The sequence below is a fragment of the Hydrotalea flava genome (assembly GCF_001623405.1).
Lineage (GTDB): Bacteria > Bacteroidota > Bacteroidia > Chitinophagales > Chitinophagaceae > Hydrotalea > Hydrotalea flava.
In genome coordinates, this window is the sequence record NZ_LUHG01000013.1 from 1 (window position 1) to 57671 (window position 57671).

The 57671-nt window shown below is 37.4% G+C and carries 52 protein-coding genes and 2 pseudogenes (1 of these 54 running past the window's edge); 24 read left to right on the plus strand and 30 right to left on the minus strand.

Annotation, left to right across the window (positions count from 1 at the left end):
* On the minus strand, window positions 1–2593 hold a 2593-nt coding region (locus tag A0F92_RS00320), incomplete at its 3' end, for an Ig-like domain-containing protein (RefSeq protein ID WP_167516653.1).
* A gap of 177 nt (window positions 2594–2770) precedes the next feature.
* Between A0F92_RS00320 and A0F92_RS00325 the strand changes: the two genes are divergently transcribed.
* The 3 genes from A0F92_RS00325 (at window position 2771) to A0F92_RS00335 (ending at window position 6787) form a co-directional block, all read left to right on the plus strand.
* The gene (locus tag A0F92_RS00325; RefSeq protein ID WP_068240567.1) at window positions 2771–5113 is read left to right on the plus strand and encodes an efflux RND transporter permease subunit; all 2343 of its coding nucleotides are present in this window, start codon (window positions 2771–2773) and stop codon (window positions 5111–5113) included.
* A 287-nt stretch (window positions 5114–5400) separates the two neighbouring features.
* Entirely contained in the window at window positions 5401–6309 is a 909-nt protein-coding gene (locus A0F92_RS00330) for a cation diffusion facilitator family transporter (RefSeq protein WP_068240467.1), read from the plus strand.
* Window positions 6310–6328: 19 nt separating this feature from the next.
* Window positions 6329–6787 (plus strand): OsmC family protein, encoded by a 459-nt coding sequence (locus A0F92_RS00335; RefSeq protein WP_068240469.1) that lies wholly within the window; start codon window positions 6329–6331, stop codon window positions 6785–6787.
* Window positions 6788–6884: 97 nt separating this feature from the next.
* Here the strand turns inward: A0F92_RS00335 and A0F92_RS00340 are convergent, their stop codons facing one another.
* Both A0F92_RS00340 and rpoN read right to left on the minus strand, forming a co-directional pair.
* Window positions 6885–7553, minus strand: coding sequence for a hypothetical protein (locus A0F92_RS00340; RefSeq protein ID WP_068240471.1), 669 nt, complete (start codon window positions 7551–7553; stop codon window positions 6885–6887).
* Between the two features lie 7 nt (window positions 7554–7560).
* On the minus strand, window positions 7561–9051 hold the full coding sequence (gene rpoN, locus A0F92_RS00345) for an RNA polymerase factor sigma-54 (protein ID WP_068240473.1): 1491 nt from the start codon (window positions 9049–9051) through the stop codon (window positions 7561–7563).
* 165 nt (window positions 9052–9216) lie between these two features.
* Between rpoN and A0F92_RS00350 the strand changes: the two genes are divergently transcribed.
* Entirely contained in the window at window positions 9217–9504 is a 288-nt protein-coding gene (locus A0F92_RS00350; protein WP_068240475.1) for a hypothetical protein, read from the plus strand.
* 12 nt (window positions 9505–9516) lie between these two features.
* Here the strand turns inward: A0F92_RS00350 and A0F92_RS00355 are convergent, their stop codons facing one another.
* The 5 genes from A0F92_RS00355 to A0F92_RS00375 form a co-directional block, all read right to left on the minus strand.
* Window positions 9517–9972 (minus strand): hypothetical protein, encoded by a 456-nt coding sequence (locus tag A0F92_RS00355; protein WP_068240477.1) that lies wholly within the window; start codon window positions 9970–9972, stop codon window positions 9517–9519.
* 9 nt (window positions 9973–9981) lie between these two features.
* On the minus strand, window positions 9982–11199 hold the full coding sequence (locus A0F92_RS00360) for a DegT/DnrJ/EryC1/StrS family aminotransferase (RefSeq protein ID WP_068240479.1): 1218 nt from the start codon (window positions 11197–11199) through the stop codon (window positions 9982–9984).
* A 366-nt stretch (window positions 11200–11565) separates the two neighbouring features.
* Window positions 11566–13593: an FAD-dependent oxidoreductase gene (locus A0F92_RS00365; RefSeq protein WP_068240481.1), complete on the minus strand. Its 2028-nt coding sequence runs from the start codon at window positions 13591–13593 to the stop codon at window positions 11566–11568.
* 374 nt (window positions 13594–13967) lie between these two features.
* Window positions 13968–14588, minus strand: coding sequence for a class I SAM-dependent methyltransferase (locus tag A0F92_RS00370; RefSeq protein ID WP_068240483.1), 621 nt, complete (start codon window positions 14586–14588; stop codon window positions 13968–13970).
* Window positions 14589–14749: 161 nt separating this feature from the next.
* Entirely contained in the window at window positions 14750–15430 is a 681-nt protein-coding gene (locus A0F92_RS00375; protein WP_068240485.1) for an SDR family NAD(P)-dependent oxidoreductase, read from the minus strand.
* Window positions 15431–15732: 302 nt separating this feature from the next.
* Between A0F92_RS00375 and A0F92_RS15990 the strand changes: the two are divergent.
* Window positions 15733–15921 (plus strand): annotated as a pseudogene (locus A0F92_RS15990) (integrase core domain-containing protein); the annotation flags it as partial.
* Between the two features lie 278 nt (window positions 15922–16199).
* Here the strand turns inward: A0F92_RS15990 and A0F92_RS00385 are convergent.
* The gene (locus tag A0F92_RS00385) at window positions 16200–16685 is read right to left on the minus strand and encodes a nuclear transport factor 2 family protein (RefSeq protein WP_068240489.1); all 486 of its coding nucleotides are present in this window, start codon (window positions 16683–16685) and stop codon (window positions 16200–16202) included.
* A gap of 364 nt (window positions 16686–17049) precedes the next feature.
* Complete coding sequence (locus A0F92_RS00390) at window positions 17050–17397, minus strand: DUF3024 domain-containing protein (protein ID WP_068240492.1); 348 nt, start codon at window positions 17395–17397, stop codon at window positions 17050–17052.
* A 186-nt stretch (window positions 17398–17583) separates the two neighbouring features.
* On the opposite strand from A0F92_RS00390, the pseudogene A0F92_RS15380 reads away from it, so the two are divergent.
* A pseudogene (locus A0F92_RS15380) lies at window positions 17584–17862 on the plus strand (integrase core domain-containing protein); the annotation flags it as partial.
* A 195-nt stretch (window positions 17863–18057) separates the two neighbouring features.
* Here A0F92_RS15380 and A0F92_RS00395 read toward each other — a convergent pair.
* The 3 genes from A0F92_RS00395 to A0F92_RS15385 all read right to left on the minus strand — a co-directional run bounded on the left by A0F92_RS00395 (window position 18058) and on the right by A0F92_RS15385 (window position 23309).
* Window positions 18058–20217, minus strand: coding sequence for a site-specific DNA-methyltransferase (locus A0F92_RS00395; RefSeq protein WP_068240494.1), 2160 nt, complete (start codon window positions 20215–20217; stop codon window positions 18058–18060).
* 238 nt (window positions 20218–20455) lie between these two features.
* A complete protein-coding gene (locus tag A0F92_RS00400) occupies window positions 20456–23116 on the minus strand; it encodes a DEAD/DEAH box helicase (protein WP_068240496.1) in 2661 nt (886 codons plus the stop codon).
* A 43-nt stretch (window positions 23117–23159) separates the two neighbouring features.
* A complete protein-coding gene (locus tag A0F92_RS15385; RefSeq protein ID WP_167516654.1) occupies window positions 23160–23309 on the minus strand; it encodes a hypothetical protein in 150 nt (49 codons plus the stop codon).
* 223 nt (window positions 23310–23532) lie between these two features.
* On the opposite strand from A0F92_RS15385, the gene A0F92_RS00405 reads away from it, so the two are divergent.
* Entirely contained in the window at window positions 23533–23769 is a 237-nt protein-coding gene (locus tag A0F92_RS00405; RefSeq protein WP_068240498.1) for a hypothetical protein, read from the plus strand.
* Here the strand turns inward: A0F92_RS00405 and A0F92_RS00410 are convergent.
* Entirely contained in the window at window positions 23766–24422 is a 657-nt protein-coding gene (locus tag A0F92_RS00410; protein WP_068240500.1) for a DUF4145 domain-containing protein, read from the minus strand. The two genes, A0F92_RS00405 and A0F92_RS00410, sit on opposite strands and share 4 nt — an antisense overlap.
* A gap of 532 nt (window positions 24423–24954) precedes the next feature.
* Here A0F92_RS00410 and A0F92_RS00415 point away from each other — a divergent pair.
* From A0F92_RS00415 to A0F92_RS00440, 6 genes are all read left to right on the plus strand, one after another.
* Complete coding sequence (locus A0F92_RS00415; RefSeq protein WP_167516655.1) at window positions 24955–25224, plus strand: hypothetical protein; 270 nt, start codon at window positions 24955–24957, stop codon at window positions 25222–25224.
* 109 nt (window positions 25225–25333) lie between these two features.
* Window positions 25334–25990 (plus strand): DsbA family protein, encoded by a 657-nt coding sequence (locus A0F92_RS00420; RefSeq protein WP_068240505.1) that lies wholly within the window; start codon window positions 25334–25336, stop codon window positions 25988–25990.
* A gap of 163 nt (window positions 25991–26153) precedes the next feature.
* Window positions 26154–26387 (plus strand): hypothetical protein, encoded by a 234-nt coding sequence (locus A0F92_RS00425; RefSeq protein WP_068240507.1) that lies wholly within the window; start codon window positions 26154–26156, stop codon window positions 26385–26387.
* Window positions 26387–26797: a DUF2335 domain-containing protein gene (locus A0F92_RS00430; RefSeq protein WP_068240509.1), complete on the plus strand. Its 411-nt coding sequence runs from the start codon at window positions 26387–26389 to the stop codon at window positions 26795–26797. Before A0F92_RS00425 ends, A0F92_RS00430 begins: the two co-directional genes overlap by 1 nt.
* 346 nt (window positions 26798–27143) lie before the next feature.
* Complete coding sequence (locus A0F92_RS00435) at window positions 27144–28673, plus strand: S10 family peptidase (RefSeq protein WP_068240511.1); 1530 nt, start codon at window positions 27144–27146, stop codon at window positions 28671–28673.
* A 116-nt stretch (window positions 28674–28789) separates the two neighbouring features.
* Window positions 28790–29143, plus strand: a complete 354-nt coding sequence (locus A0F92_RS00440; RefSeq protein WP_068240513.1) for a hypothetical protein — start codon at window positions 28790–28792, stop codon at window positions 29141–29143.
* A 14-nt stretch (window positions 29144–29157) separates the two neighbouring features.
* On the opposite strand, the gene A0F92_RS00445 is transcribed toward A0F92_RS00440, so the two are convergent.
* Entirely contained in the window at window positions 29158–29763 is a 606-nt protein-coding gene (locus A0F92_RS00445) for a DNA-3-methyladenine glycosylase family protein (RefSeq protein ID WP_068240514.1), read from the minus strand.
* Window positions 29764–30093: 330 nt separating this feature from the next.
* On the opposite strand from A0F92_RS00445, the gene A0F92_RS00455 reads away from it, so the two are divergent.
* From A0F92_RS00455 to A0F92_RS00465, 3 genes are all read left to right on the plus strand, one after another.
* On the plus strand, window positions 30094–31296 hold the full coding sequence (locus tag A0F92_RS00455) for an MFS transporter (RefSeq protein ID WP_068240519.1): 1203 nt from the start codon (window positions 30094–30096) through the stop codon (window positions 31294–31296).
* A 343-nt stretch (window positions 31297–31639) separates the two neighbouring features.
* Window positions 31640–32041, plus strand: coding sequence for an OsmC family protein (locus A0F92_RS00460; RefSeq protein ID WP_068240521.1), 402 nt, complete (start codon window positions 31640–31642; stop codon window positions 32039–32041).
* Window positions 32038–32487: a (4Fe-4S)-binding protein gene (locus A0F92_RS00465; RefSeq protein WP_068240523.1), complete on the plus strand. Its 450-nt coding sequence runs from the start codon at window positions 32038–32040 to the stop codon at window positions 32485–32487. Before A0F92_RS00460 ends, A0F92_RS00465 begins: the two co-directional genes overlap by 4 nt.
* A 40-nt stretch (window positions 32488–32527) precedes the next feature.
* Here the strand turns inward: A0F92_RS00465 and A0F92_RS00470 are convergent, their stop codons facing one another.
* Together A0F92_RS00470 and A0F92_RS00475 are read right to left on the minus strand one after the other, a co-directional pair.
* A complete protein-coding gene (locus A0F92_RS00470; RefSeq protein WP_167516656.1) occupies window positions 32528–34069 on the minus strand; it encodes a rhamnogalacturonidase in 1542 nt (513 codons plus the stop codon).
* Between the two features lie 792 nt (window positions 34070–34861).
* The gene (locus A0F92_RS00475; RefSeq protein ID WP_167516657.1) at window positions 34862–35902 is read right to left on the minus strand and encodes an acetamidase/formamidase family protein; all 1041 of its coding nucleotides are present in this window, start codon (window positions 35900–35902) and stop codon (window positions 34862–34864) included.
* Window positions 35903–36078: 176 nt separating this feature from the next.
* On the opposite strand from A0F92_RS00475, the gene A0F92_RS15390 reads away from it, so the two are divergent.
* On the plus strand, window positions 36079–36231 hold the full coding sequence (locus A0F92_RS15390) for a hypothetical protein (RefSeq protein ID WP_167516658.1): 153 nt from the start codon (window positions 36079–36081) through the stop codon (window positions 36229–36231).
* Window positions 36232–36247: 16 nt separating this feature from the next.
* Here the strand turns inward: A0F92_RS15390 and A0F92_RS00480 are convergent, their stop codons facing one another.
* Entirely contained in the window at window positions 36248–37372 is a 1125-nt protein-coding gene (locus A0F92_RS00480; RefSeq protein ID WP_068240525.1) for a Gfo/Idh/MocA family protein, read from the minus strand.
* Between the two features lie 238 nt (window positions 37373–37610).
* Here A0F92_RS00480 and A0F92_RS00485 point away from each other — a divergent pair, with 238 nt between their 5' ends.
* Both A0F92_RS00485 and A0F92_RS00490 read left to right on the plus strand, forming a co-directional pair.
* Window positions 37611–38141, plus strand: coding sequence for a DinB family protein (locus A0F92_RS00485; RefSeq protein ID WP_167516659.1), 531 nt, complete (start codon window positions 37611–37613; stop codon window positions 38139–38141).
* Between the two features lie 460 nt (window positions 38142–38601).
* Entirely contained in the window at window positions 38602–39909 is a 1308-nt protein-coding gene (locus A0F92_RS00490) for a sugar porter family MFS transporter (protein WP_068240529.1), read from the plus strand.
* Between the two features lie 37 nt (window positions 39910–39946).
* Here the strand turns inward: A0F92_RS00490 and A0F92_RS00495 are convergent, their stop codons facing one another.
* From A0F92_RS00495 to A0F92_RS00505, 3 genes are all read right to left on the minus strand, one after another.
* A complete protein-coding gene (locus tag A0F92_RS00495) occupies window positions 39947–40903 on the minus strand; it encodes an alpha/beta hydrolase (RefSeq protein ID WP_068240573.1) in 957 nt (318 codons plus the stop codon).
* An 82-nt stretch (window positions 40904–40985) separates the two neighbouring features.
* Window positions 40986–41735 (minus strand): BlaB/IND/MUS family subclass B1 metallo-beta-lactamase, encoded by a 750-nt coding sequence (gene bla / locus A0F92_RS00500; RefSeq protein WP_068240531.1) that lies wholly within the window; start codon window positions 41733–41735, stop codon window positions 40986–40988.
* Window positions 41736–41831: 96 nt separating this feature from the next.
* A complete protein-coding gene (locus A0F92_RS00505) occupies window positions 41832–43145 on the minus strand; it encodes a Zn-dependent hydrolase (RefSeq protein WP_068240533.1) in 1314 nt (437 codons plus the stop codon).
* A 607-nt stretch (window positions 43146–43752) separates the two neighbouring features.
* Here A0F92_RS00505 and A0F92_RS00510 point away from each other — a divergent pair.
* The 4 genes from A0F92_RS00510 (at window position 43753) to A0F92_RS00525 (ending at window position 46072) form a co-directional block, all read left to right on the plus strand.
* Window positions 43753–44187 (plus strand): OB-fold protein, encoded by a 435-nt coding sequence (locus A0F92_RS00510; protein ID WP_167516661.1) that lies wholly within the window; start codon window positions 43753–43755, stop codon window positions 44185–44187.
* Window positions 44188–44217: 30 nt separating this feature from the next.
* On the plus strand, window positions 44218–44604 hold the full coding sequence (locus tag A0F92_RS00515) for a c-type cytochrome (protein WP_167516662.1): 387 nt from the start codon (window positions 44218–44220) through the stop codon (window positions 44602–44604).
* 17 nt (window positions 44605–44621) lie between these two features.
* A complete protein-coding gene (locus tag A0F92_RS00520) occupies window positions 44622–45161 on the plus strand; it encodes a YceI family protein (RefSeq protein ID WP_068240539.1) in 540 nt (179 codons plus the stop codon).
* A 92-nt stretch (window positions 45162–45253) separates the two neighbouring features.
* Window positions 45254–46072, plus strand: a complete 819-nt coding sequence (locus tag A0F92_RS00525) for a DUF5777 family beta-barrel protein (protein ID WP_167516663.1) — start codon at window positions 45254–45256, stop codon at window positions 46070–46072.
* A 1489-nt stretch (window positions 46073–47561) separates the two neighbouring features.
* Here A0F92_RS00525 and A0F92_RS00530 read toward each other — a convergent pair.
* Together A0F92_RS00530 and A0F92_RS00535 are read right to left on the minus strand one after the other, a co-directional pair.
* Entirely contained in the window at window positions 47562–47963 is a 402-nt protein-coding gene (locus tag A0F92_RS00530) for a hypothetical protein (RefSeq protein ID WP_167516664.1), read from the minus strand.
* Window positions 47964–48164: 201 nt separating this feature from the next.
* Window positions 48165–49103 carry a 3-keto-disaccharide hydrolase gene (locus tag A0F92_RS00535; protein ID WP_068240545.1) on the minus strand — a complete coding sequence of 313 codons (939 nt, stop codon included), beginning with the start codon at window positions 49101–49103 and terminating at the stop codon, window positions 48165–48167.
* A gap of 1043 nt (window positions 49104–50146) precedes the next feature.
* Between A0F92_RS00535 and A0F92_RS00540 the strand changes: the two genes are divergently transcribed.
* A complete protein-coding gene (locus tag A0F92_RS00540) occupies window positions 50147–50761 on the plus strand; it encodes a M1 family metallopeptidase (RefSeq protein ID WP_262490020.1) in 615 nt (204 codons plus the stop codon).
* 15 nt (window positions 50762–50776) lie between these two features.
* On the opposite strand, the gene A0F92_RS00545 is transcribed toward A0F92_RS00540, so the two are convergent.
* From A0F92_RS00545 to A0F92_RS00575, 7 genes are all read right to left on the minus strand, one after another.
* The gene (locus A0F92_RS00545) at window positions 50777–51148 is read right to left on the minus strand and encodes a DUF4870 domain-containing protein (protein ID WP_068240551.1); all 372 of its coding nucleotides are present in this window, start codon (window positions 51146–51148) and stop codon (window positions 50777–50779) included.
* A 132-nt stretch (window positions 51149–51280) separates the two neighbouring features.
* Window positions 51281–51829 carry a hypothetical protein gene (locus A0F92_RS00550; RefSeq protein ID WP_167516665.1) on the minus strand — a complete coding sequence of 183 codons (549 nt, stop codon included), beginning with the start codon at window positions 51827–51829 and terminating at the stop codon, window positions 51281–51283.
* A 25-nt stretch (window positions 51830–51854) separates the two neighbouring features.
* A complete protein-coding gene (locus tag A0F92_RS00555; protein ID WP_068240555.1) occupies window positions 51855–52802 on the minus strand; it encodes a hypothetical protein in 948 nt (315 codons plus the stop codon).
* A gap of 103 nt (window positions 52803–52905) precedes the next feature.
* Window positions 52906–54522, minus strand: coding sequence for a hypothetical protein (locus A0F92_RS00560; protein ID WP_167516666.1), 1617 nt, complete (start codon window positions 54520–54522; stop codon window positions 52906–52908).
* A gap of 143 nt (window positions 54523–54665) precedes the next feature.
* Window positions 54666–55910, minus strand: coding sequence for an OmpA family protein (locus A0F92_RS00565; protein WP_068240559.1), 1245 nt, complete (start codon window positions 55908–55910; stop codon window positions 54666–54668).
* A gap of 344 nt (window positions 55911–56254) precedes the next feature.
* Entirely contained in the window at window positions 56255–56881 is a 627-nt protein-coding gene (locus A0F92_RS00570) for a response regulator (protein WP_068240561.1), read from the minus strand.
* Between the two features lie 45 nt (window positions 56882–56926).
* A protein-coding gene (locus A0F92_RS00575) for a sensor histidine kinase (protein WP_253809981.1) crosses the window boundary here: on the minus strand, window positions 56927–57671 show its 3' end. Its footprint extends 2051 nt past the window's final position; the window shows 745 of its 2796 coding nt (coding positions 2052–2796); its start codon lies beyond the right edge, outside the window — the gene reads right to left on this strand; the stop codon is at window positions 56927–56929.

The window sequence follows — 57671 nt, forward strand, 5'->3', positions numbered from 1 at the left end:
TCCATACACCGCCGGGAGTCGCATCGCTTACGGTTAAACTGCTGCCTGCACAAACTTGTCCGCCTTTGGTATCAATGGGTTGTACAGTCGGTAAGGGATTCACAGTGATGGGTGCACTTACACTGGTGCTACAGCCACTGCCATTGGTAACGGTATACGTAATGGTAGTAGTGCCTGCGGCAATGGCGGTGATTTTCCCACTGTTATCAATCGTAGCAACACTTGTATTGCTGCTGCTCCATACACCACCGGGAGTCGCATCGCTTACGGTTAAACTGCTGCCTGCACAAACTTGTCCGCCTTTGGTATCAATGGGTTGTACAGTCGGTAAGGGATTCACGGTAACGGTAACGGATTGACTGGCAATCCCACATTTGTTTTGAAGGGTATAGGTAATGGTAGTAGTACCCGGCTGGAGTATGGTTACCGCGCCGGTGATACTATCAATGGTTGCCACTTGTGTATTACTACTCATCCAAACACCACCTACGGAAGTTGTATTGACGGTTAAAGTATTTCCCATACAAACCGCATTTGCAGATGCTTGAATAGGATTGACTACCGGCTTAGCCTGAACCAATATATTTCTTGTTACAGTTTGTCCGCATGCATTCGTATAACTTAAAGTGGTTGTTCCTGCAGCAATTGCAGTTACAATGCCTGCCTGACTAACAGTGGCTACTCCTGTATTAGATGAACTCCAGGTTCCGCCGGGTACCGGATTTACAAATGTTGCAGTAGAGCCGGCACAAAGTGTATCTGCCCCACCACTAATGGGCATAGTAGAACGGATATATAAAATCTGTGTGCTACTGCAGGTAATACCATTTACGGTATAGGCTACCGTAACCGTATCAACAGAATTATTATCAAATTTAATTTGTGGATAACGACTGGTATTGGAAGTGCCGGCTAAAAATTTCGCACCGCCACCGGTTACTGTCCATAAATAGGTTCCGGAACTACTTCCATAAATGGGCATATTGGGGGCATCACTAAATTTAATAGTGCCATTGTTACAATCGGCGACTGCCGGGGGCATTTGCACACTGTTTACGGTAAATGATTTATTTACACTATTACTGCAACCAAACTGGTTGGTCATGGTGTAAGTAATGGTGGTACTGCCAGCACTAATGGCAGTTACTTTCCCGGTATTATCAACAGTTGCCACAGCGGTATTACTACTGATCCAGTTACCGCCTTTTGTGGTGGTAGTTAATTGAACAGTAGTACCTGCACATGTTCCGGAATCACCTGTAATAGGAGCAATAACTGGCAAAGGGTTAACGGTAACATTGGTTTGTGCAGTATTACTGCACCCATAGTTATCGGTAAGTGTTAGCAGATAACTACCACTTGCTGCAGTGGTAACATTGGCAATAGAGGGATTCGCTAAGGTTGAGGTAAATCCATTCGGACCATTCCACCAATATGAGTAAGTATTAGAATTATTATTTTTTGATTTATCATTGTCATCGTTGTCATTGTTATTCTTTTTACTATTATTTACAAAATTGTTATTCCCATTAACTGTTGAAGAAAGAAAAAGTGTATTCCCGGCACACAAAGGGCTATTGGACTGAACACTTACTATAGGAATGGGATGAACAGATAATTGTATACTATTGGAAGCTGTAATACAAGATGCACTATTTAAACTGGCTGCATTAGGGCCAACCAATACCCTATATAAACCACCATCTGATAATTGCACATTATTAATGGTAAGACTGTTGGTATTTACCGGCACACCAATATTATTCCAGGTAGTACCATTATCCGTACTCTTTTGCCATTGATAAGCAGGTGCTGTGAAAGGATTGTTGACCAATGAAGCCACTATATTGGCTGTACTACCCACACAAACCGAATTAGCTGTTGTAATATTGGCCGTTACATTGGGGGTACAGGCAGTAAACAAAATATCATCCAATGCCAAATCATTACCACATTGTGCACCGCCTCCATAATAATCCACCATTTCTAAAACCAACGTATTCATTCCAGCAGGTAATGCAAACTGAAAGCCGTATTGGTTCCAGTTTAACGGACCGGCTGTGGGAGACAAGGGCAAATTACCGGTTGTTACGGTACCTAAAATATTCCCATTCAAATCCTTTACATTAAAAATTACCCTGGCATAAACCAGTCCTGATCCACAAACTGTTTGCGTATTTGGAGAATTAACGTTGGCTAACCAGGCAGAAAAGTTAAAAACAGAGCCATCACATAAGTTGCTGACGGTATCTCTGAAATAAATGGAATTATTACCTCCGGCATTCACTAAAAACATATTACCATTGGTATTACCGGTGTGGTCGCCCCCCTTTGCCCAGTCGCTTTTATTGGCATTTTGTACAAATGGAGTAATAATATAATTTCCATCGGTACCTACATTTCCATAAGTATAATTGGTTGAACCGGGGGCAGCTTTTGAAGTAGCAGTTGGAGAACTTGCAGTTCCAAAATCCTGAATAAACACAGGCTTTAAAGCTGCGCTGTTGCATAAGCCACTGGTTTGTGATTGTACCTGGGTAAATCCTGCAAGTGTGGCAAATACCCATAGCATTATGCGTGTGGTATTCTTCATAGAAAATTGGAATTGCAACACTAATATACAACCGTCTTTTAACGAAAGTTTATCATTTCTATATTTTAATCAAAGTGTATGTAAATGGCTACAAGTCATGTAAATATTGTACTACAAGTTTCAGTCTGCGTTTTATTTTATTTATTTGCAGAACCGGAAATCATCAAACCAAACCACATGTGGTACTCATTAGGTAAGTTTATTATTAAGTATAGAATTGTATTGTTATTTGTATTGTTGTTAGTAATTGGCTTTATGGGCTGGCAGGCTTCAAAAGTGCAGTTGAGTTATGATTTTACCAAAGCCATTCCCACCAATAACCAAAAGTATAAGGAATATGAAGCATTTTTAAAAACTTTTGGCAGTGATGGTGGTGTAATGGTGATTGGTATACAAGACAGTGCTTTTTATACCCCAAAACTTTTTAATGCAGCAACCAACTTAGGCAAAGCATTAAAAACCATTCCGGCAGTACAAAATGTTTTGAGCGTTCCCGACGCCTTTAATCTTGTAAAAGACAGTGTCACGGAAGCCTTAGTTCCAAAAAAAATATTTCATTATCCTTATACCACACAAGATGCCTTAACAAAGGATGAAAACCAATTCAACAATCTGCCATTTTATCGCAATCTGTTGTATAATCCGGAAACCCATGCTTATTTAATGGCCGTTACGCTGAATAATGATTCCGTTAACAGCAAGGCCCGCACGTTTTTAATTCAGCGCATACAGAATAAGGTAGATGCCTTTCAACAACAAACCGGTATTGCAACACATTTAAGTGGATTACCATATATTAGAACCATCATCAGCAACCGCATTAAACAGGAGATGAACTGGTTTATTTATGGTTCATTTTTGCTTTCTGCCATTACATTATTCCTGTTCTTCCGCTCATTGAGCACAACTATTATGAGTTTACTGGTAGTTGGCTTCGGGGTGATTACTACACTCGGCACCATGGTTTTAATAGGTTATAAAATCACCTTATTAACAGCTTTAATCCCTTCTTTAATTGTTGTAATTGGCATACCCAATTGTATTTACTTTCTTAATAAATACCATTTGGCCTTTAGAGATACAGGCGATAAGGAAAAGGCACTGATTCAAATGGTTGGCCGTATGGGCATTGTTACCCTATTCTGCAATCTGGCTGCCGCCATTGGATTTGCTGTTTTTGCGCTTACCAAAAGTCAGTTGTTGAAAGAGTTTGGCGTGGTTTCCGGTATTAATATCATGGCCTTGTTCTTTATTTCTTTGGTTTTCATTCCTATTATACTCAGTTTTTTACCCGCACCACAAGCCAAACATGTGCGCTATTTAGATAATAAAATTTTAGAAAAAATATTGGTAGGAATTGAACGTTGGGCGCTTTACCATTCCCGTTGGGTATATGCCGTAACCATTGCAGTTACTTTGTTTGCCATTGCAGGCATCTTCCGGTTAAAAAGTGAAAGTTATATTGTGGATGACCTTCCTAAAAAAGATAAAATATACACCGACCTGAAATGGTTTGAAAATAATTTTAAAGGTATTATGCCCTTGGAAATTATTGTAGATACCAAAAAGAAAATGGGTTTAGTCCGCTCTACCCGGCCATTGCAAAAAATAGATGCATTCTCGCAGTACATTGCCCAAAACCCGGCCACCGCCAAGCCACTGTCTATTGTGCAGGGATTGAAATTTGCCAAGCAGGCTTATTTTGATGGCGATAGCGCCAGTTATACCGTTCCTTATGAAAGTGATATGATTTTTTTGGCTCCTTATTTAAGGGCAAAGACTGATACCCATAACAAAACCGGTTTCAGTAAACTGATGAACAGTTTTATGGATTCCGAAAAAGAGAAAGCAAGGATTAGTGTGAATATGAAAGATGTAGGCAGTATTGCATTACAACAACTCATTCACCAATTCCAACAAAAGGCGGATCAAATTTTTGATACGACCAATTATACCATCACTTTTACAGGCAGCAGTGTTACTTTTTTAGAAGGCTCCAGCTTTATTATCAATGGTTTAAAAGACAGTATTTTCTGGGCATTTTTATTAATAGCCCTTGCCATGTTTATCCTCTTTAAATCCTTGCGCATTTTAATCTGCTCTTTAATTCCCAATCTCATTCCATTGGTCATTACAGCCGGACTAATGGGGTGGCTGAATATTACCATCAAACCCTCTACCGTTTTGGTTTTCAGTGTAGCATTGGGCATTGTAATTGATGTTACCATTCGCTTTTTGGTGAATTTTAAACAAGAGTTACCCCATTATAATTTTCAGGTAAAACAAACCATTGTACAAACCATTCGATACACCGGTGTAAGTATTATTTATACCTCGCTGGTATTAATTGCAGGCTTTGTAATTTTTTGTTTCAGCAATTTTGGCGGCACGCAGGTATTGGGCTGGTTAACTTCCTTTACATTGGTAATGGGTACCCTTACCAATTTAATTTTATTGCCGGTACTTTTAATTAGTGTGGCAAAAAAAGACCAGAAAAAGAAGGAAGTAAATCCTTGCTAAGAAAATATTTTTCGCCCATTACAAGATTTAAAGTATAGTGTAATCATCAGTTGAATCAATTATTGCATAAGATTGGTTCAATAAAATGCATCCCGAAATGGATGAAACAGCACATGTATTGAAAATGAAATTTTCACTAAAGTATTTTATACTTTTTGGAGATTATACATTGAGAAGGGTGACAGGTAATGAATATTACTTACAAAACAATTTTTATTACACTAAATAAAATACAGAAATTTATACCACCATACAGTTGCCACGCATTACCCACAAACATTTGTAAAATGCATGACCATCACCATCACTCGCATCACCATTCCAATACCATCAGTAACCTGAATAGGGCTTTTAGGATTGGCATTGTTTTGAATACCTTATTTGTAATAGTGGAAGCAGTCAGCGGTTTCTATTATCACTCTATGGCATTGCTGTCGGATGCCGGACATAACCTGAGTGATGTAGCCGGTTTGTTTTTGGCCATGCTGGCCTATCGATTAGCGCAATCGAAACCCACAGCAACCTTTACGTATGGATATCGGAAATCTACGGTATTGGTATCGCTCATCAATGCCGTTATATTATTGATTGCAGTGGCAACTATTATTTGGCAAAGCATTACCCGTTTTAAAACCCCTGAAATTATTAATGGAGAAAATATGGCATTGGTGGCAGGCATTGGTATTGTGATCAATGCAACTACTGCACTGTTATTTTTAAAAGGAAAAGAAACAGACTTGAACATTAAAGGGGCTTATTTGCACATGGCTGCAGATGCTTTGGTTTCATTGGGTGTGGTCATTGCAGGTATATTGATTCAATATACTGGTTGGTATTGGCTCGATGCAGCTATTGGTATTGTGATTGCCATTGTTGTTTTATTCAGTACTATTAATTTATTGAAAGACAGTTTCAATTTATCGATCGATGCAGTACCCAAAGGCATTCATTTGGCCAATGTTCAAAAAACAATAGAATCCGTTCCCGGCGTTTTAAGTGTACATCACTTACATGTATGGGCCATCAGTACTACCTACAATGCATTAACGGCACATATTGTAGTGGCAGATTCTGCCAGCATTGCTACCATCACCACTATAAAAGAAGCCATCCGGCACGAACTGGAACATGCAAATATTCAACACAGCACATTGGAATTTGAAATGGATTGTGAAAATTGTAAAGAAGAAATTTAAAAAATAAAAAACAAATACCATGGAAGCACATTATTATCAGGTAGATGTGAACTGGAATTCAGAACGCAAAGGTATCATGTGTTCACCCGAACTAAACAAAGAAGCCGGCAGTTGTATTGAAGTGGCTACCCCACCCGATTTCCCAAAAGGCATGCCCGGCATTTGGTCGCCTGAACATTTGTTTACGGCAGCCGTAAGCAGTTGCTTAATGACTACTTTCTTGGCCATCGCTGAAAATTCAAAATTAACCTATACAGGTTTCAGTTGCCGGTCAAAAGGAAAATTAGAACAGGTAGATGGTAAATTTATGATGAGTGAAGTGGTATTAGAACCCACAGTAACCATTACCGATGAAAAAGACCGGGAAAGAGCAGAAAGGGTACTTCAAAAATCAGAGGCTGCTTGTTTAATTTCTAATTCCGTGAAATCAAAAATTACCATGATGCCTACTATCCTTGTTCAAGCCACAAATGCATAAATTTTGTTGCCACGAATGCACGAATATTTATTCACCCCACCATTCGTGTGCATTAGCATAATTCGTGGCTACCCCCTAATATATGTGGTAATAAAAGCTACATAGCAAAGAAGTAACCTATCAACTGGCAGGCAATGCCCAATAACAAGCCGGCATATACTTCCTGTGTGGTATGGTCGCTAACAATTAAGCGACTGGTGGCTACCATTCCGGTGAGTAAGGCTGTAATGCTGATGGCCAAACCCATGGGCGTTTGGTAAAAAAAAGAAAGTAATATCATGGCGGCTAATAAACTTCCCATGGCAATACCATGCAAACTAATTTTAATGAAATTATTAATCACCAATCCGATAGAGGTAGAAATGAAAATGCCAAAATAAAAATACTGTAACGCTTCCGGCTGGTTGGTCATGTTTTTACTGAGGTAATACATCCACCAGTAAAAAAACATGGTAATCATATACGGTGCAATACGCTCTTTTGCAGTTCGCAAATAAATACTGGATGCGAATTTTAATTTATACAATAAAAACACAGCAAATGCCGGGAAGAAAGCTGTCATCCAAAATACACTAAACACTTTTAGCTTTAACTGATATACTGTTATATCGGTAAATAAAAATGGAAAGCGATATACCAAATACAGAAAAAAGTAGGTAGGTATAAACAAGGGATGGAATAAATAAGATAAAACTTTAGCCGGAAATACCAGCCATAAACTTTTTACCGGAGTACTTAATTTTTCCTGAATATTTTCTGCTATCATATTATAATTATAATTGTTTACGCAAACGGGCTACCGGTACGTTTAATTGTTCCCGATATTTAGCAACGGTACGCCTGGCAATATTATAACCTTTCTGGTTCAGCAGATCAGTTAATTGTTCATCGCTCAGTGGTTTGCGCTTGTCTTCTCCTTCAATCAAATCACTCAATATCTTTTTCACTTCACGGGTACTTACTTCTTCACCGCTATCGGTACTTAAACTTTCACTGAAAAAATATTTCAACCGGTAGGTGCCAAATTCTGTTTGCACAAATTTACTGTTGGCTACCCTGCTAACAGTGGATATATCGAGGCCGGTTTTCTCAGCTATATCTTTTAAAATCATGGGCTTTAAATTGGTTTCATCGCCCGTTAAAAAAAAATCTTTCTGGTGGTTCATAATTGCTTCCATGGTTACCGCCAGGGTTTGCTGCCTTTGTTTAATCATGTCAATAAACCATTTGGCCGCATCTATTTTTTGTTTAATAAACAATATCGCTTCTTTTTGGCGCTTATCTTTTTTACTACCACGTTCATATTCCCGCATCATTTCGCGGTAGGTATCACTAATGCGTAAATCCGGTGCATTTTTATTGTTCAGGCTCAGCTCTAACCTGCCTGCATTGTTAAAAATAAAAAAGTCGGGAATAATATAACTGTCAACCTTATTCATTTCACCGGCATCGCCGCCGGGTTTAGGGTTTAATTTAATAATCTGCTGTATCACTTCTTTCAATGCTTCATCAGTTAAATTCATCCCCCGCTGAATTTTTTCGTAATGCTTTTTGGTAAACTCATCAAAATATTTTTTTAAAATTTCAATGGCTAACGTAACCGACTTGCCGTCATTCTTTTTTCTTTCCAATTGCAACAGCAAACACTCCTGTAAATCGCGGGCTGCCACACCGGGCGGATCAAATTGCTGTATTTTTTTAATCAGTTCTTCCACTTCTTTTTCAGTAGTTGTAATGTTTTGCCTGAAAGCCAAATCATCTACTATTGACGAAAGTTCACGCCGCAAATAGCCATCGTCATCCAAACTGCCAATAATTTGTTCGGCAATCTTATAATCTTTTTCATCTAAATGCAGCAACCCTAATTGCTGTACCAATAATTCATAAAAACTGGTTTCACTTTTAATGGGTATTACTTTGCCATCATCCATTTCAGGATAGTTTTCATCCTTCATTTTATAGTCGGCAATTTCACCATCTTCATCCGCCACATATTCACTCAAATCCAAATTTTCATATTCATCCTCACTCCCGTCTTTTTCAAAATCTTCTTCATTGCTGCTGTCAAACTCATCCTCCAGTTCCGGTTCCATCCCTTCTTCATGTTCATTTTCTTCCATTTCAAGCGCAGGATTTTCTTCTAACTCTTCTTTAATCCTGTCTTCCAAATAGGCTGTAGGCACCTGCAACAATTTCATCAACTGAATTTGCTGGGGCGATAATTTTTGTAATAATTTTTGATGTAAACCCTGACTTAATGCCATAATCTTTTTTTCTTCCTCTAATAATTTTTATTTTATGTTACCGGCGCCTGCACTACTATTTTACACCGGTTGCGTTGCACACTACAAAGTTCTGTTCGCTATTCGGCTCAACAGAAATTGCAGCATCCACAATAACGCTGTAAATTTACGAACAATGCACCCATCATGGCTACGAAACTATCCGGTTTAATAATCAATTTTTTAATAACCAATTTCATGTTATTTGGCAGCATACATATATGTGCACAAGCACCTGCAACCCTTACCACAACTACATATACAGACAGTACGGCTACAACAATACCCTTCCGCCTTCAGCCCAATAACTATACCCGGCATTTGCCTTTTTTTTGCCGTGAAGAATGGAAATTTGAGCAAAAAACAAAATTACCCCTCAAGTTTCGTTTAGGCAGTGTACCCTATGTAGATCGATTAGAAGGCAAACTTCATTAATCCATTCCAAGGTTAAAATTGAATGCGAATATGATTGGCTTTCGCTTGTTTTTCTATTTCTGTTTTGATAGATTGAATAATCGGCACATCAAAACCCGGCTGCAAATCAATCGTAGCAACTTCGCCTAATGTAGGCTGTAGGGTTATTTTATTGGCTTCTATTTGAATGGTCTGTAAGTTTTGCCAGTTTATTTTTTCAGGAGCCGCAAAGAATGGGTAATTCCACGCAATGCCATTTGCATCTACTGTAATAAAATAACGTGGCGTTTTAGTACTTCGTAAGCGTAATATACAGTATGCAATCAATAGTAGTGCATACAGCATAGTAAAGAGGCTGCTTTTTTGACGGCTGTTTACATATACCGCTAACTGAAATGCTAAAAAACCAATATTCAGTACAATAATGGCATACAATAATTTACGTTGCCAGCCGGGCATTACACTGCCTTTAAATGGAAATTGGGGCATATTGATAATTTAAGCATTCACCTGATGTTGTTGTAAAACCTTTTCAATAGCCGCTACCATTTTCTGCCCTTTTTCGGCAATTTGTTCGGGTGTCCATAACATGCTGATAGCAGTAGAAATACAACGGCCCATCACGGCATCGCTGGCAGAAAAATCCTGCATTTTGATGTGTTGCAATGCCTTTTGTTGTGCTTCATTCAGTGGATTTAATGCAGCTACATTTTTTAAATGATGCCATTTGCGTACATAATGCCAGTTATTATCGAACCAGTAAAAATTACCGGCCAATATGCCTTGGGTTTTCATTTCGGCTACCACGGCCTTGGTAATGGCTTCCGTAGGTAAAAACCAACTGAGGAAAGAGCAGCTATCGCCCGAAGGATCAGGCACCTGCCTAAACTGAATGGCAGTTACTTTTTCTAAAATGCTTTTTAATTGTGCGTGGTTACTGCGTTGTATAGCTAAGAAGCGCGATAATTTTTTGATCTGCGCTAAGCCAACGGCAGCATGCAATTCACTAATGCGGAAATTATAACCTAAGTAAGGATGTTCATCGGCACCACGGTCTACCCCTTTATGATCATGCCCATGATCGGTATAACCGTCGCATTTTTCATAAATGGTAGCATCATTGGTCATTACCACACCACCTTCAGCACAGGTAATTGTTTTTACAAAATCGAACGAAAAAGTACCTGCATGGCCAATGGTACCTAAGGCTTTACCTTTATAAGTACCACCAATGCTTTGGCAGGCATCTTCCAATAAAATGAGTTGGTGTTTTTTACAAATTTGTTGTAATGCTTCTAAATCGGCCATACTGCCGCACATGTGCACGGGCATTACACATTTGGTTGCCGGGGTAATAGCGGCTTCTACTGCTTGCGGGTTTAGGGTAAGGGTTTCATCCACATCTACCAACACCGGAATGGCGCCTACACTCAATACCGCTTCAAAACTGGCCACAAAAGTAAAAGCGGGCATAATTACCTCATCGCCTGCCCCTATACCCAATGCTGCCATGGCGGTAGTTAAGGCTGCAGTACCACTGCTGGTTAATTGTGCATAACCGCATTCAAAGGTTTGGGTAATGGCTGTTTCCAACTCCTTTGCTTTCCAAATTCCTTTTCTCGGGCCATCAAATCCATACCGCATCAGGATACCTGTTTCCAGTACCTCATTCACTTCTTTTCTTTCTTCTTCCCCAAATAATTCAAAACCGGGCATATACAAATTTTTAAAGATGAGTCAATTGTTGGGGGCAAAGGTAGAAAAATATTGCGGGATGGAATATTTTGTAGAAAAGAGGCCTTTCTGCAATATCAAAAGCTTAACATTTTATGCGAAGACAAAAGATTCCTTTCCTTAATACAATAACAAAAGAACAACCATCCTAAAGAGCAATAACTCAGTATGTTGATCTGTTTTATAGATATTTTTGGTGAACAAGGTGTGTAGTAAAATATAATCCTTAATGAAGAAAACAGTACACTATCCCTTAAGTGTTCATTTCTATCCTTAAACCGTTTCCACCTCACCTGCAGAATAAATAATTGACTATTCTAAAAAAAATTACTATTTTAACAACTCTCCTCAATTTGGCAATACACTATTTACAGGCACAAACAACACTGCATCTGCCACTGTAATCCCATCAGACATTTTGGTAGAAATTTCTACATATCCATTTTTCCCGTGCGACAATACATAAGTTCCCAATGCTACCCATTCTCCCGAAGTCTGGCCTTCTACTTGTATATCAGATGCTTTCACAATTATTTCTTTTTTTGTTTTACCATCAAAAACAACAATAGACGTTTTTGATGTTGCCTTAGACAATTTTGGGAAATAAGCATATACATTATATTTCCCATTTTTAATAATGTATGGAGTAAATTGCACTGATTTTATTGAGCTGCTTTTTCCATCATCTGTAAACATAGAAGCACCATAACAGTCATTTCGTTGTGTTGCCCAATTTCCGTTTACGGTTACATGTGCTATATCATCATTATCTATCAAAATCTCAGGAGTACTATTATTTGCCAAGGGATTGGTTATAAGAATTTGCTGCAATTTTTTTACATCAATTTGTTGAACAAATTTTTTACTTTCAATAGCCAACACAGCAGCAACAGCAGCAGATTGACCTAAAACCATAAACACTGGCTCCATTCGGATAGAGCCATAAGCAATATGAGTGGCCGACAAACAAACCGGCACCAATAGATTTTTACATTCATTAGATTTGGGAATAATAGAACGATAAGATATTGGGTAAGGGCCAAAGCCACCAATCTGTACATCTCCTTCATTTTTAACCATGCCATTTACAACAATCCGTTCGCAATTGTGCGAGTCCATAGTGTATGCAGCCATTCCAATACCATCACTAACTACTTCTTTAGCTTCGCAATTGGCTTGTGTCATTACATATTCGCCTATCATTCGTCTTGATTCACGTACATACATTTGCGGCGACCAGTTTCCATTGTCGGTATATTCATCTTTGGGGTACCCCCATTGCAACATCAACTTTCTTAAATATTCAGGCATTCGTTTATCGCGCCCAATAAAGTACAGCAAGCCCTTTACATATTCTTCATGCAGTTGCCGGATATTTCTCCGTGTTGCAAAATCGGCTTCAGGGTAGTTGTAATTCATGCCAATCATATCGGTTGAGAAAGGGCCGTTATTATTAATGTCTGTTTTATTGTTCGGTATAATGTCGAACTTCAGAAATGATCCTAAATCTTTTGCAGGTTTTTTCTCAAGATAACGAAGTAGTAATTCATATCGTGATGAGTCATAATTATGTGGCCTAGTTATTTCAAGAAGGTTAGTTGGATTATTAGTAAGGCAAACCCTGAAAGTATAGGACTGTATTTTTTTATCGCCACTGCCCTGAGGCTGCAAAGGCTCGCTGCTTATTCCCCACAACAATCCACTGAAAGGATTACCGGGCACTTTATAGGGATCCACCCCATTAGGAAACTGGTGCTTATCTCTTAACTGCACACCATTGTAGGTTTCGTGAAACAAATTATTTGCTTCCCGCCCTATAAAATAAGATACACCAGCCTTTGCCATAAGGTCACCTTCGTACGAACAATCAATAAACATTTTTGCTTTGACGATATGATAAGACGTGTTGCCAGGTTTATCTGAATTTTCAATAATTATCTGTTTAATCAACCCATCCTCTTTTTTTACAAATACTAAACGATGCTGATATAGCACTTTCACATTAGCTGCTTTGATGTAACCGAGAAAAGTTTGCTCTGCTACATGTGGCTCAAAAACCCATTGTTCAAATTTCCCATAATGCTGTCCAATGCGACGATAAAAATCCCTTGATAAGCCGGTGATAGCATATTTATTTCCAATATCGGTATATCCTAATCCACCGGATGTTAATCCACCTAAATGTTTTCCCGGTTCAATCAGCAAAACTGATTTACCTAATTTCTTTGCTGTGTAGGCTGCTATCACCCCGCCGGAAGTTCCTCCATAGACACACACATCTACCTTTGTTACCAACTGGGCTGTTGCAGTTTTACACACAAAGGAGGCAGAAAGCAATAATAAAAAAAAATGCCGTTGAATAAGCCAATGATTCATGATAATAATTTTTTGAGATAAGAAGGATAGTTATGATCGCCTTTGTCACCTAAGGTAATGCTGTCACCAAAGCATACAATTTTTTTTCGGGGAAACGGATGATTAATAATGCTCTCATATACCGCCAACCCTACAACACGGTAGCCATCGGGTGTGGGATGAAGGCCATCCGTAGTGTTACTATTGGCTTCATTTTTTATTAAGCTGGATTTAAAAATTCTGCAATCTTTGCTTTTTTAAAAAGTTTGTTTGATGCAGCTTACAACAAACGAATATATTATATCAATAATAGTATGCAGTTTTTTCTAAAATCAGAGGCATTTATTTTATGATATTTAGTTATAATATACATTAACTGACTATCATTACTTTAATCAGGCATTAATATTCCTTTTGAAACTACAAAAAAGAAAATTTTGTTTGGTATGAAAGGGTGTAATGTGGTCTTCTGTGATACAACGAATTTTATCGAAGCCATTTTGAAGTTCAGCGGTTAACGCTGCTTCGCTGTATTGTTTAATTGGCAGGCCACTACATTTTTCCGGACCCTTATCAGAGAAAGTACCAATTGTCATATAACCTGACACTGAAGTTCTTGCTGTTTCTAAATATCTGGCAACCTGCTCAGCGGTCGTTAAAAAATGAAAAGTTGCTCTGTCGTGCCATATATCAAAAGTTGTATCCGGCTTAAATGCAGTAATATCGCTCACTACCCAATTAATTTTTTGCGCCTTATCGCCCAAACGTTTCTTTGCTTTTTCAAGTGCCTGAGCAGATATATCCAATACCGTAATATTTTCAAAACCTTCTTCTAACAAATAATCTACCAAATTACTGTCGCCACCGCCAATATCAATCATTTTTGCCGTTTTAGGCACACCAAACGAATGTATAAAATCAAGTGATGTTTTGGGCACTTCCTGTGTCCAGCTAACCTCATGAGGTTGCTTTGTTTGGTATACTGTATCCCAGTGTTTTTGAATAGATTGTTCCATACTGCAAACTTTAGGATATTAATTTACACGTTTTGTGAGAAAAGTTACAGATAAAACTTGTAAATACAAGTAGCACCAACAGCATCCGAATAGAGGGCTTGTGTCATTGCTTTTTATACAAACAACCGCTTCTAAAGTACTATCATCCTGAACTTATATTGTTATACCATTATCACCATTCCCTGTTCATTCCTATTAGGGGCAGGTGCACTTTCATATATAGTAGTTGCAATGGCTTCAGGTTTTGTCCATGTAGAAAAATCGGCATCCGGCATATCTGCCCTATTTTGAGGTGTATCTATAATGTTGGGTACAATTACAGAAACTAATACATCCGTTCCTTTTGCTTCAGCCTGCATTATTTCGGCCAACCGAAACAACAATGATTTAGATAAACCATAAGCCGTAACATCCTTTGCTTGGGTTGTATTTAACCCTGCTTTTGAACCTATAAAAAAAAGATGTCCGTGTTTTTGCTGCATCATTTGTAAAAAAACAGGCCTTGCCATATTATATGCAGTTTCAAAATTTAACTGCATCTGTTGCTGAATAGCTTTTATATCGGTGGTTGCAATAGTACCCATTGCAAAACCACCTGTTGTTAGTACCGCCACATCAATACTGCTATTGCTTTGTGCAATATGCTGTACGCTTTCGCTACAAGCGGCTTCATTCAATAAATCTAATTCCATTGGTGTAATATTCGGCTGAAGTGTGGCATCGTTTCCGCGTATTTTGTGTACGAATGCATACACATTGTAAGCATTTGCGGCAAATTGTTGAACCACTGCTTTTCCCAAATTACCCGCAGCACCGGTTACCAACACTGTTTTAGATGGCATAACTTTTTCCTTTCAAATATAGGTATAGTTTTGTTGCAATGGTTTCATTTAAGTTGAGAATATTGCGAAAATGCAACATGAATGTCCATTCTTATTTAATATAATATTTTTTTGTAGTTTGTTTGTAAGCTCCTCCAAAAATAGTACGTTTTATAAGTAGACAAAAAATGTATAACTTTAAAACGTTTAATAATAAAAAAAAGTACATTCAGGCCCCCCAACCAATTGCCAGTATTTTAAAAGAGTTCAATCAAGGCAAATCAGCAGAAAAAATCAACCGTGAGCACGGGGTTCGTAATGCCCACAATATCGAATTTAAATACATACAACCCGGTAAACCTACCCAGAATACCTATGTTGAATGGTTTAATACAACATACCGGACCTGTATTTTAGATGCTTATTGGTTTGATACAATTGATGAAGTAAGAGAACTAACCCAGGTATGGGTTCACGATTACAATACTACAGGGCCTCATGATGCGCCGGGTGGCATGTAGCCAACAATGTATAGAGAAAAAAATCAACCATCTATTGGGCTTCGCTTCACTACGCCCAATAGATTGCACTAACACAATTGACATGAAAAATTATGCTACTTTTGAACTGTACTAAAAATGGGGGCCTACACAAGCTCTCCGCTTGCTTTGTACTCCATAACAACACCCCGACAAATCCATTGATAATCTAATTGCCCGGTTCCGTACAACAGAGGCGTTCATGTCTTGCCCTTCGGGCAACACGAACGCCTAGTTATTGTGGGCAGTGGTCATTTCAACGGCTTTGTTTCCATTTTTTTGATTAACCAGCCTTGTTCGGTAGCCCAAATCCAATTCGCTTTATATTCACCTTTAACCGTTACAGTGTCATTGTCAGGAGTTATTACAACTTGTCGATATTTACCAATTTGAATACTTGAATTACCAACTATTGTTATGGAATCTGTGGTTGAAGATTGGCTTAAGACTTTATAATTTTTAAAAGTCGCCAAAAAATTCCTGATGGAGTCCCGGCCATGCGCCATTTGTCCCAAATCTCCATCCTTGGCGTATAACATTGCGATGGAATCTTCGTTCATCTTCTGGATAAGTTGGTCATACTTTTGCATGGATAGTTCAATCTCTTTTCTGTCGTGCAATTTGGTGCCGCAAGATGAAAACAGGAATAAAGTCAATGCAAATTGTCCCAGTTTGGCAAATTTTAGATTTAACATGGTCACAATATTTTCAGTTTTTAATTTTGGTTGAGATGCCATTGCCCACAGCGGACAGGGCTCTATGCAGTGCCGGTATTCATTGAATGTTCAGCACGGTACCACTGCCGATTTGAAAAACTGAAGTTGAAGTTAACAACAAAAAGCTAAATAGAAATTCGTCAGCCGGATATTAGCTGATAGCGATATGCAGCTCATTGTTACTACGTCTGCCAGCATAGCATAAAACCCCCTGTTATGTGTTCTCCCTTCGTCTCGGTACTTCAAACTTTTTGTCTGTGTCCGCCGTGGCAGGGTGTGTCCCGGAAGCTTGGGAACAAGGCAGGCTACTTTGCAAGGTTAGGTTTTGTGTGTCTGCTTTGTGTACCTTGCAAAATGTGCCTGACTTGGTGCGTTGGCGATTCACTCATCCCAAAAAGCAATGATGTTTATCTTCTTCAACAAGTTTAGTAAATTCTTGTAAATTATTCACAGTTGGCTTTGGTGAATAGCTATGCCATTTCAAGTCTGCTCTCATCCAAAACACTTTCCAGTTATTTTTAGCTTTTACAAATGTTGTCTTTGCAAACGGATGTTCAAGAATTATCTCTGGCTTATTCCATTGTGGTCTGATTTCAAAAATAATGATGCTCTGGTCTTCAATTTTATATCCAATATCCAATTGGTTTCTTAAATGTTCTGGCGGTCTTTTCCTTGAAATGAAATTTTCCATCACTTCAATAACATCTAATGTCTGTAAAATGTCAATTGCCATATTTAATTAATTAAATTTTGTGTAAGCTCCCTCAAAAATAGTACGTTTTATAAGTAGACAAAAAATGTAACTTTAAAACGTTTAATGATGAAAAAAAGTACATTCAGGCCCCAAACAATTGCCAGTATTTTAAAAGAGTATAATCAAGGCCAATCAGCATAAAAAAACAACCGTGAACACGGAGTTAGTAATGCCCATAATATCGAATTTAAATACATACAACCCGGTAAACCCACCCAGAATGCCTATGTAGAACGGTTTAATAAAACATACCGGACCTGTATTTTAGATGCTTATTGGTTTGATACAATTGATGAAGTAAGAGAACTAACCCAGGTATGGGTTCACGATTACAATACTACACGGCCGCATGATGCGCCGGGTGGCATGTCGCCAAAAAAGTATAGAGAAAAAAATCAACCATCTATTGGGCTTCGCTTCACTACGCCCAATAGATTGCACTAACACAATTGACATGAAAAATTATGCTACTTTTGAACTGTACTAAAAATGGGGAGCCTACACACCTTCTGATTTAGCGATTCGCAAGTCCAATAAAGGGTCATAACCATTTTGAGTAAAGGACAAGGTTGAAACGCTTGGAAAAAGTTGTCCTAAATTAGTCGCTTTTGAAAGTCTTTTAGCTAATGCTTCCAATTTTCATTTGATATGCACTTCAATAATCTTGCTTGTGTCAATTCCTAAAATGTCAACCACTTTAACCATCACTTTATATTTGCCTGCTTGCTTGTATTCATACGTAATGCTAGTAAATTCAAGGTTAGGATTTTTCTTGGTGCGGAAACTTTGCCACTCATTTTCAAACAGGTAATTGCCTGTCCATTGTTCTTCGGTTTCGCCAGAATCGTTTTTGATTTTTATGATTTCCTTTTTGTCTTCGTAGTTGAAGTCAATTGCCCAATAGTCAATCCAGTCGTGCCAGTCTTTGGTTAGAATGGTTTTGGTGATGATTCCGTTTTTATCTTTTTCTACTTTGATAATCTGGCCATCTTCAATCACCACTTGACTACCAGCACGCATACTTTGTTGCAGCTCTTCAATGTCATCTTGTGTATAGTGCGTTACAAAATCCGTAAGTTCTATTGTGATAGATTTTCCTTTAATTTTTTCTTTGGTGTTTAAATAGGCCACATCAAAGAATTTTACTTGTCCTTTCTCAACGGCTCTCTTGTCAAACACATCTTTGGGAATGTATTTCAAGGTAATGGAAACGCCTTTTTCTTTGAGTTCCTGAATGAACTGGGGTGTTAAGCCCATTTCAAACTCAAAGCCCAACACATCTACCTGGGTATAAAGATTTTTGCGGCATTCTTGAAAAATATCAATCAATCTGCTTTGTGTAACCGGAACATCCAAGGGCCCAACGTGTACAAACCTACCCGCTTTTTGACCGTGCAGGGTGCTATGACCGGCAATTCGTTTGGCTTTGTAGGCTTCCAAAATCAAATCCACATACAAATCTTCTTTGGCTTTGCGTTTGCCGTTGGTAAGGTCGTCCATAAAAAACTGCCTTTCATACTTGCCAAGGTTGAGAATTTCAAATGCCCTGAAATCTTTACCACTTGCCTGTAATTCGCGCTGCACACCAATTAAACGCTTACGTGCCGTATGAATGGAAAAACGACCTAAATCTGTGGTAATCCATTTTCTGCCTAATTTTTCTGCTACAGCAGCGGTAGTTCCACTGCCACAAAAAAAGTCGGCTACCAAATCTCCTTCGTTGCTGCTAGCTTTGATAATGCGTTCTAGAAGGGCTTCGGGTTTTTGGGTGGCATAGCCTGTTCTTATTTCTGACTGAGAATTTTCATGGGATATGTCAGACCAAACATCATCCATGTAATATCCATCAGCTTCATCTAGAAAGTGTTTAATTCTAAGTTTCCCATTTCCTGTGATATAAATTCTTTCTTCTTTTCTTAAACGCTCTATAGTTTCTTCTGTAGTTGCGGTTCCAATCTTTTCATCCTTGAAGAATCTTCCTTTTTCGTCTACTTTGTTAAAACGCTCTCTAAGATATTCCTTGGTATATGGTATTTTCTGCGGATTATAATTAACCTTATCTGATTTTGAAAAATAAAGAATATCGTCATGACTTCTGCCAAGGCTTGTTTGTCCTTTAAATCCAGAAGGTGTCATACTACGCCAGATTATGTGACCACGAAAGTTATCTTCTCCAAAGACATCCATTAAAATCAATCTGAGAAAACCCACTACCCGCCAATCACAATGCACATAAATACTGCCATCTTCCGCCAATAGGTTATGCATCAGTTTAAGTCTTTCATACATCATTGACAAGTATGATGAAATGCCTTTACCCCAAGTATCCCTGTAGGCAATTTCTTCAATAATACTTTGTTTCTTTTCTGCTTTTTCGCCATTGATTTCGATATTAAAACCAAAGTCAGCACCTACGGCAAAAGGTGGGTCAATGTAAATGAGTTTTAATCCTCCTTCTTTTTCTATTTCCTCCCGCATAGGGCCATTGGCCAATGAAGAAAGTATCAATTTGTTGTCGCCCCAAATCAGTTTGTTGGTCCAGCCTTTGAGTTGACGGCCACGGGTGTCAAACAGTTCAAACATGTCGCCTTGCTTTTTTGCTTCTTTGCGTGGCTCGTCAATGTGTTCGATGCTGTGAAAAGGCAATGCAATATTGGTTACTTCTTCTTTTCTTCCGTTCCAGAACAAGAAAACATCTTCTTCATCAGCAAAAAGTTTGTAAATGAATTCCTTTGGCAATTTTTCACCTGCCTTTATCAGTTCAATGATTCGGTTTTTATCCGTATCGTTCAAATTCATGTGTTTGCTTTTTTGGTTTATTTATGCGCCATTATAGACTTTTTGCTGTTTATTTCACCTGCATCGGCCTATAATAACTGTTTGATTTTCAATTATTTGTTTATTTATGCGCCATTTTTTTAAAGACTTTTGTTAAAAAAAGGCATTTATTTCACCTATTTTGGACTATAAGGTATCTGATATGCGGTTTTGCCTATCACCGTTTCTAAACGCTTCTTTTCAATAAACTGACTTTCTCTCATTTTACTTCGAAGATTTGGAAAAGGTCTGCAAAAGACTTCAGGTTGTTCTTCACTTCATCCCATTTTTCCTGCTTTACATATACAGGATGGTAGGTGTATTCGCTTTGAGCATGGTTGATATCGTTGCACCAGGTTGCCAAGCGTTTAATTTTTAGCAAGTCGTCTAAATCTTCCCTTCCTTTGGTTTCAAGAATGAAAAATGTATTGGCGCCTGTTTTCACGAAAAAGTCAGGAAAATATTCCCGAATGTTTCCGTCCTGGGCTTGATATTCAATTTTAAAATTGATGCCGCCTTCGCCCATGGTGTTTTTGGCATAGGCAATAACATCTGAAAAACGATTTTCAAGAAACGATGCCACTTCCAGTTCAAACGCATTGTCGCCTATGATTTTATTGAATACCGATTTTTTCGGAACAAGGAAAGGTTGATTTTCTGCAACCTTTGGTTTGGTAAGCTTTAGCGAAATATAGTTTTTTACTTCTGCTGTTCCTTTGTCGCTTATGGTTAATGCATCAATCGCCTTTTTGAACGTAGTTCGCAAAATTTCCTTTGGTTTTACTTCCGAAAGATTTCTGAGTGTTTGTGGGTCGCTCAATTCAACTTCATTGGTGAAAAGTTGATATTTAATAAAACTTTCAACCTTTGGATAAAGGATGTTAAAACCGCTTACCAATCGGCTATCTTTTAATATGGACGAAGTGAAAAACCCAATTACATTTCGGTAATCAGGAACATTGTCTTTGAAAACTGTTTTGTGAGATAGATTGCCTTCAATGTCATTAAATACAATCTCTTTCAATTCATCTGAACTAAATTTTTTAAGGGTTACTTTTTCGTTTTGGAATTTACTTACATCAATGAGTTCCAAATTTTTGAACTCACGATAAATTCTTGGACTCATTTGTGGAATGGGAATATCCAGTTTATCCAAATCCTTATCGGGGTTTTCTTTGTCCACTTCCACAATAACAGGCGCTTTTCCTTTGGTGCCTTTACCCATTGGGCTGTATTGGAATTCAACACCTTCGGTTTTCAGTTCTTCTACAAACTCCAAAAACTTAGGAGTTCCAACAATCACCAATTTTTCGGGTGTGTCAAGCGAAAACATTTTTCTCAAACCACGACCGATGGTTTGTTCGGGAAGGATTTTAGAATCCGCACCATAGGGGCGAAGCCCTACTATGGTGGTTACATTTCTTACATCCCAACCTTCACGAAGCATCAAAACCGAAACAACGGCTTTGTAAGGCGAATGGTCTTTATCAATTTCATCTGCTGCTTTGCGTAATTTCTCTAATTCCTCTTTGTCTTTTTTACTGTTTGCTGATTCTTTGATTTCTCCCGATGTATTGGTGTGAATTGTCAGCACCGAATTTTTCATTTTCGGGTAATTGGCTTCCAAAAAAGCGGCGGCTTGGTCGGCTTCTTTGGTGTTCATTGTCATTATGAACAAAATTGGAGTTTTATGATTTTTCAGTTCTTCATATTGCTGTTCCCATTCCAAATAACCCAAATGAATATAGTCACGGTATCGTTCTACAAAATCATTACTGTCTTTTTCCTGAATTTTTTGTCTTGATGCTTCGTCTGGTAAAACAGGTGATTTTACAACATGGTGTTTTATGGATTCTACCAAGGGGTAATCGCAAATAGTTTGAACAAAAATGGCTCCGTTGTTATGTCTTGGTGTTGCGGTATAGTCTGCTTGCAAACTGATACCGTTTCCGGTCTTCAGTTTGATTTTATTGTTTATGTCTTCAATGCTCGTAAACCAAGCCAATGAACTGTCGTGAATGTGATGGGCTTCATCATTCAGCACAACCAGATTTTTAATTTTATCGCTTCTTAAAACTTTACCAAGGTCTAATCCCTTTGACGTGTCAGCGTCAGGTTTAGGTTTTACACCTAAGAAAGTTGTTTCAAAACTCTGTTCAGGTTCTTGATTGAAAAATACTCGGTGAATGTTGGTCAGGAAAATGTTTCCAGATTCTGTTATGGGTTTCAAGTCGTCTTGAATATGAAGCGTTAATTGAAAATCGTTTTTCCAGTCTTTGTCGTCAAAGCCATTGTCGGGAATAAAAGGCTCGTCAAAAAACATTTTAAGTCCGTCAAAATCTTTTCTCAAACGATTTAAAACAATGATGTTCGGGGCAATTACCAAAAAATCTTTTGAGAGGGTGCTGTCGGCTTCATAAAGTTTATGGAAATAAGACCAAACTAAAGTCAAGCCCATCACTTTTGTCTTACCTGCACCGGTCGCCATTTTCACCACATAGCGAGTCCAGTTTTCGTCAAACATTCCTGTGCTGATGCGCCCTGATGAATCAAACTTCATCAATTCATATTTGTCTTTGGCGTTGGCTATTTCATACAGATATACGATTGATTCAATGGCTTCACGTTGAGAAAAGAAAAAACGAAACTTCGTCTGCCCGATTAAATGCTCTTGATTAAACCAAAAATTCAAGAGTGATTTTGTCGTGTCGGATGCACCTGCATAATTTTCGTCACGCCAATTTGCCACTGCAAGTCTTATTTTATAAACCAATGGCGGTAACAGCTTTTCATAGGCGTTTTGAGAAGCGTCCATTTGGCTTTGTGACGGTGCCCACCTTTCGTTGGGTGGTAATATTTTAAATGGGTCTGATAGCTTCATCTACTAATTTTTTTCATTCATTGTCGGTCGTAAAGTTAGTTTTTTAAACCCTGTTATTGTCAAAAGTTGCACTCAAATTTTCCAATGTCCACTGGTCGGGTGGTGGGTGAGCTTGGGTGCGGTTGGGCAAATTATCTTTCATTTTTTCTGTTCGTTTATTGTCTGTCGTGTTGTCTTTTAGGGTGAGTGCCAACGTTCAGGGCTTTATGCAGGTTGGGTATTAGTATTCCGTCTGCCGAAAACCGCTGCTCAATTTATTAATAAATGTTAATGATAAGAACTACTGTTTGGTATTGTTTGTCAAGCTAGATATGAAGCTGGGATTTGCTAATAGTTGAAGTTAACAACGTCCAGCCCAACTTGCATAAAACCCAATGTTGTATGTAGTTTTTGTCCAACCATAAATTAAAGAAACTATGATACAAGTAAAAGAACTTATTGTTACAGACTTGTCAAGAAAAGGTACTGGCAAAGATGTTACAAGTCCAATTAGAACAGTCCTTGAAGTCTATACAAAAAATGGTGAGTTGTTAGCTTACCACGATAGTCAAGGCAATTATTCTGTTGAGGATTTGATTTCCTTTTCAAAATTTTGTCTGTCAAACAAAGAACTGTCAATTGATGAAGCGTTGAAAAAATGGAAAGCAAATTAACTGTCTCTTTTTTCAATGCCGTTTCTAATATTTTCAGGGATATGCTTTTCGTAATACTCTTTAACTTTTTTAGGTTGGCTAATAAGCATTTCACAAATAATATTTACAAACCCAAATAAAGCGTATGCAATTTCAATATTATCATTCAAATCAATCGTTCCAGGATGTACAGCATTGTTACCAACAACCCGAACGCTGTCAAGTGCTTGTTGCATTGTCTCAGGCAAACCTTTTTTTACAAGGTTCTTTATATCGTCATTTATATTCTTACCATTTTCTCCTAAGTGTATGCAAAGTTTCTGTACAGCAAGTCGCAATAAAGCTGCTGCACCTCTTGGAGAAATATTTACAATATCTTTTGCTTCATTGTAGTCATTTTTTATATCTTCTGGTAAGTCAGGGTTTGCCATTTCAACATTCCCTGTCAAAGGATAAACCATTTTGTTGTTTATCCATAAAGAAATTTGTTTACAATGTCCACACTTGGCGGTCATTGTCTGTTGTAAAACATATTGTGTATTGCCGTGACCACCGCTTGGTAAAAGTCCTTGATAGTGGCAGTGAATATTGGCAGACCAAGTTTGTTCAGCTAAAACCCCGCAGTGGGGGCAATGAAAAGATGTTTGTCCGATTGCAGGCTGGATGTGTTTCATTGTTTACGAAATGTCTGTTTAAAATTACATACAACTCGCCAATATACAAATCTTTACCCTCCTGTCCCATTCAATTATAAACATATTTTTTTGCTGATTTTCACTGCGTTAAGCCCTTTTTGCAACATACATATATTTTTATTCCTGTTTCATAAAGCCAACTTAGCAATTGGTTCCGGTACCCACTGTTTTTCATTTATCCATGCACATGCAGTATGCAGCTTCCCTACCCTTTCGCAATTGGCTGCGGGGCTTGTATTTTTTAATATTTATTCAACGAAATGTACACATTATTTTTAATTTAAAAACAAATTTTTCCATCAAAACATGTAAGTAGTTGGGCTCGCAGCTTACCACCCTGCTTACCTCCTTCCACCCTGCTTCGACCCTGCTTCGAGTCAACAGCGTTGCGCAACGCTGTAAATAGGGAGATGGTTGATAGTTGGTACGCAGTAAAACTTCTATCAACAAAAAACAATTTTTTACTGATTCAGCTTTTGCCGCACAACGCCAATACAGCAAATGGCTGAAAATGGCTTCACTGGTTGCCAGTGCCATTTACCGCCAATGGAAACCCCAAAAAGGCCTGCAACAACGCATGACGGGCCTGCTCATGAAATGGATGAAACAAGGCGCTACCCTTGCTGAAGTTGCACAACGTGTGCTGCAACTGTTTTTTCCTGCTACCACAACAGCAATGCCTGCCGCTATTGGCTTAAACCGGATGCACCATTTTAATGCAGTCAATACCAACAAACCGCTGCGCAGCCCGCAAAGCGGCTACATTCCTTTGCGTATTTAAATCAACAGGAAAAAGTATTGTGCTATATGCCTTACCTTCCATGAGTATTTGTGTAACAATTTCCTGCTAACTTGCAACAGCAATATTGCCCAATTGTAGCTTATCGCTTATGCAACCTATTCTCATTTATTGTTATGATGCCTATTGCGGCTGGTGCTATGGTTTTAGTCCGGTTTTAAAAAAAGTAACCGCTCAGTTTTCTGAATATTTTTCCGTTGAAGTGCTTAGCGGTGGCATGGTATTGCCCGAACAACCCACCCCAATTGCCGCAACTGCACAATATATTCAACAGGCTTATACTACTGTTGAAAAAACAACGGGTATTCGCTTTGGCGAAGATTATCTCTGGCATATTTTTCATCCGGAGCTGAGCGACTGGTTTCCGCACTCTGAGAAACCGGCCATTGCACTCTGTATTTTTAAAGAATATTTCCCGGATCAACAATTGGCTTTTGCAAGTGATTTGCAATATGCTTTACACTATGAAGGGAGGGATTTAACAGATAATGAAGCATATCGACACCTGCTTCACAAATACCATTTGCCCATTGATACATTTTACGAAAAATTACACAGTGAATCATATAAAGAAAAAGCTTATTATGAATTTGCGCTCTGCAAACAATTACAGGTAACGGGATTTCCGGCCGTATTGCTGCAGGCATCGGATTCTAAATTTTATCTGTTGGCCAAAGGCTATACCAACGAGGAAACCTTAACCACCCGCATTCAAAATGTGCTGAAGGAATTGAAGTTGATGCCTTAAAAACAATTCATCTAAAAAACAGTAATTAAATCAATCAAATTGATTGGCGGCAGGGCTGCAAAGCCGCTAAAAGAGGAATGAGTATCATGTAAAAGAACATTTTATGGGCCAATCCGTTTCTTAACAAATAAATGATTAATTTTATAACGAAATGCGAAGAAAAATGAAAAAAACAAGAAAATATCGGAGGGACTTTTTGTTCTCAACACCTTCTTTCTTAGTAGGTGCCGGGAGTGTATTCAATATTGCCGGCAATTACTTTAATTTCAATTATTCTTCTTCTGACATTGACGCTGATTCAAAAGCCCTACTTTCTGATTGGGGTATTATAGGTCAGGATATTCAAATAGCCAAAGAAAAACTCGAAAAGGAGTTAACACCTTTAAATGAAAAATAATGAGTGACGAACTCAAAGAACATAATTTTAACGATAAGGTGGATAATAATAAAGAATTTAATACCCCTGATGGCATCATAATTCCCAAAAAATTAAAACCAATTCTTTCTGATCCTGAAATATCAAATGAAAAAAAGAAAACAATTATTAAAGCAATCATTAGTATTACATTTCGAAGTGATTCATCTTTCAGTGGCCCTATTCCTCCTCCCGAAATTTTAAAAGGTTATAATGAAGTTGTTAAGAATGGAGGAGAGAGAATTGTTGCAATGGCTGAAAAACAATCTAACCATAGAATGCAATTAGATGATTATGTAATAAGAGAAGAATTAAAGCAAAGCAGGATGGGGCAAATATTTGGGTTTAATTGGAATGGGACTTGCAGCAACACTTGCAATTCTTTGACATGAAACCATTGCGGGAATATTTGGAATAACGACGATAATAGGCCTGGTAACAGTTTTTGTATTAGGTAAAAAAACACAACAAAAAGAACTTTCAGACAAAGTAAATGAATCGCATTACAACCATCTATTGCAAAAGAAAGAGTGACTGATTGTCTGCTAAGACAACAACAGTTGAGTGCTACATAACACATCAGTTTTTAAAATGAACTTTTGTGCCGAAATTTGCTGCATCTCGCAATACCATCATCGTTAACTTTCTTAATAGATGAGGAAGAAAATAACTGTTGGATGTTGTTGCATCAATTAATGTACTTGTTTACCTGCATTTTAAACCATAAACCACATACACATGAAAAAAATTTACCTTCTGCCCTTTTTACTGTTATTGTTCAGTATGGGGGCTATTGCACAGCCTGTACCCCCTGCTGAGGTTACAGATACCACTGCAATACCCAAACCTGTTGTAGCCATTACACACCACAGTATTGTAATAGGCGGTAAACCCGTGAATTATACCGCTACAGCAGGTACCCTTATTTTAAACAACGAAAAAGGTGAACCAATTGCTGATTTTGGTTTTGTGGCTTATACCAAAGAGGGTGTAAGCGATCTTAGTACCCGTCCGGTTTTATTTGGATATAACGGTGGACCGGGGTCTTCCTCACTCTGGTTACACATGGGCGCATTGGGCCCACGCCGCGTAGCCGTAAACGATTTATCGGCTCCTACGCCGCCTCCTTATAAAGTAGAAGACAACCATAATTCTATCTTAGATGTAACCGATATTGTAATGATTGACCCGATAGGCACCGGTTTTAGTCATGCTATTGGTAAAGCCAACAACAAAGATTTTTGGGGAGTGGATCAGGACTTACGTTCCATCAGCAATTTTATTAAAGCATACATTACAGAATACGATCGGTGGAATTCGCCCAAATATTTATTAGGCGAAAGTTATGGTACCATGCGTTCGGCTGGTGTGGTAAATTACCTGCAGGAACGGTTAGGCATTGCCGTTAATGGTGTGATATTGGTATCTTCCGTTTTAGACCTGCGCCAGCTAACTTTTGGGCCGGGCGATGATATTTCATATGTAATGTATTTACCCACTTATGCTGCCACTGCTTATTTCCATCATAAATTACCCAATCAGCCCGCTAATTTACCCGCTTTCTTGGAAGAGGTTACCAACTATGCCAAAGGAGCCTATACCACAGCATTGATGCTGGGCGATAAAATAGATGCAGCCACTAAAAATGCCGTGGCTGAAAAATTAGCCGCTTATACCGGATTGAGTAAAGACTATCTTTTAAAAGCCAACCTAAGGGTAACGGAGCCACAGTTTACACAGGAATTATTGCGTAATCAGCACCTTACGGTGGGCAGGTTAGATAGTCGCTTTACCGGTATTAATCAAAATTTATTAGCCGAAAATGCTAAGTTTGACCCACAAAGTACCGCCATTACACCGGCATATACCGCTACTTTTTTAAATTACCTGTACAGTGAGCTGAAGGTGAATAAAACCATGTATTACCATATTTCTGCTTATAATGCAGAAGGATTTAAATGGGATTGGCAGCGCAAAGGCGGCCTTTGGGGCGAAGGAGTTTACCCGCCTTCTACCGCACCAGATTTGGCCAATGCCATGAGCAAAAATCCCAATTTGAAAGTTCTGGTATACAATGGATATTATGATTTGGCTACGCCTTTTTTTGGTACTGAATATACCATGGACCACCTGGGATTGGAACCGGCTATCCAAAAAAATATTATCATGAAATATTTTGATGCCGGACACATGATGTATGTGCACCCGGCTTCATTGGTTACTTTTAAGAAAGATATTGTAGATTTTATAAACAATACCAACCCATAAACAAGTTAGCTATCAGTTTTGTAACCGGTAAACGAGAGGTATCGTTCACCGGTTTTTTTATATACCTACACAAGGAATAGCTTACCTTCAACGTTATTATAAAAAATAAAAACAACATGGCCAAATACTGGTTACCCGAGCCCGAAATACATGATTTTCCTGCAGCGATCGATTATCTGGAATTATTGTTTCCGTTACCAGAAGCCAAACAATATGTAGCCGAACTGCAAAAAGCTAAAACCATTCACAAAAAAGCAAAAGATATTTTAAGGGCTGCACAATTGCCTTTATTGCCTGCCGATAATTTGCACGTGAATGAAAACATCAAAAAAGTAAAAAAGGGAAAAAAACTTTCACCTATTTTATTGGTACGTGGTGTACAAAAATTAATGATTGCCGATGGATACCACCGGCTTTGCGCCATTTATTATTTATCAGAAGATTTGGAAATACCCTGTCGTTTAGTATAACCCGTACTGAATATTTAATGTGCTGGCGGATTATCTTTCCAATGCCATAAATGCAAACAGGCATACGTACGATAAGGCCGCCAACGTTCCGCAATTTTTACCAACTTTTCACGCTGTGTTTTTTTATCCATTTCGGGTATTTTATAAATGGCCTGCATAGCTTGTTGAATACCTAAGTCATCTATGGGCAATACATCTTCTCTGCCTAAGGTAAACATCAGTAACATTTCTACCGTCCAGCGCCCTACACCTTTTATTTGGGTTAAATAACGAATTACCGTTTCATCATCCATTTTATTCAACTTCTCTGGCTCTATGCCATTATTCAACGCAAATTGGGCTACGTTATGTACATAATTGGCTTTGGCATGCGATAAACCAATACTGCGCAATTGCTCGTAAGGGGTATGCAGAATGTCGGCCGGAGCAGGAATGGCAGGATATAAAGCCAGAAATCTGTTTTTAATAACAGCGGCTACTTTAACTGACAATTGCTGGCCAATAATAGCATTACACAATTGCAGGTACACCTGATTTCGTGGCTGTAGGCAAAAGGGTTGATGATGACGGATAACGGCAGCCAGCTTCTTGTCTTTTTGTAAATGTGTGATGTACGACATGCTATTTTGAATTGAATACAAACAACACCAAGAATAGCAAGTTAATACAATTGTTCAGAAAACAGTACTGCCATACATCATTGCAAATGACCTATGAAACACAATTTGTATGCATGAAGCATACCTGCCTATTTTGCTATCAACAGGCCGATATTGCTGCACAAAATCAGAAAATGGTAAAGAAGGTAACGGGATATTGGCATAGCTACCACCGTAGTATTGTTGGGTACTTAACAAATATCAAAATAAATAATAGCATTCAAAAGCGACATAAAATGTATTAATTTGCTGCAACAATCCTGTAGCTGAACAGGCAGTCAGCAAACCTTTATGTTAAAAAATATATTGGCCTTTATTAAAACCAAACCGGCACTGGCAGTGGGTTTTTTATTTGCCACTTCCAGTTTAATTTTTGGAATTTGGGTAGCTTCCATTCCCGGCATTAAAGCCCGTATGGGTTTTAGTGATGGCAGCCTCGGGCTTTCTTTGTTGTTATCGCCTTTAGGAGCCATCACCGGCATGCTGATTTCTACCCGTATTTTCAGTAAAATACCGGTGGGCAAGTGGATGGTAGGTGGCTATATTACCATGGCCTGTATTATGATTGCGCAAATTAATTCGGTGAACAGAACCATGTTTTGGATATGCCTGTATTGTTACGGGTTAACCAGTTTTTTAAATGGCGTATCAAGTAATGCCACGGTGAATTTATTAGAGAAAAAATACAACCGCTTATTCATGAGTACCTGTCATGGTATGTATAGTTTAGGCGGGGCGGTAAGCGCCGGTATTGCGGCCTTGCTATTTTTGGTGCATGTACCACCCGGCATTCAAATTGTGCTGGTGGTATTATTCATTGTTACAGTGATTCTTTCTAACAAAGCACAATTGCTCAGCAATACTGATATCATTCATTCCCGTTCAGAAGTAAAATTACCTTCCTTAACCATATTGGGTATTTCATTTATTTGCATGGTGAGTTTTATGGCAGAAGGTTGTGTAGCCGACTGGAGTGCCATTTATTTTAAAGAAGTATTGCATGCACCCAAAGCATTGCTCAGTTTGGGTTATGCCGGTTTTTCGGTTGCCATGACTTTTGGCAGACTAAATGGCGATACATTGATTACCAAATTAGGCAGTAAAAATATGGTGGTATATGGTGCTCTATTGGCAGCCTGCGGATTTTTAGTGGTAGTAACCGCACCTGTAGCACTGGTGGCCATAGTAGGTTATATTATGGTAGGCTTAGGCAGTTGTTGTATTGTGCCTATTTTATTCAGGGCATCGGCCAATATACCCGGCGTAACAACGGTGGAGGGCTTTGCGATGGTAACTACAGGCGGATTGGTAGGATTTTTAACCGGACCATCGGTAATTGGATTTATATCAGAGAAAGCCGGACTTTCAAAAGGTTTATCTTTATTGATATTAATGTGCAGCTTATCGGCTTATGTAGCCTACTGCAATCCTTTTATACAAAATAAGCAGCCTCTAACGGTAGACTCCTTACCTTATGATGAGCAATTGTATTAAATTATATAAAACCTATTTTTATTTTTTGCAAATACAATTGGCTTGTTTTAGATTGGCTGCCGTATTAACGCTACAACATCCCGTTGCACCCGAAAGGCTTAGTATGGATAACCTTTTCCAAAAAAAGTTTGTCAGCAATCCGGCGGAGTGAAGTATGATGAAAACAATAGCAAAAAAAATTACTCTCCTTTTTCATCTTCGTAACACCCACTTTCAAAAGTCAATCCAGTAAATCAATACTTTCAGCGGAAGGTTTAAAAAAGTGCGAAAAACAGGAAAAGGAACACCCTGTTTTGAATTGATCTGAAGTTAAATTAGTACATTTAAATACCAATTCACACCCATGCAAATTACTGCTACCATACACCGGGAAAAATACAGCACCACATTAGAAACGCCATCAGGAACATTTATGGCCGATGAGCATTTGGATGTAGGCGGCACTCAAAAAGGAATGAATCCTCACGAGTTACTGTTATCCAGTTTGGCAACCTGCACTGCCATTACTTTGAGAATGTATGCCGACAGAAAAGAATGGCCGTTAAACTGTATTCGGGTACATGTGAATATAACCTCAGAAGCCGAACCGGAAAAAGGTACACAAATAGAAAGAACCATTCAATTCACCGGCACATTAACAAAAGAACAGGAAGAACGATTATTGTATATTGCCAATCGCTGCCCAATTCATAAAATTTTATCAGGTAGTATACAAATTCATACCAATATAAACCAAACACAATGAATAAAGAAACGATGACCAAAAAATATTCTAATGGCGAAATCACCATTGTCTGGAAGCCGGGCGTATGCATTCATTCAGGCATTTGCGTACGCGGATTACCACTTGTTTTTAATACGGAGCTGAAACCATGGATTAATATACAGGCAGCCACTACTGCACAATTAATACAGCAGGTAAACCAATGCCCGTCAGGTGCTTTATCTTATTACAATAATGATGCAGAAGATGAAAACTCAGTTGAAATAAAAGCTGAAACGAAATTAGAGGCAATACCTGACGGACCCTTATTGGTGTATGGAAATGTACACATTACAGATGCTTTTGGCCATGAAACAAGAAAGAATAAAGTAACAGCATTTTGCAGATGCGGTCAATCGGGTAATAAACCCTTTTGCGATGGTTCACATAAAAAAGCCGGATTTAAAGATGGGAAACCTACAGTATGAATACAAATAAACGAAAAGAATAACTTTCACCTATCAAACATTAATCAGCCACAACACTCTGTAATAAGGGTGCATGCTTTATTTCAATATTTTTTACGTTATATAAAACAGCAGCAGGTATACCCTTGGCTACCGGCGCTTTCAATCCGTCTATTTCAATCCCATTTACATCATTACAATACATTACAGGCCTTTCATCATTTGCGATTGTTTCAAATTGTATATCACTCAACGTTAAATCCTGCACATGCCGAACAAACAAGCCGTAAGCCGGCGTTTTTCCGAGCAAAAATGGTTCAGGATAACCTTTGGCTAATTCAGGAAACGAACGCAAACCATCAGCCTTTGTACCACCACCTTGGTATTGTACCGTAATATGCCTCAATTGAATATTTTGAATGGCATAGCCCGGCACACCGGTGATTTGTATACCACTTAAAGCATCGGCATTCAGTACATGTATATTACTGATATAAATATTTTTAACGCTCCCCTCTTTAGTCGTTGCCAGCGGCCCTCTGTTTCTGCTACCTAACGTAATATAAATAGGGTAATGCCGAACATCTTCCATTACAATATTATCTACAATAATGTTATTCATTTCTCCGCCATCTACTTCCTCTAAGGCCAAGCCATTGCAACTTTTGAATATACAATTAGACACCACACAATTTCGAAAACCTCCGTTCGACTCTGTTCCAAACTTAATGCGGCCACCTGACCATCCAACTTCCGAAGAAATTCTGGTACCATCTAATAATGTTCCCTCCCGGTAAGCAGATACTTCACAATTTGTAATGAGTAAATTCTCTGTAACAACAGGTTTATTAAGAGCATATGAACTTTTTGGACAGATAGCATCATCATTGGGGCTGTTTACTTTACAATTACTGACGATACTGTTGCTGCAACCATCTAAATCAATGCCATCGCGGTTTGTATCAATCAATAAATTATCTAAGGTTACCAAATCGCATCCGGTAACCAATATGGCAAAATGGCCGCCATGAAATATGGTAATATCTCTTATCACAATATGCCTGCAATTTTTTAGCGCAATAGCCTTATCGCCTGTTTCAATGGCTCCACCCCAAACAGTTCCATCTTTCTCCTTATCTTTATTCGTCAGCCCACTCCCGTTAATCATTCCCGGTCCGGTAATACTAATATCATGCAAATCTTCACCCCATATTAAACTGTTATGGAAAAAAGTATGGCCACCATCCTGAAATTGTGGAAAGGGAAATACCTCAGCAGTGTCATAGGCATGCATTTCAGGTGGTGCGCCTGTAATTACCGCACCTGCATCTAAATATAAGTGGATATTGCTTTTTAAATGAATACTGCCGCATAAATAATTGCCAGCCGGAAAAAACACAGTTCCACCCCCCGCATTGGCACAGGCAATAATAGCCTTATTTATGGCACTATGATTCAAATGTTTCCCATCGCCTGTTGCACCATAATTTTTCACATTGTAAACTACATCTGATTTATCAGTTGATTTAGCTTGCCCTGTAGTAGACAAGAGCAATGAAAACCCTAATAAAAAAAATACTATTATTTTTATTATTTTTTGCATATCAATTTATTTTAGGGTGGTGATAACGCTGGTTAATAATGAATTTGTCATGCAGCAAATACACAGATACTGCAAGTTATCGGTCTGTTTACTTTTGTGAATAAATGTATTTACTATGAATAAAGATACAGACTAATACCTTTTATTACTAGCTGAAATTTTGGCTTGTATCAATTTTACCACATTAGTCAGCTCGCTGAAATCTAATCTTTGTTCAGGTGCATGAGAATTATGCCACGATTAGATTAACCTATGAGTGGAGAATTGAATATTAACGAAACACTTTTCCGTTAGTATCTACTGCTTTTATAACATACAGTACTTTTATATTTTTTTTAAAAAACTGTCGATAATCTGTAATTTAAATTATCCTTCCTTATCTATTTGCCAAACAAAAGTTATGTTTTGTTTGCCCTTCTTAAATGTGTTTATATATAATTAGCTACTGCTGATTCTAAACCTTTTACAGGAATTGTTTTATAGTAAAATATATTCAGAAATAAAATGTTTTCTGAATTAACAGGTTGGCTTTGGGTTTTTATAAACCATACTGTGCAACAAAAAAAACAAAAAATTAATTTATTTTTTATGTTTCTAATCGAAGCAGGTATTTGAATAAAGCGTACACCGCAACATCACCATTATCAATAAAAAATTTGAAGTTGAAAAATAATTAACTTACAGGAGCCTCTAAGAAGAATACCATATATTGAAACTTAAGACAATAACTTAAATGCAAGCATGCAGTTATGGTAATTTTATAAAAAGTATCTATCTTATACAACAAAAGTTTTAATGTGAAACAAAAATATTTTTGGGCAACATCACATGCACCCCAACATTACCATCTACCAGTTCTGTTATAGCTACATCAGCAGCCACACTGCATAACATATAGGCATCTGCCTCTGAAAGTTTTTTTGTTTCCATTAAATAATGTATCATTTGCCAAACTGCAATATGTGTGGCGGCATTCAAATCACGGTCACAGCCCATGGTAATTATATGGGTGGCAGATTCGGCTCTGGGCCATTGTAAACTTTTGCCTTTATGCACTATAAAATGTAGCTTACCAATGAGAGAAGTTTCAATTGCCGTAATATCTACTTCACCATCGCCCTGAGCGGCGTGGCCATCCCCAATTTCAAATAAAGCACCTTTTACGAATACCGGTAAATAAAGTGAGGTGCCTGCTACCAATTCTTTGTTATCTAAATTTCCGCCATGAATCCATGGTGGGGCACTATTCCATCTACCCGCTTTTTCAGGTGGTGCAACACCCATACTGCCAAAAAAGGGATGTAAAGGAATTTCAATTCCATCCGCAAAATGACCTAACATTTTCTCCCGGTCTAGATGAATGATTTTTGTTTTACGGTCAAATATTTCATCCGACAAAAAACCGCTTTGCCCTATACCATTGTAGCCATAATCAATAGGCAAATCAATACTGTCAATATGCACCTCTAATACATCGCCAGGCGCTGCTTCTTCTACAAATATAGGCCCCGTCAATACATGCCCACCTGGCCCGCGATTTTTTACAGCCTGTACAGCAATTAATTCCTTTTCTATTTGATTAGCAGGCACACCTGCTTTTATAAGATGTTCGGGATTTGAAGTTAGTACAGTTCGTATCCTTACATAATCCCCAGACCGGATGTGTAAAACTGGGGGCATTTCAGACCAGTAACTTCCCCAAACAACTGTTGAATCGGTAGGATTCAGTATAAAAGGATTTTGCACCGTTCCTTGCTGCTGGGCATAAGTAAACCCCGATATAAAAATAAAAAATAAGGATACCCGAATTTTACTTTTTGAAGAAGCATACATATTGGATAATTAAATTCATTTCATTAATAATTACAATCATCTGCAAGTTAACCAATATACACTGTTCCCAAGTCACAAAACTACTGATTCATTTACTTTGATTATTATTATCGCTAATATTGTTGTTCAGCCAATTAAAATAGTGTAAAAAAAACTGGCATACTTCTAAAAAAAATTTGAAAATTAAGAAACATTTTCAGTATGCTTTTGTATTACTGGTCTTAAACATTTTTGAAACTACTGAAAAAATTTCCGGTAGTTTATTGAATGAAGATCAACAACCCATGCTTACCATTACCATAGGAAAATATATTCACAGCAATAATTAGCTGCATGATTAAAGTTTTAATAAAGTACAGTTCGCCCTAATTTAGCAGATTCTCTGGCTTTATCCAGAATTTTAACGACCATCAAATTATTTTCTAAAGAATATAAACCATAAGGCGCAATGGTTATGTTTTTTCTGAGTACGGCATATAGATACGCATAGGGGTTAGTAAACACCTGAATATCTTTTGATGTAATGATTTTTTCTTTTTCCTCCTGTTTTTCATTTTTGCGGAAACGCATTTTTTCAGCATTTACCGAAATAATATAGCCTTTATCCCCGTATACTTCCATATCTTTTCGACTAAATGGCCAATCCCAGGAGGCCATAATAATGGCCTGTGCGGTTGCATAATTAATGATGATAGTTGCATCATCATCAACCTTTGGATAAATATCAGGTTTAAATTGGCGGGTAACTGCCTGTATAGAAATGGGTTGCGCACCATGCATCATCCGGGTAATCAGGTTTGCACCATAACATCCAAAATCGATAATTGCGCCACCTCCGTTTTCAATGGGGTTGGTTAACCATGTAAAGAATGCTTTCGGTACCCCTATTTCTTTCGGGCCCTGATGACCATCATGAAAAACAACTTTCCGGATATGCCCAACATAACTACTATCCCGCAATAATTCAAATGTTTTTTCAGTGGAAGGATACCAGGATGTTTCATAATTGGTTAAAAGAAATATATGATATTGTTGTGCCAATTTTTGCATTGCAACTGCATCCTTATAATTTGTTGCTAATGGCTTTTCAACCATTACATGTATTCCTCTCGGAGCACAGGCCTGTACTACTTTTAAATGATCAAAGATAGAACCATAAGCCAGAACAGCCTCTGGTTTCAGCTCATCCAGAGCAATACCCAGATTAGTATAAAATAAACTGCTATCTAAATGATACTGTTCAATGGCTTGTTTAATTAATTGCAGATCTGGTTCATAGATACCAATTACATTAACATCTTTTCTGTGGATATTATCTAAAATCCATGCCACATGGCCATGACTGATTCCAGCCACTACTACACTAACGGGTATATTTTTTATATCATTCTTTTTTTGAGCCAAAACAGCAGGAAGAATGATACAATGAAAACAAAATAAAATAACCCATTTTTTCACTGGTGCTAACATAATTATCTGGTTTTATAATTTTTTAAAAAAATAATGATAAAAACGGAATTATAATGATTCAAAAAGATATCACACTTACTATTGCAAATTTCAAAATTTTTGCTTTTAAAAAAGATGCTGTTATTTTATATTTATACATACCTTTATTGAGATCAATCTCAATTCACCTTTTCCGAAAATATAAATATTCTTACAATCTATATTTAATTTTTTAAAAAATTATTCAAACAAATCGGCTATGCGATTGCTCACTCTTCTAATTGGCAGTATTTTGGCGCCCTTCTTTTGTGAAGCACAAAATAACAATGCACTTTTACAGGCACATATAAACAAATTTATAAATGCCGAGAAATATACTATCGAAGTAGCATCTGAAATGCCCGATTCTTTATATAACTTCAGGCCGGTAAGTACTGAAATGACCTTTAAACAACAACTGATTCATTTGGGTAAAAATATTATTTGGCTTTGCACAAAGTATTTAAATGAACAACCAAATTTACCTGCATTTTCCAACAATATAGTAGCAGAAGCGATGAATAAAGACCAAACTATAGACTTTGTAAAAAAATCCTATGAATATGGTATATTATCATTCAAACAACTGGATACAACCAGTTTACTAAAAAAATTTAATTGGTCAGGTACACAATTAAATAAAATCCAATTCCTTAATTTAATAGAAGATCATCAAACACACCACAGAGCCGAATTACTTGTTTATCTTAGGTTAAATAATATTAAACCACCTGAATATATTGGCTGGTAAATGAATTTAAATAATTTAATTTTCTCCAATATTCGTAATTAAAAATTACAGGTGGGTTGCTAATAGGCACTTAGGTTTCATTTGATTACCATCAGCTATATTACCGGCTAGGCTAAGTATATTCTATTGAATTTTCAGAAAATGTCAACATGTATTATTGCAGTATAAGCTGTACAACGAATTGCACCTTAAAATTTCTTTTTTTATATAGTTTCGCTTCTTTACATTCGGTATTCTATAATATTCGTTAAAAAATTATTGCTTTTAAATTTTATTACATGTTGAACTGGTTGACTGCCTTTTATTTATACCCACCGATAGCTTCAACCTTTTTATGCGCTAACCACACTGCTGTTGTACTTTCATTAAACCAAATTATAATTTATATAATATATTTTTTAATTTATAAAAAATATAAATTTCAGTTAGGTACAATAAAATAAATCATTAATAAAATTTTATGAATAAAAAATTAATTTTATGGTCGGTTACAGTAGGCTTGGGCGGATTATTGTTTGGTATGGATGTAGCCGTTATATCGGGAGCCGAGCAGGCCATACAACAACTTTGGCAACTGAGTAATTGGATGCATGGAACCGCTATTGCGATGGCATTGTATGGTACCGCATTTGGAGCGGCGCTGGGTAATATTCCTGCTAATAAAATAGGTCGAAAAAAATCTTTGTTTTGGATTGGCATTTTGTTTTTAATTACCGCTGTAGGTGCAGCCGTTTCTACCAACGTATATGCATTTATGATTTTCCGTTTTATAAGCGGACTAAGTATTGGTGCTTCATCGGTAGTGGCACCGGTTTATATTTCTGAAATAGCACCCGCTAAATACCGGGGCCGCATGGTTATTTCTTTTCAATTAAATGTAGTAGCAGGGATTTTGATTGCTTATTTTTCAAATTATTTATTACAGGGCTTCGATGGAAAAAACGACTGGCGCTGGATGCTGGGTGTAGTGGCCATTCCTTCAGCTGCTTTTTCAATACTCATGCTCTTTACCCCTGAAACACCCCGTTGGTTGGTATTGTATAAAAAAGATGATGCAGCAGCCAGAAAAGTGTTGGCTTTAACAGAAGATACAACCGACCACTTAATTGAACGCATTAAAAATTCAGTAAGTTCTAATAAAGAAAAACTTTTTCAGAAAAAAAATACACATTTGTTAATGCTCGCTTTTTTGATTGCATTTTTTAACCAGCTCTCGGGCATTAATGCCATTATTTATTTTGCACCTAAAGTATTTGAAATGGCCGGCATTGGCCGCAGCGCCGCTTTATTTTCAACAGTAGGCATTGGTGTGGTGAATTTAATTTTTACCATTATTGGCTGGTCGCTGATTGATAAGTTTGGACGTAGAACCCTTATGTTTATAGGTTCCTTCGGTTATATCATTTCCTTATCGCTGATTGCAATTTCATTTAACAACACCGACCATAGTATGATTGTTTACTATGTATTTCTATTTATTGCAGCACATGCAGTTGGCCAGGGTGCTGTAATCTGGGTATTCCTGTCTGAACTTTTTCCCAATGCCATTCGGGCCAGTGGTACTTCATTTGGCTGTTTAACGCATTGGACTTTTGCTGCATTGGTAGCACAGGTATTTCCCTTTTTCGCAGCAACCGTATCGGGCACCCTCATTTTTGGTTTCTTTGCTTTTATGATGGTATTACAATTGTTGTATGTATGGAAAATGATGCCCGAAACAAAAGGCATTGCATTGGAAAATATGGAAAGTACGGTGATACTGCATTAAACCATTTTTAACAGCAGCAAATACAACAACCGAAACTTTACAGTGTGTGGATGAAAGCAACCAGCGTATCGATTAACACACCACTAACAGGAAGTTGTGGACTATTATAGGCAGCAATATTGGTATTTCTATCGCCTGTAACCATTTTAAAAATATGATTCATATGGGGAATCATTACCAATTTTGCTTGCTCACTTGCCTTTGCCAATAATTGTGCATCGGCTTCACTTACCTGAATATCATGAGTGCCTTGAACAATCAATACCGGAATATGATTAAGTTGCTGTATAGCGATAGCAGGATTATACCGAAACCAGGATATTAAGTAAGGTTGTACAGATGGTCTAAACAAGCTATAGAGTAAAGGGTTAGCGTATTGTAAGGTTTTACCCATTTCTAAGGTATCAATATCGGCATAAATCAGGTTTCGTATGGTTTCCGGCTGATTAGCCAACTGTTCTTTCAATATTGTACCGGCAGGTTTGCCGGTACCGGCTATCGACACAAATGCATCAGCGTTATGCTTTGCCGCTAACATGCCAATCAGGGAACCTTCACTATGCCCTATTACAATTACTTTTGAAAAACGGGTATCTTTTTTTAGCAGCTGAAGCCATGCTTTAGCATCTTTCACATAATCTTCAAAACGAAGGTCGGTTTCATTTTTTCCGGCCTCCCTACTGGCACCAATACCTCTTTTATCGTATCGCACAGCGGCAATACCATGTACAGAAAGGCTATCAGCCAACATCTTTAAACTTTCATTTTTCATCATGGCACTATTCCCATTTCGGTCTGTTGGGCCCGACCCGGCAATAATTAATGCAACTGGCATAGGGTAACGCAAATCGGGAATAGTTAAAGTACCTTCAATATTCCCGGTAGGTGTTTTTAATTCAATGGGTGTTTCATGAAAAAGTGTATCGGAACCCTTATTTGCAAATGCGAATAATTGTATGCCACACAAAAAAAAGGAACAGATTAACCTGATCATATTATTGCTTTCAAATTTAATTTTGAAAATAAAACAGTTTACATGGGTATAGAATATAGATACAAGCTTAAACACCATTCGCTCATTCATGTAAGTTTTTACCATAGGCATCTAACAATTGTATGGTATGTTGCAAACTTCCTGCATCATATCCATCTAAATGTCCGGGAATAACAAAGGCAGGTTTTGGAAATTGCTGTATGGTTTTTTGCATTGATATTTTCCAGGCTTGCACATTGGCATCTGACAAATTACCCAAATTATTTGTTTCGGTACTTTTAATAAAACATCTGCCATATAAAATTTTTTCATTCGGAAACCAAATCACAATATTATCACTACTATGTCCTTCCCCCGGATAAAAAGTCTGGAACTCATAATTACCTATTTTAAAAAGAGTATCTTTTGTAAACACGTATCTGGAAATACCTTCATGGTTTTGCTTGCATAAATATTGCGTTGCTTTTGAGCTGTAAGTGGCAATTCCTTTTCTTGCATAATAATTTAATCCAATGGTTCGGTCGCTATGAAAATGAGTAGCAATGCACAAAACCACTTTTTGATGATGGCGTTGCAGAATACTATCTAACAAAGGTTGCAATTGTGTGGTATCCCATGGGGTATCCAATAATACAACCCCTCTTTCGGTTACTACATACATACCATTGGCAGGGTAGGGTGTACCATTTACCTTTCCATAAGTTGTAAAAATATAAAAGTTACCTTTCAAATGCCAGAACGAAAGCAGCAGATGGGTAGATTGTGCATAATTTGGATTCAATGTAATACATACCAATAATGTAATCAAGCCACGCTGCAATATTGTTTTCATTTTATGTAATGCTTTTTGAAGCGAAACATTGGTGCATATCTTAATAATTTTAGCCCAAATAATAAGTTTAATTTTTACTTCAACTATATTTACATTCTATTGTTGATCCAATTTCAATATGCTTTGTAGTAGTATATTGGCTCCTTTAGAAATTGCATCAGGTGTGGAATATTCTTTGGGAGAATGGCTAATTCCTCCTACACTTGGAATAAAAATCATTCCTGCCGGTGCCAATAATGCCATCTCTTGTGCATCATGTCCGGCACCACTGGGCATTACTTTATAAGTATATCCTAATTGTGTAGCAGAAGCTTGAATGATATCCTGAATTCGACGGTTCATTAAAGCCGGTGCCGACGAAATGTGAAGGTTATTAAACTTAATACGAGTACCGGTTTCGGTTGCAATACTATCTGCCCGTACTTCAATGGCTTTGAACATATCCCAAATCATTTTTTCATCCAGATCTCGTAGTTCAAGGCTCATAACAGCTTTACCAGGAATTACATTTGGGGCACCAGGTTCAACAGCTATTTTACCTACATTACACACTTGCCTTCCTGGTAAGGCTTTGACTACCTCATTTATAGCAACAATTAATTTTGCAGCTGCCAGCAAAGCATCCTGCCGGTGTAGCATTGGTGTAGTACCTGCATGGTTTGCAAATCCGTTAATAGTAACTTCCCATTCTTCAATACCAACAATTCCCTCTACTATACCAATGTCTTTTTTTTCATTTTCCAGAAAATTTCCTTGTTCAATATGCAGCTCCAGATACGCTGCAAGACTCCCTTTAGGCTTTTTGGCCTCAACCAGTTTATCCGGATTACCACCAATAGCACGAATACCTTCAGCAATTGTTAATCCACTGGAGCTTATTTCATGCAGTGCTGTTTGATTTAGATTACCTGCCATAGCATGACTGCCTATTACTCCTCCTTCTTCATCTGTAAAATCAATTACCTGTAAGGGGTGTTGCGTTAAAATATGATGTTCCTGCAATACTTGTATCACTTCAATAGCACTTATTACACCTACTACTCCATCGTAATTACCGCCATGTGGTACCATATCGGTATGAGAACCCATTGCGATAGGCAATAATATTGAATCCCGACCGGCTCTGCTGCCAACAATATTACCTGCTGCATCAATGTGCACCGTTAAACCTGCTTTTTTCATAAGTTCGTAAATAAAAGCCCGCCCTTTTATATCGCCTTTGCTAAAAGCTACACGGTTACCTCTACCCATACTATCTCTGCCAAATTTTGATAATTCAAGAATATGTTGTTCTATTCTTTGCTTGTTTACCTTTAAATCAGGTTCATTAACCAGATGTTGAGCCAAAACATCTACATTTATCAGTATAGCTATTGTAAAAAATAATGACAGCCGATTATATTTTTGCATTGTATAATTGGTAATGAATATTAGAAAACTGCATTAGCGCAAGCTACAATTTACTCTTTTTTATCCGGAAATTAAAAAATAAATGCTTTAACCACGTAATTTATTATGAACTGAAGCATTATAATTTATCGGCTAACAATTCAGGTAATTTATTTACCGAATAAATCCATTTTTATAATAGAATCGATTTAAATACATGCTTTTGTAATTAATTGAAGATTTGTACCACATCTGCTATTAAAAAAAGTACTTCCTATTGCAGGAATGAAAATTTTTTTACTCTTTTGTTATAATGCATACCATTTCAAAACATTTATAAAATCTTATTTACACTATTCAGCATCCCAAAATAGTTTGTGGTAAATTAATCCAAATACTACAATTTAAAAACTTTAGTCAAAATTGTATCCTATAAACATTTATTTTTCAAAAAAAAGATAAAAAAGCAACCTTTTTTTAAATAATTACGTAAGTAATGAAATAACAATGCTGAGATAGTAATAACCCCGGTTAAATGCCTGAAATATATTATATAATTTATATATATTTCTTATATTTTTGATGTAAAACAAACATATACATTGATTCTGTAACAAAAATTGGAAATATGAAAGCTATTACAAATAAAAAGAGAGCTATTTATATCAGCATAGTCATTATACTATTGGTTACTTCAATGTATGCTTTGTATTTATACAATAAACCACACCAAGGAGTAGAAAATGAAATCCCGGTATTAATTACTACAGCTACTAATTTTTATCAGCTGTATTCTGAAAATGAAGGCGCAGGTGATAAGAAATTTTCGGGCAAAGTGATTGAACTTAATGGTACAGTAGACAATGTTGAGTTAAGCGACAGTACTTTTAGTTTGCATCTTAATGCCGGAACTGCATTGGGTGGTATTAATTGTAGTATGTATTTTCCAAAAAATAAACAAATAGAGCCTCCGAAAATTGGATCAATGATACTTATCAAGGGAAGATGTACAGGGTATTTGATGGATGTTAATTTAGTTGATTGTATAATAGAAAAAAAATAATAGTCATTACTTACTATAAAAAATAACAAAATGAAAATTAAATTATTATTATGTTTCATTCTCCTGCTTTCGTCGTTGTTATTTATTGCAAGTTGTACCAAACAAAGTGAAGACCATCTTGTATCACCTTCAACACTATCCTGCGATACCACCAATGTACAATATAGTACTACTATTGTGGCTATACTAAGTGCCAACTGTTATCGTTGCCATGGGGCTATAACAAACGGAGGAAGTGGGGGTATCATTCTGGAGGGTTATCTTAATTTAAAAAAATGGGCCGATAATGGTTATTTGGTTGGAAATATAACACATGCGCCGGGTTATATTCCGATGCCTTTCGACGGAGGTAAATTGTCTGATTGCGATATTAACAAAATAAAAGCATGGATAAATCAGGGCACAAAAAATAATTAATATTTAAAGATATTTATATGAAAAAGATATTGCTATTAATATTCATATGCCAGGTGTTTTTAACAGTACATAGCCAGGTATACCTGACTAGAACAGGATTTATTGGCTTTTATTCTAAAACACCATTTGAAGATATCAGGGCCGAAAACAACCAGGTATATGCCGCTATTGATACACGTAATAAAGATATTGCCTTTGTTTTACTGATGAAAGGTTTTGTCTTTACAAAAGAATTGATGCAGGAACATTTCAATGAAAACTATGCTGAAACAGACAAGTTTCCTAAAGCCAATTTTATTGGAAAATTTTCAGGTAATGCCGATTTCTCAAAGGATGGCGTTTACCCGGTTACTGTAAATGGCAATCTTACAATTCATGGAATAAGCCACAATATACAAATACCCGCAACCCTGCAAATGAAAGCGGGTAAGCTTACAGGGCATGCACAATTCTACATAAAACCTGAAGAATTTAATATCCGCATCCCTTCTATAGTAAGAAATAAGATTGAAGAAAAAATGAATATAATAGTTGATATTTCCTGTACACCAAAATAAATAATAATATGAATATAAGTAAAATTTTCCTGTTTATTTTTTTGTTCAGCATTTGTAAAAATTTACAAGCACAGGACACAACATTTTTGTCGATGTTAAACGACTCGGTAGCTGCGCATGCAAAAACTACTTATGTTACCGGAACTTTCAAAGGCAACCATATAGTAAATATGCAAACGGTAGAATCGCCGGCTAAAGGTGCTATGTATTTTCTTATCATGCACAGGTTTGGCGCATTAAACAGTGGGGCTTATAATTTATTTGGATTGGATAATGCAACACTTCGTCTGGGTTTTGACTATGGGATTACTGACCTTCTTTCTGTGGGTGTTGGTAGAACTTCATTAGATAAAGCTTTTGATGGTTACATAAAATATAAATTTTTAAGACAAACCGATGGCAGCAATAAAAATCCGGTAACCGCAGATCTACTGTTGGGGATATCGAACTACACCCAACGTTACCCTGATAAACCCTATTTAGATGCCAGCTATCGTACGGTATATAATGCACAATTGTTAGTAGCAAGAAAATTTAACAAATTTTCATTACAAATAGTACCCACTTTCCTCCATTATAATTTAGTACCTACGGCGCAGGATGCAAATAACATCTTTGCACTTGGCTTGGGGGGGCGAATAAAACTAACTAACAGAATGAGTATTACAAGCGAATACACTTATCTACCACCAAATCAAGTGGTATCTATGACTGTATATAATTCGCTTTCTTTTGCGTGGGAAATAGAAACCGGAGGGCATGTTTTTCAACTGGTATTCTCTAACTCGCAGGGAATGACAGAACCTTACTACATTACCCGCACTAACGGGAGCTGGGCAAATGGAGACATTTATTTTGGATTTAATATTTCAAGAAATTTCAATATAACAAAACATGCAAAATTAAAATAACGTATATTTTCTACAACCAGATTCCAACACCTAAGCGCAATTGTATAAAAGGCGAAAAAGCTATTAATAATATTTTCACCTTTTCACCAAGTAGTACAACCTTTTAACCTTTTGATTACTTACATCAAAAAAATACAAACATCTTAGTTTAATAGACAACGAACTGATTATTCTGTTATTAAAAGCAGGATGAATGTATAATAAGCTACTATTTAAATTGGTGTACCTCATACCACAATATGTACAAATTAAACCAGAATAGGGCAAGGCAAAACTCCGGTAGAATATTTAGCAAGTATTGCACAACGTAAAACGGTTATTCGGCATCAAAAAACGCCTTACAAGTTTTTTCAGGTTAGTTATGAAAAGTTATACTTTGCAACAATTGATAATAGATTAAGAGCGCCCTGAATGAATGCACATAAAAGTTAAAGAGAGTTAAAAAGGTACTCAAAAAAATTTACCGGTTCAAAGTAATGAAACCAATATCGGCACAAAATATTTGGTTATAAAAACTATTGCATGGCATACCCCCAAACAAACTTCTTTAACTTTTGCTAAGCAACCATTGCCCATATAAAAGACAGGGCAATAATGGAAAAGTTGTACAATAAAAAAAGAACAGTGGCAGCCCCTGCATGCAGCAAGCACCAAATTAACGCATTGAAGATATAGAATATATATACAAAATTAGGCATACAAAGTTGCATACATGTAAAAAGCTATCGCAATAACCGCTTAAATAAACGGAATTTGAAGCGAAACTGTTGCAAATTAAAAGTGAGGGCAAGCGTAAAACATATTTTTGGATGTATGACCCATAATATGACCCGGATGTATTTGCAATACAGCAACTTTACAACAAACACAACCGGCATAAACATAATGAAACTTACCTACTACAACCTGTTCAGGCTGATTTAGTTAAACGACGTAGTAGAAAATCGGGAGAAGCAGTGTGTCAGATCCTTAACAGGAGCACATAAAAGCAAAAAAGAGATGAAAGCACCATTTTAGAAATAATAAGTCAGCCAATTTTATCAACGAAAATCATCAAAAAATTACCCGAAATTAAAATCAGTTTTGAAAAACAGGGTTATTAGCGATGCCATGAAGTAATGAATTGCAGCAGTATTTTTAAAATATATAAATGTTTTTTTTAAATAAACCATTCATTACTACCTATTTATTTAATAGCTGTAACTTTCCCAAAATCTACATTGAATACTACACCTGGCTGAATTCCTAAGCCATTACTTGCAACATTATTTATTTTTCCGCTCAGATTAAAAATACCAAGTTCAGGAATAATACCAATTACTGAATTTAGGTTAGTAGATAAACCAATACTGCCCCCAATTACGTTAACATAATTATTATCATTACCTCCCTCAGCACTTGGTATAACTGTTTGTAAAAGCCTACTATTAAATGTAATAGAAGTAATGCTATTTAATTGCCGGGTTATGGAGAATGCTACTCCGGGTGACTAAGCTGATTTATGATTATTTAATATTTTCAAATAGGCATAACCGCCTCCGGCAATTACTGCAATTTGGTATGGCGCAGTAGCATTGGTTAATCGTAGCTTTGCATCTATAGCACTGCTTAAAGTTGGGCCTATGGTTGACCACGGTAATGGAACAGTACAAAGTCTGTAACCGATATCTAAATTCTTCGAAATTCCTAAACGCAACCCTGCGTGTGCTAAAAAAGGTGTGAAATTAGTGGTTGCCGGATTTTTAATGAATGTTACCTGGCCACCTGTACCACTGATAAAAACAAAATCTTTGGGTTGTACTGTAGCAGCGGTACCAAAATTTAACACCCATTGCGCATGTGCTTCTACCACTATGCAGCATAAAATTAAAATCAACAAATTTTTATTCACTGTTATATTATTTATTTTTCATTCTTATTTTTACCTATGAAGGTAGGTAAACATAAATGTATAACAGGGATAAAAAACGTTTATAATTACTAAGTAATAAAATAAACAACTAAATAATTGTCTATACTATTTGCCCTAATTTAGTTTGAGCAGTTATATATATAACAAAATGATACCGAATAATGGTAAAGCAACTAATTGCTAATCTTTTGCGGGTGTAATCACAATATTCCGAAATTCAATAGGTCCATGATCGCCCTGAAAATAAATAGGGCCTGGATTTTCTTCCTTACTATCTAATGCGCCTCCGGTAATGCCGGGTATTTCGCGATTACAAATTACTTTTACGCCATTGGCCACCACTGTTACCATTCTTCCCACCAAAGTAATATCAAACGACTGCCACTCGCCGGGCGATTTGGCCACCATTTCGCTCGGTGCAATAAACCCGTAAATAGCACTGAATAAACCTACAGCGGGTTCTTTGCCTTTACTGTCTATTATCTGCACTTCATACCTTCCGCGCAAATACACGCCGCTATTGCTTTCTGCCGGATAACGAAATTCAACATGCAGTTTAAAATCTTTAAATACTCTATCGCTTACTAAGTTAGCACCCGAATGCGGACTTTTCAATACGCCATTTTCCACTACCCATTGGTTTTTACCCATGGCATGCCAGCCACTCAGGTCTTTCCCGTTAAAAAGTTGAATGGGTTTTCCCCAAACAAAGGGTTTATCCCGATGCAAACTGGGCGCACGATGAGCAGTCCAGGTAAAATTTTCTCCTTCACTGCTTACCCCTGTTCCTACCAAACTATCGCCCTGTAAAGTACCTTCTATGGATAAATATTTATCAGATGGCTCCCATTGTGGCGGAATGGCAAAATGCATGGTATTGTTTTCAAAAAACACTTCCGAAATAGGGCGGGCACTACCGCCGGGGCCCACAAACTGCCCCACTAAGGTTTTAAATCCTGAATGGTATACGCCCAGCCAGGAAGGCAATGCCTTACCGTTAACTTGTAATACCATATCCCATTTACCTTCTAATGGAGAACCTTCCGGTGGCATTACCTGTGCATGCGTTACTATTTGCATACAAAACAACAAAATGGTTAAAAAGGAGTACTTTTTCATAAGTGTGTTGGTTAATGAAGTTTGGAATACAACAGGCAATAGCCCAAATGGCCTATGGCTGCAAACTAACATGAAATTACAGTTTTTGAAGCAGTTAGAAAAAGATTCGTGATTAAAACTATTTACTTATGTTAACGTAATATCTTTTACATGCGCATACTTTCAGAAACCCAAAGCCAACTTTGAATTACATTAAAATATGAAGCAATGAAATTACAATTCCTTTTGTTCCCCGAGGGTTAGATGTACAACAAGAAAATATTACAATTTGAACCGTAAGTGTCAATACCTTCTATGCCACTATTGATCACCTGCAAGGCATTACAGCACAAAATAAAAAAACAACTTTTACAAGATTAATTTTTTTGAACGATATGATGGAATTGCAGGGGTGTGAGGGCGGAGCAATTTTTAGATGAATATTGTTACCGGTACCAGCAAGCTACTAAAAAACTACGGCGTAGGCACAGCCTTACGCCGAGTGGCTTCTTTTACTATTTGTAACTTGCAAACTATGCCGAGTATGGGGTTAGATGTACAACAAGAAAATATTACAATTTGAACCGTCAGTATCAATACCTTCTATGCCACTATTGTTCACCTGCAAGGCATTACAGCACAAAATAAAAAAGCAACCTTTTACAAGATTGATTTTTTTGAACGATATGATGGCAGTGCCGGGGTTGTGAGGGCTGAGCAATTTTTGGATGAATGTTGTTACCGGTACCAGCAAGCTACCAAAAAACTACGGCGTAGGCACAGCCATACGCCGAGTGTGGTTTTATTGTTTTGATGTTGATATACTAAGCTGAGAGGGGTTTTTGGTAGGAATTAGAGGATATGATACAACCAAAATAATAAAGCCAATCTTTTGCAAGATTACCTGTTGAAAGTTTTGAGTGGCGGGTATAGATGATTGGGATAGTTGCTAAAAGCTACCAAAAAATTACAGCCTAGGCACAACTTTTCCCTCCTCTGGCGGTGCCATACGCCAAGGGAAAATCTTGATATTGGATAAACTACGCTGAGGCAAGGGCAACAACATTACGGATCAGGATATTGCTGATATGTGGATTCATGAATCATTTGCCAATTATGCCGAAGCATTGTATGTGGAATGTCAGTACGGTAAACAGGCCGGGGAGGATTATGTCATTGGCTGCAGGCGTCTCATCAGAAATGATCGTCCCATTATCGGACATTATGGTGTGAATGATGAAGGATCAGAGGATATGTATTACAAAGGGGGTAATATGCTGAATATGATCAGACATATAATCGGGAACGACTCACTTTGGCGTGCTATTTTAAGAGGATTGAATCAAACCTTCTGGCATCAGACGGTTACATCCCGGCAGATTGAACAATACATCATCCAAAAAAGCAAAAGTGATCTGCAGCCTGTGTTTGATCAATATTTGCGTACCACACAGATTCCTGAACTGGAATATGTATTCAGGAATGATACACTATGGTATCGCTGGACAAATGTAATTCCGGATTTTCACATGCCAGTAAGGGTTTTTACTGGCAATCATCCGCTCGTATTGCATGCCACAACCAACTGGCAGCAGATCACATTACCGGTAAGTGGAGTGGATGTATTAAAGATTGACAGAAACTTTTATGTAAATAGCAGAAAGCTTACCCAAATGTAAACAGAAATATCTGTTTCATTTAATCCCGCTGAACCAGTGCTGTGCATTCCTCCCAATCACAGGTATGGGTTTCATGCTGCCGTTAATGGCTGCAATCAATCCCATGAGCCAGAGAATCAGCAATCCGATGTAGAGAAATATCATCAATACACCTATTATCCAACCCAGTACAGGAATAAGAACCAACATCATTTGTGCAATCCAGATGCAGATTCCTATGATATACAATCCAATCGTCTGCCTGAGGTGAAATGCGCCCAGTTCCGATTTTTCATTATTATGCATGACGTAGGCGATTACCCATCCGATGATAGTCAGGTAACTCAGGACGGATACCATTTTTCCGTTTTCGGAAGTAGTACTCTGGGTGGAATGTGTCTGTTCCATGGAATATTATTTTAAAGTTAACAATACATGCTCCTGATATATTATATTTCATGTGCTTGTGTAATGCCATGCAGCGTGTTATCACTTATGCATCAGATAAACAATATTATCTCCAAATTGTTGTATGAAGAATTATTCCATCCTTTTTATTTTGAATGAGCTGCTTACTTTGTAGAGATGAGTTGGTAAAGATTCTACTTCATTACCATTATCAGTCAATATACCCGAAAATGTACCGACCAGGAAGTCGCCGTTTTTTTTCGGATAACTTGTTACAATAACCTGCCCCTGCTTACCAATCAAGACAATATTATTGTCAACGTTGAGGTCTATTCTCGCATTTTTTTTAGGATCCTCATTTTTATTTGAAAAAACAAATGTTCCTGTGCCTGATGGAGTAATGCGAATATTCATAGTGAGGAAGAATGATTTGTTACCTGTTACCGCATCTCCTGAAAAGCCAAAATCGGTATAGCCTTCATCTGATGCCTCGCTAAACCCCAACGGGGAGCCGTTTTCCATCGAGAAAGTGAACTCGCCTGCAGGAACAGCAAGGTCGTTGGGCTGCTCCGGCTGGATGGTTAACACCACTTTTCCCATATCTAATGATGGTTGGGCATTCACGGAAAAATAAGTGAGCAATGATAAAATGTAAACGACTGATAATATTCTTCTTTTCATAGCAATAAAATTTATAGTTTGTAATTTATTTTCCCATCATGCTGTTGATATCGTTCCAATTTATTTTATTGATCACATCCTTAACCTTATCTGGTCTTCCTTCTATGTGTGCACACAAATTCTGCAATACATCACACTTGATTGATTTTACACCATTCAGTGTGGCGGCGGAAGAGGTAAAAGGTTTTTCAAACATGGGCTGCCAGTTGTTGTAGGAATCTTTGGGTTGGTAATTGCCAAACAGAATAGTTGCAACGGACGCAGGGCTATTGAAAAAATAGCCTTTGTAAGTAAGCTCATAGGCATGACGATCGGGAGGCTCCTTATTTATCAGCAGCCCGGCATAGAAAGCCCCCGGCACCTGTAGGGTAGATTGAGGAATGAGTGAATGTTGTCCGCCATCTTCCATGCCTGTTGTCACATGGTAGGGATTAATACCGAAGTGAACTAACACGATTGTTCCTTCGGTGAATGCTGTGGTATTCTTCAGATCTTCTTTTTGCAGAGCATCCATATCCTGCTCATTTACACTTTTTTCCATCCGGTGTATCCATTCTTCTTTCCATTGCCGCCATAGCATCAGAGAATCTTTATTTACCACTATGATGAAGGCGAGATGATCTTCAGTTGGTGGTCTTTTTTCATAGGGGGTAGCTTCCCAGTTCGCATAGCTGATAAAAATAAAAGGTGGTCCATCATTATATTCATCGGTTAACTGATATACCAGCCATCCATTTTGTTTGGCTGTTTTTTGTAAAAAATCAGTAATCTCATTGCGCATTTTTCTTTGAAAGGCAAGGCCTTGTTCAATAGCGCCGTTTCCTTTTCGAACTTCCCATTCGTCGGCCTGTGAAATGGATGTTGCATTAGGACATGGCGCCGACCAGTAGTTGCAAGGATAGCTCTGGCTGTTTGCACTATGTGCAATAAAAATAAAAATGAATACAAGAAAAGTTGACATGAAATCTTTCATACAAGTTTTATTTAGCGGTAGCCGTTTTCAAAATAGGCACATTAGATAAAAGGTATTTCAGATGTATATATTCTGTTTTTTTGATTTTGATAACCCGTTTTTTTTATTTTAATTTTTCTACTTTAATTGTGATACTTCCCTGTAAAGCACCATTAATATCATTTTCCTGAAAAATATTTAGTGGCGTTTCAGATTGATTATTAAACGTACCGGTAAACTGAAGAAAATTTCCCATAATAGAAGGGTTATCCTTCATGGGAGGAAGACCATAAGCTGATGGATTGAATTGGGTTCCTCTCATACCTTCCACAAAGGCGCTGTCTGCTTTTGAATGTTGCAATGGCGAGTTACTCATTTTTGTAAATAAATCCCCCCTGCCACGTTCTTCCATGATTTTTTGCAGTTTCAGCATATCTGATTTTCCCTGTGCAGTATGCCAGTAGTTCGCATCTTTAGCATGTGCTTTTATTTGTTCCACTTCAGCCAATTCTTGGTATTCTTTTGTTTTGCTTTTTTTGGCAACATTCTTTTCAATATCATAAAAAAGGTTTTGAACAAGATGAGAAGTAAATCCTGGTAAATCCACAACTCCATCTTTAACCCTGTAAGGTTCACTGCTAATCCATCCGTTTTCAGAAGGAGAAAATGTATCGAAAGCAATTTTAGCTGGTGTTGTTCCTTTCTTATAAATGTTGCCAATATTCAACGTAAACGGGATGGTATAGTCGTATTTGCCAATAAGTTTCATGTGCCTTGTAGATGCAGATAGTACATGCACAGGCATATTTCGTGTACCATCCACTGCTTTCAATTGAAATGTTCCATCCGCATAGGAAATTAATTTTGTAATCACTTCTCCACTCAGTTGCCAATGCAATCCATCTGCTCCGGTAATATTCACATTCATGGTTAGTTTATATTTCTCGTCTTCCACCTGTATTTTTAATTCATCATTACCACATTTCAACACATGATAACCTGATTTGCCATTGACTGCCGTATAAGTAAAATCAGGAAAAACAGTTGTTTCACCTTCATTTTTTGCAGTAAAAATTAAAACAGCTTCGCCGGAACTGTTCGTTTTTACGTTGGGATTATTGATGATACCAACTTTGGGTGTGCCTAGTCTTATATTCAATTGCTGGTTCGGTACTGGTTTTTCATCAGCACAATCAAAAATTTTGATATGCACATTTGTAGTTTCACCAATTTTTAAATTAGTTTTATCCGCAGTGGCTTTGAATTTTAGCCCAATCCATTTTTTGCCTCCAGATTCATCTCGTACTTTCTTTTGATAATCCCGAAGTTTATCCAACGTCGGCGAATATGAAGCTATAGCCTGATCAATCAAATAGTCTACTTTACCAAGGTCAGTTGTTGATTGAGTTATTGTTGTGACTATAGTATGCGTGTAGGCATCGTAAATTTTTACAGAAACAGTGTAAGTATAATTAGGACTATTGCCGCTTCTTGAAACTTCACAATAACTGGTAAAATCAATATCCCCTTCCGGACCACCACCGTTGTCCGGAGGCAATTCGTAGGTTTTAATTTTTTGGGCACCAGGACTAAAACCTTGATACACTTTGAATTCATCGGATTGTTGCTTTAAGTAAGCATTGTCAAGCCAGTCTCCGGAGTTTTCTGCTTCAATGTATTTGCCGCCTTCAACTACATTCACGGGGCTATCCGAACGAAAATTCATTTTAGTATCGTACACATAAAGCTTTATTGGAGGACATTTACATTTGTCCTGTGCTATTAAATGAAGGTTTAAAAACCCTAAAATAAAAACCGTAACAAGCCTTTTTAAGAGCATTGGAATATGGATTATTAAAAGAAATCTAATTCGTAAGGAACTCATTACATTTTCACAAACTCCACTCTTCTGTTATTGGCTCTTCCTTCAGGCGTGTCGTTGGTGTCCATAGGTTTGGTATCGCCGAAGCCTTTGGTGGTAAGGCGTGAGGCATCAATGCCCATGCTTACCAGTTGCGCTTTTACTGCATCAGCTCTTTGCTGTGACAAAGTCATGTTATGAGCCGAATTGCCCGTGTTATCGGTATGCCCGTCAATTTCATATTTAAGTGAAGGATTTTTTTGCAGTACGTTGAATATTTGGTTGATGGTACCCATGCTTTCGGGTTTGATGGTGGCTTTATCTATATCAAATAATATCCCATGGGTTACAATTTTGGCATCGGTAGTGGCTGTTTTGTAAATATCAATTCCTCCTGCAGCTATGCGAATGTTTTTGATATAGGTATCTTCATAACCGTTTAAGTTAAAAGTAACATTATTAGGTTTTCCTGTGAGGTTGTTTACATTGATAACGCGGTACTGATCCACATACACTTTGCCCACATTCTTATTCACGGCAATCGCAATATGATGCCAGGTATTGGGCTTTTTCAATATCTCGTTTAATTCTGCAGGGTAATCGGAACTTAAAGTCCACATTACATCACCATCCTGAAACTGGATGCCCGGAGTAATGCCCTCACCACCGGAGTAATATACACGATGGCCAAAATCAATATTCATGTGATTCAGACCCCATTTCGGGTTTTTATAGTCAAATTCTACCGTAAATTGTTCAGGCATGTATTGTTGATTGGTCATGCGGGGCGTAAAGGTGATGGTAGGTCCTGCAATGGTTCGGATGACATTTTCACTATCTATATTTTGTATATCCATTTGCCCTTCAATCAGCGTAAACTGGGAAGGTATTTCACCGGCTTGTTCATCGGTGAGGTTGGATTGAAAAATAATTTTATCACCTGGTACAAAATCGTAATTCTTATATGATTTTAACGTCGGTGCACCTAAAACACCATCCGAAGAAGCGGAAGAAGCATTATTGTCAGTCGATACATTCCTAGAATTACCATTTGAATTAAAAGTTTTGTTATCTTTTTTCAGGGCATCTTTGCTTTTGTCAATAGCTTTATCGGTGGCATCACCGACATCTTTTATTAGATGATCCTCAGCTGTTTGTTGCACTTTGTCTTTTAATTTTTTAAGCAATTGTGCCTGCGTAAGCTGACCATAGACAAGGAACATTAATATTAGCAATAAGCATTTTGACCACTGTGATAAACTTTTCATAACCTTTGGCTTTAAATATTTTTAGCATCACAAAAGAATCTTATTTCGGAATAAATCCCTATCGGATAAATGGATGATTTTTATCCCGCTGTCTATCCTATTTATTGTTTGGGAAATAGCTTAAGATATATTATTACTTAATAATTTATCGCTATTGGTATTTTCTATAAGGGAATATGGAAGATCTATAAAAAGAGATTTTCAAAGAAGCCTTGATATGAACCTCGTTTTTACTGTTTCGATGTAAAACCAAAAAAATTAATTTTCATAATGAGTCAAGCAGTATTAAACTCATGATGGGCGATACCTTTTAGGTGGGTCGTTATTTGGATAAAAGTAATAAGCTATCTGTTTTTTAAGGTCTTTGCCACAGCTTCTGCTTTTGAATTTACATGTAGCTTTTCGTAAATATGCTGAATATGGGTTCGGACCGTACTGATGCTGATAAAATATTTTTCCGCCAATTTTTTATAACTCAGTCCATCCACCAGGGAATTTAAAATTTCATTCTCTCTAGTCGTAAGCTGAAAATCTTCTTTATTAATGGCTGGCCCGTGCTGAAAAGACTGAATGACTTTTCTTGCAATACTGGCGCTTATGGGTGCTCCTCCCTGGTACAGCGAAAGGACAGCTTCTGTAATTTCTTCAGGTGAAGACTTTTTGAGCAGATAGCCTGATGCGCCTGCCTTGATGGCTTCAAATATTTTCTCATCATCATCAAATACCGTAAACATCAAAACCTGTATTTCCGGAAAATTATCCTTGACGGTCCTTACTCCTTCGATACCTGAAATATTCGGCAAGCCAATATCCATCAGGACGATATCGGGCCTCGTCTTCCGGAATTCGCTGACAACATTCATTAAGTTAGAAAGAGAAGTGACACATCCCATTCCTTCAGTTGTTTCAAAAAGTTGGCTGAGGGATTTCCGGAGCGTATTATTATCTTCTATTATGGCTACCTTTATCATAAATTACAAATATGAGAAAAACAGCTGAATAGTAATATCATATATTTATTTGATTTTTATGATAAGGGTAATTTGTGTTCCCATATTCATTGTTGACTTTATAAGAAGGTCTGCATTCATTTCTCCGGCTCTTTTCTTCATCCCTGCCAGCCCGTTCCCCTGCGATGCCAGGTTGGTGTCAAAACCTTTTCCATTGTCCCTTATCAAAATGGTAAGCAGGGAGGCACGGTACGAAACTTGAACGTACGCTTCTGTACAACCTGAATATTTGACCATATTATTAATAGCTTCTTTCATAATAAGGTAGAGGTGCCGTCGGTACTCCATCATGACATGAACCTGTTTTATATTTTCATCTATATCAATGGTATAATTAATTCCTTTTGCCTCAAACATCCTGGCCGCAAAACTTCTTATCCTTACAAACAGACTTTCAAGCGAATCATTCCTCGGGTTAATACTCCATACAATATCGTCCATTGTATCCATCAGCGAAACAGAATTATATTTTATTTCTCTTATCATTTCTTGCCATTCATCATTTTCCCGATTGCGTAGAGCCATATCGCTTAATATAGATATGGAACTTAATGTTGAACCAATATCGTCGTGCAAATCAAGTGAAATCTTATTTCTTAATGTTTCTATTTTCATTAGTTGATTGATACGATACCTATACAATGAATAAAAGAATGTACCAATAAGACAAATTAAAAAACTCAAAAACCACCAGGTACGCCAGAATGGAGGCTGGATACTAAATTGCAATTGCAGTATTTTCTCAGCATAT

Coding starts and splice junctions, on each gene's coding strand:
- A0F92_RS00325 (WP_068240567.1), top strand. CDS start 2,771: ATGTGGTACTCATTAGGTAAGTTTATTATTAAGTATAGAATTGTATTG.
- A0F92_RS00330 (WP_068240467.1), top strand. CDS start 5,401: ATGCATGACCATCACCATCACTCGCATCACCATTCCAATACCATCAGT.
- A0F92_RS00335 (WP_068240469.1), top strand. CDS start 6,329: ATGGAAGCACATTATTATCAGGTAGATGTGAACTGGAATTCAGAACGC.
- A0F92_RS00340 (WP_068240471.1), bottom strand. CDS start 7,553: ATGATAGCAGAAAATATTCAGGAAAAATTAAGTACTCCGGTAAAAAGT.
- rpoN (WP_068240473.1), bottom strand. CDS start 9,051: ATGGCATTAAGTCAGGGTTTACATCAAAAATTATTACAAAAATTATCG.
- A0F92_RS00350 (WP_068240475.1), top strand. CDS start 9,217: ATGGCTACGAAACTATCCGGTTTAATAATCAATTTTTTAATAACCAAT.
- A0F92_RS00355 (WP_068240477.1), bottom strand. CDS start 9,972: ATGCCCCAATTTCCATTTAAAGGCAGTGTAATGCCCGGCTGGCAACGT.
- A0F92_RS00360 (WP_068240479.1), bottom strand. CDS start 11,199: ATGCCCGGTTTTGAATTATTTGGGGAAGAAGAAAGAAAAGAAGTGAAT.
- A0F92_RS00365 (WP_068240481.1), bottom strand. CDS start 13,593: ATGAATCATTGGCTTATTCAACGGCATTTTTTTTTATTATTGCTTTCT.
- A0F92_RS00370 (WP_068240483.1), bottom strand. CDS start 14,588: ATGGAACAATCTATTCAAAAACACTGGGATACAGTATACCAAACAAAG.
- A0F92_RS00375 (WP_068240485.1), bottom strand. CDS start 15,430: ATGCCATCTAAAACAGTGTTGGTAACCGGTGCTGCGGGTAATTTGGGA.
- A0F92_RS00385 (WP_068240489.1), bottom strand. CDS start 16,685: ATGGCATCTCAACCAAAATTAAAAACTGAAAATATTGTGACCATGTTA.
- A0F92_RS00390 (WP_068240492.1), bottom strand. CDS start 17,397: ATGGCAATTGACATTTTACAGACATTAGATGTTATTGAAGTGATGGAA.
- A0F92_RS00395 (WP_068240494.1), bottom strand. CDS start 20,217: ATGAATTTGAACGATACGGATAAAAACCGAATCATTGAACTGATAAAG.
- A0F92_RS00400 (WP_068240496.1), bottom strand. CDS start 23,116: ATGAAGCTATCAGACCCATTTAAAATATTACCACCCAACGAAAGGTGG.
- A0F92_RS00405 (WP_068240498.1), top strand. CDS start 23,533: ATGATACAAGTAAAAGAACTTATTGTTACAGACTTGTCAAGAAAAGGT.
- A0F92_RS00410 (WP_068240500.1), bottom strand. CDS start 24,422: ATGAAACACATCCAGCCTGCAATCGGACAAACATCTTTTCATTGCCCC.
- A0F92_RS00415 (WP_167516655.1), top strand. CDS start 24,955: ATGGCTTCACTGGTTGCCAGTGCCATTTACCGCCAATGGAAACCCCAA.
- A0F92_RS00420 (WP_068240505.1), top strand. CDS start 25,334: ATGCAACCTATTCTCATTTATTGTTATGATGCCTATTGCGGCTGGTGC.
- A0F92_RS00425 (WP_068240507.1), top strand. CDS start 26,154: ATGAAAAAAACAAGAAAATATCGGAGGGACTTTTTGTTCTCAACACCT.
- A0F92_RS00430 (WP_068240509.1), top strand. CDS start 26,387: ATGAGTGACGAACTCAAAGAACATAATTTTAACGATAAGGTGGATAAT.
- A0F92_RS00435 (WP_068240511.1), top strand. CDS start 27,144: ATGAAAAAAATTTACCTTCTGCCCTTTTTACTGTTATTGTTCAGTATG.
- A0F92_RS00440 (WP_068240513.1), top strand. CDS start 28,790: ATGGCCAAATACTGGTTACCCGAGCCCGAAATACATGATTTTCCTGCA.
- A0F92_RS00445 (WP_068240514.1), bottom strand. CDS start 29,763: ATGTCGTACATCACACATTTACAAAAAGACAAGAAGCTGGCTGCCGTT.
- A0F92_RS00455 (WP_068240519.1), top strand. CDS start 30,094: ATGTTAAAAAATATATTGGCCTTTATTAAAACCAAACCGGCACTGGCA.
- A0F92_RS00460 (WP_068240521.1), top strand. CDS start 31,640: ATGCAAATTACTGCTACCATACACCGGGAAAAATACAGCACCACATTA.
- A0F92_RS00465 (WP_068240523.1), top strand. CDS start 32,038: ATGAATAAAGAAACGATGACCAAAAAATATTCTAATGGCGAAATCACC.
- A0F92_RS00470 (WP_167516656.1), bottom strand. CDS start 34,069: ATGCAAAAAATAATAAAAATAATAGTATTTTTTTTATTAGGGTTTTCA.
- A0F92_RS00475 (WP_167516657.1), bottom strand. CDS start 35,902: ATGTATGCTTCTTCAAAAAGTAAAATTCGGGTATCCTTATTTTTTATT.
- A0F92_RS00480 (WP_068240525.1), bottom strand. CDS start 37,372: ATGTTAGCACCAGTGAAAAAATGGGTTATTTTATTTTGTTTTCATTGT.
- A0F92_RS00485 (WP_167516659.1), top strand. CDS start 37,611: ATGCGATTGCTCACTCTTCTAATTGGCAGTATTTTGGCGCCCTTCTTT.
- A0F92_RS00490 (WP_068240529.1), top strand. CDS start 38,602: ATGAATAAAAAATTAATTTTATGGTCGGTTACAGTAGGCTTGGGCGGA.
- A0F92_RS00495 (WP_068240573.1), bottom strand. CDS start 40,903: ATGATCAGGTTAATCTGTTCCTTTTTTTTGTGTGGCATACAATTATTC.
- bla (WP_068240531.1), bottom strand. CDS start 41,735: ATGAAAACAATATTGCAGCGTGGCTTGATTACATTATTGGTATGTATT.
- A0F92_RS00505 (WP_068240533.1), bottom strand. CDS start 43,145: ATGCAAAAATATAATCGGCTGTCATTATTTTTTACAATAGCTATACTG.
- A0F92_RS00510 (WP_167516661.1), top strand. CDS start 43,753: ATGAAAGCTATTACAAATAAAAAGAGAGCTATTTATATCAGCATAGTC.
- A0F92_RS00515 (WP_167516662.1), top strand. CDS start 44,218: ATGAAAATTAAATTATTATTATGTTTCATTCTCCTGCTTTCGTCGTTG.
- A0F92_RS00520 (WP_068240539.1), top strand. CDS start 44,622: ATGAAAAAGATATTGCTATTAATATTCATATGCCAGGTGTTTTTAACA.
- A0F92_RS00525 (WP_167516663.1), top strand. CDS start 45,254: ATGTTAAACGACTCGGTAGCTGCGCATGCAAAAACTACTTATGTTACC.
- A0F92_RS00535 (WP_068240545.1), bottom strand. CDS start 49,103: ATGAAAAAGTACTCCTTTTTAACCATTTTGTTGTTTTGTATGCAAATA.
- A0F92_RS00545 (WP_068240551.1), bottom strand. CDS start 51,148: ATGGAACAGACACATTCCACCCAGAGTACTACTTCCGAAAACGGAAAA.
- A0F92_RS00550 (WP_167516665.1), bottom strand. CDS start 51,829: ATGAAAAGAAGAATATTATCAGTCGTTTACATTTTATCATTGCTCACT.
- A0F92_RS00555 (WP_068240555.1), bottom strand. CDS start 52,802: ATGAAAGATTTCATGTCAACTTTTCTTGTATTCATTTTTATTTTTATT.
- A0F92_RS00565 (WP_068240559.1), bottom strand. CDS start 55,910: ATGAAAAGTTTATCACAGTGGTCAAAATGCTTATTGCTAATATTAATG.
- A0F92_RS00570 (WP_068240561.1), bottom strand. CDS start 56,881: ATGATAAAGGTAGCCATAATAGAAGATAATAATACGCTCCGGAAATCC.